Below are 57671 nucleotides of genomic sequence, written 5' to 3'. Positions count from 1 at the left end.
TGGTTTCCAGCGGCAGCTATCTCCAATGCGCGCTTACCTTGTTGTTGGCCAATAATATCTTGTAAGTCTCGACCATGTTTTTCGACTATTTTGCGCTTAGGCGTTTGAAAAAGATTCAGTCGATGTTGGCCACAAAGCTCAGCACATACTTCCAGTAGAGATTGAGCCGATTTATGTTGTTCTTTCCCCACTAGAGCCGCTTGATCGCCATTCACATGTGGGACCACTAAATGACGCTGAATCTTACTGGCTTCCAACGCAGCAGGCAGCACACCTTTTACAGGTCTTAGACCACCAGATAACGCTAACTCTCCAACAAATTCGTAGTTTTTAAGCTTATCTGTCGCGATTTGCTCCGAAGCGGCCAAAATCCCTAATGCGATAGGAAGATCAAAACGCCCTCCCTCTTTGGGCAAATCTGCTGGAGCTAAATTAACGGTGATCCGCTTAGCTGGAAACTGAAAATTAGAATTAATGATCGCGCTACGAACGCGATCTTTGGACTCTTTTACCGTCGTCTCTGGCAGCCCTACCAAGGTAAACCCGGGCATACCATTGCTAATATGAACTTCTACACTAACCGATGGCGCTTGCACCCCGACGCTTGCTCGACTATGAATGATTGCCAGCCCCATACGTTCCTCAATTTATTGAACACTCTGTAAACAAATGTTTTATCTAGTTGGTTATGTTATATACCGCGTCCCAATTGAGAGTTAATGTGAAAAAAGAATGACTTTTTGCTTGTCATGCAGCGGAATTGTGTGATACCACTAATGACACAAACAATTTCGTAGAACATTACACAACATTTTTTAACGAAAAAAGAACGACAGACAGATGAACCTTTTCGCTCATATCAACGCACTGCTAGCCCTGATTATCGTGGTCATTATTGGCACCGCGCGGGGTATTGTGGGCGAAAGGTAACCACAAATTACAAAAAACCCCCGCACTGAAAAGTCCGGGGGTTTTTTTACAACTACAAGTTGTCATCTGTCTAACCCTCGGACAGTTTAACGGGAAGAATGGGAGTGCACATGAAGTGCAATAAATATGGCAATCGCTACGAGCCACAACGTAGCAAAGGAGGTTTACGATGACTGGTGCACAACTTGTCGTAGCCGCTTTAAGACAGCAAGGCATCGAAACCGTTTTTGGCTACCCTGGCGGGGCCATCATGCCAATCTACGATGCTTTGTATGACGGAGGGGTGGAGCACATCCTATGCCGTCATGAGCAAGGGGCCGCCATGGCCGCCATCGGTATGGCTCGTTCCACACAAGACGTTGCCGTATGCATGGCAACTTCCGGCCCAGGGGCCACTAACCTTGTTACCGGCCTTGCCGACGCTTTCCTTGACTCCGTACCTCTAGTTGCCATCACAGGCCAGGTTGCTAGCTCTCATATCGGTACCGATGCATTCCAAGAAATGGATGTGATCGGAATGTCCCTAGCCTGTACCAAGCACAGCTATCTCGTGACCGAAATTGAAGACCTAGCGCCCACGCTAGCCGAAGCCTTTGAAGTGGCCAAAACGGGTCGTCCTGGCCCTGTGATTGTTGATATCGCCAAAGACGTTCAACTGGCTCAAACCCCAACAGATCTACTGCCTCCATACGTTGCACCTGCAATCGAAGATGTCAGCGCTGAAGACATTAAGCGCGCACAAGATGTACTGGCAGCCTCAACTCGCCCAGTGTTGTATGTTGGTGGTGGCGTGCAACTCGCGAAAGCAACCGATGCAGTACGCGAATTCCTTCGCTTAAACCCAATGCCAGCAGTTAGCACACTAAAAGGCCTCGGTACCATTGAACGCCATGACCCTCACTATCTTGGTATGTTGGGCATGCACGGCACCAAAGCCGCTAACCTAGTGGTTCAAGAAGCCGATCTATTGATCGTGGTTGGCGCACGCTTTGATGACCGTGTGACGGGTAAGCTCGACACGTTTGCACCAAATGCGAAAGTGATTCACATCGACATTGATGCCGCAGAAATTCATAAACTGCGCCACGCCAACGCACCATTGCGTGGCGACATCAACACCATTCTTCCTCAGCTAGAGCTGACTCAAGATATCTCACCGTGGGTACATCACAGTGAAAGTCTGCGCAGCGGCTTTAAGTGGCGTTACGACCATCCGGGCGAGTTAATCTACGCACCGCTATTGCTTAAACAACTGTCAGACATGATGCCAGACAGCTCAATTGTCTCGACTGATGTCGGTCAGCACCAGATGTGGGCAGCGCAACATATCCAGCCACGCGAACCACAAAATTTCATCACTTCTGCTGGCCTTGGCACCATGGGCTTTGGCTTGCCAGCAGCGATGGGTGCAGCAGTCGCACGTCCTGATGATCAGTCTATCCTTATTACAGGTGACGGTTCATTTATGATGAACGTGCAGGAATTGGGCACGCTGAAGCGTCGTCAGATTCCAGTGAAGATTGTCCTTCTTAATAACCAACGTCTTGGCATGGTTCGCCAATGGCAGTCGCTGTTTTTCGACGGTCGCCACAGTGAAACCATTCTTGATGACAACCCAGACTTCGTGATGCTTGCCAAAGCGTTCGATATCCCGGGCAAAACCATCACCAAGAAAGAAGAAGTCGAACCTGCTCTCAAAGAGATGCTAGCGAGTGAAACTTCTTACATGCTTCACGTTTTGATTGATGAAGAAGAAAACGTGTGGCCATTGGTGCCACCTGGCGCATCAAACAGTGATATGTTGGAAAATACATAGGAGACAATCGCATGGACAGATATTTACTCGACATCAAAGCCGATGATAAACCGGTACTGTTGGAGCGCGTTCTACGTGTGATTCGTCACCGAGGCTTCGTGATCAAACAAGTCGCTGCTACGCAAAACCATGAAAGTAAAGTAGCCAGCGTCGAGATCATTGTCGACAGCGATCGACCAATCTCGTTTTTGATCAATCAAATAGAGAAGTTGTGGGACGTTCGTAAGGTTGAGGTGCTAAAAATCCGCAACGATGAACTGCCAAATCACAACTTACAACAACACGTAAGTGCATAAGGAAGGCAACAAATGGCAACGAAAACTGCAGATTTCATTTGGTTTAATGGTGAGATGGTTCCATGGGCAGAGGCGAACGTGCACGTTCTAACTCACGCAATGCATTATGGTACATCCGTGTTTGAAGGCGTGCGCTGTTATAACACACCAAAAGGCCCAATTGTCTTCCGTCACCGTGAGCATGCACAACGTTTAAAAGATTCCGCCAAGATTTACCGTTTCCCGATCCCTTTTTCTGTAGAAGAAATCATGGAAGCGACCCGCGAAACACTGCGCCAAAACAAACTCGATAGCGCCTACATTCGCCCATTAGGTTTTGTCGGTAATGTCGGTTTGGGCGTGTGTCCACCAGTTGGCACTGAAATGGATCTAATCATTGCGGCATTCCCTTGGGGCTCTTACTTAGGCGAAGAAGCGCTAGAAAAAGGCGTGGATGCGATGATCTCAAGCTGGAACCGCGCGGCACCAAACACCATCCCGACAGCAGCCAAGGCCGGCGGTAACTACCTATCTTCACTACTGGTTGGTGGTGAAGCGCGTCGTCACGGTTACGACGAAGGTATCGCACTGAGCGTTGATGGTTACCTGTCAGAAGGGGCTGGCGAAAACATCTTCGTTATCAAAGATGGCGTGATCACCACACCACCAGCAACCAGCGCGATTCTGCCGGGCATTACTCGTGATTCGATCATGACTATTGCACGCGATAAAGGTTATGAAGTGCGTGAAGCCAATATTGCACGTGAAGCGCTTTACCTTGCCGATGAAGTCTTCATGACAGGTACTGCAGCTGAAATTGTGCCAGTGGCAACCATCGACAAAATTGAAGTGGGCACAGGTAAACGCGGCCCAATCACTAAAGAACTACAAGCAGCCTACTTTGGCCTATTTGACGGCACCACGGAAGATAAGTGGGGCTGGTTAGACTATGTGTACCCAGAACAGAAGTAAGAAGGATTTAAGAAATGCCAAAATATAGATCAGCAACCACAACACATGGTCGTAACATGGCGGGTGCACGAGCACTATGGCGTGCAACGGGTGTGAAAGAAGAAGACTTCGGTAAACCAATCATTGCCGTCGTAAACTCGTTTACTCAATTTGTTCCGGGTCACGTACACCTAAAAGACATGGGTCAGCTTGTCGCACGTGAAATCGAAAAAGCCGGCGGCATCGCAAAAGAATTCAACACCATCGCGGTTGATGATGGTATTGCAATGGGTCACGGCGGCATGCTGTACTCACTGCCTTCACGCGAACTAATCGCAGACTCAGTAGAATACATGGTCAACGCGCATTGTGCTGATGCCATGGTATGTATCTCTAACTGTGACAAAATCACTCCGGGAATGTTGATGGCATCCATGCGTCTCAACATCCCAGTTATCTTTGTTTCTGGTGGCCCGATGGAAGCGGGTAAAACCAAGCTTTCTGATCAGATCATCAAACTAGACCTTGTTGATGCAATGATCCAAGGCGCGGATCCAAAAGTATCTGATGAGCAAAGCGAGCAGATCGAACGCAGCGCGTGTCCAACCTGTGGATCGTGTTCAGGCATGTTCACGGCAAACTCGATGAACTGTCTAACGGAAGCGCTGGGTCTTTCTCAGCCGGGCAACGGTTCTATGCTGGCGACTCACGCTGATCGTGAACAACTATTCCTTAACGCGGGCCGACGCATTGTTGAACTGACTCGCCGTTACTACGAGCAAGATGACGAATCCGCGTTGCCACGCAACATCGCAACTTATGATGCCTTCGAAAATGCAATGGCACTGGATATTGCCATGGGTGGTTCAACCAACACCATTTTGCACCTGTTAGCTGCAGCGCAAGAAGGTGAAGTGGATTTCGATATGGAAGATATCGATCGCCTATCACGTCAAGTACCACACCTATGTAAAGTGGCACCATCTACCCAGAAATATCACATGGAAGACGTACACCGCGCAGGTGGCGTAATGGCGATTCTTGGTGAATTGGATCGTGCTGGTCTACTGCACAATGATGCTCGCACCGTACTGGGTCTTTCAATGAAAGAGCAGTTGGCAAAATACGACATCATCCAAACGGAAGACGAAGAAGTACTTAAGTTCTACCGTGCCGGTCCAGCTGGTATTCGTACCACCCAAGCGTTCTCGCAAGATTGTCGTTGGGATCGCCTTGATGACGACCGTGCAGAAGGTTGTATTCGCGCGAAAGACAACGCCTTCAGCCAAGAAGGTGGCCTGGCCGTTCTATCAGGCAACATCGCATTAGATGGTTGTATCGTTAAGACTGCTGGTGTGGATGAGAGCATTCATAAATTCACTGGCCCAGCCGTGGTATTTGAAAGCCAAGAAGACGCCGTAGAAGGCATCTTGGGTGGCAAAGTAAAAGCAGGCGACGTGGTTGTTATCCGTTACGAAGGCCCTAAAGGTGGTCCGGGCATGCAAGAAATGCTTTACCCAACCACTTACCTAAAATCGATGGGCCTTGGTAAAGAGTGTGCGTTATTAACAGATGGCCGCTTCTCTGGAGGTACATCAGGACTCTCTATCGGCCATGCTTCTCCTGAAGCCGCTAACGGCGGTGCTATTGGACTGGTGAAACCGGGCGATATGATCGCGATTGATATTCCGAACCGTTCAATTTCACTCGAAGTGTCTGAACAAGAACTTGCAGAGCGCCGTGCAAAACAAGACGAACTTGGCTGGAAACCTGTTGATCGTCAAAGAGAAGTTTCCTTTGCACTTAAAGCGTACGCGAGCATGGCCACCAGTGCTGACAAGGGTGCAGTACGAGACAAGTCGAAGCTAGAGGGCTAGCAATGATGGAATCTCAACCCGAAAAGAAAGTAAATCAAACTGGCGCAGACTATCTGCGCCAAATCCTCCGCGCTCCGGTGTATGAAGTCGCAACAGTAACACCACTGCAAGAAATGCCTCGTTTATCTGCACGTATTGGTAACAATGTGCAAATCAAGCGCGAAGATCGCCAACCTGTGCACTCATTTAAATTACGCGGTGCGTACAACATGGTGGCAAGCCTAACTGAAGCACAGAAAGCCGCGGGGGTGATTGCAGCATCGGCAGGTAACCACGCTCAAGGCATGGCGCTGTCTGGCACTAAGCTAGGCATCAAAACCACCATCGTGATGCCAAAGACCACGCCGGATATCAAAGTCGACGCCGTACGCAGCTTTGGTGGCAATGTGGTGCTGCACGGCAGCAACTTTGATGAAGCAAAAGCAGAAGCCGAACGTTTGTCAGAGCAATATGGCTATACTTTTGTTCCACCCTTTGATCACCCACTGGTCATCGCAGGTCAAGGCACCATCGGTATGGAAATGCTGCAGCAAAATGGTCACCTTGATTACATCTTTGTTCCTGTCGGTGGCGGCGGTTTGGCCGCTGGTGTTGCGGTACTTGTGAAGCAACTCATGCCAGAAATCAAAGTGATTGCGGTCGAGCCAGAAGATTCTTCATGCCTCAAAGCGGCATTGGATGCAGGTGAACCAGTAGTATTAGACCAGGTCAGCATGTTTGCCGATGGCGTCGCTGTAAAACGCATTGGTGAAGAGACGTTTCGTCTGTGCCAAAAGTACATTGATGGCCACATTGCGGTCTCTAGTGATGAAATCTGCGCAGCTGTGAAAGACATCTTTGAAGATACTCGCGCCATTGCTGAGCCTTCGGGGGCGCTTGCTCTGGCGGGGCTGAAGAAATTTGCTGAACAGAACAAGCTGAAAGACAAAAACCTAGGCACGGTACTGTCTGGCGCAAACACCAACTTCCACGGGTTACGCTACGTGTCAGAACGTTGCGAGTTAGGTGAAAAACGTGAAGGTTTATTGGCAGTGACGATCCCTGAACGCCAAGGAGCGTTCTTTGAGTTCTGTAACTTGATTGGCGGCCGTGCAGTTACGGAGTTTAACTATCGTTATAACGATGACGAACTCGCTAATATCTTTGTCGGTGTCCGTCTGCAAGGCGGTCAAGAAGAGTTGGAAAACATCATTCACGATCTACGTGAAGGTGGCTATCCGGTGGTTGACCTTTCTGACGATGAAATGGCGAAGCTACACGTTCGCTACATGATCGGCGGGAAGCCATCGAAGCAACTCAAAGAGCGACTCTACAGCTTTGAATTTCCAGAGTACCCAGGTGCCTTGCTGAAATTCTTAAGCACTCTTGGTACCCATTGGAATATTAGCTTGTTCAACTACCGTAACCACGGCGCAGACTACGGACGCGTTTTATGTGGTTTCGAGTTAGATGAAGGAGATTTAGCTCAGTTTTCGGCACATTTGCGCGAACTTGGCTATCAATGCAAAGACGAAACAGACAACCCGTCTTACAAGTTCTTCCTGTCATAAAACGCCACGCTCCAAACATATCAAATAAAACACCTCGCTATTGCGAGGTGTTTTTTTATGACTGTAACCAATCTTGATGTAGTTGATTAGGCGATCCTAGGTAATCCACCATCCATTGGATCAATTTATGATTATCATCTTTGCGCCAGACCAAGCAACAATGACTGAGCGGCTTATCATCTGGCATCACCTTCTCCACCAGCACACCATCATTGATCAGTGGCGTTGCAATATGACGTGGCATATAACCCACGCCAACTCCATTTTTCAAACATTCAATTGCACTGTACCAGTTGGGTAGTAACAATCGGCGTTGTTGAGGGTAATGGCCAGTATGGCGCTTTGGCAGCACGTTCGAAGTATCATCAAGGCAGATCGCCGGAAATTGACTCACAAACTCTTCAGTAAGCACTTGTTGGCGAACACAGGGATGAGCGGGAGACATTACAAATGCCCAATCCAATACGCCCATATCTTTGACTTCAAAATCTCCACCAACGGGAACCGCAGATGTCGCGCCAACGACAATATCAGCACGACCTTGTGCTATGGCTTCCCAAGAACCATTGAAGACTTCCATATTGATCTGCAATTCAGCAAATTCAAACTCGCGATAAAAGTCTTCCACCAAAGGTTTGAGTTTTTCTAACTTCACCACGTTATCTAAGGTCAGCTTTAACGTGCTCTTCCATCCCTGAGCTGCTCGGCGTGTTTGTGCTTTCACCTCTTCCATTTGACGCAGCAAAGAGCGAGCCTCAGCCATAAAAAGCTCACCTGCTGGAGTTAACTCCACTTTCCTCGGTAAGCGTCGAAACAGCACCACATCTAAATCTTGCTCGACCTGCCTTACTCCATAACTGATGGCTGAAGGGACTTTATGCAGCACCTCAGCCGCAGCGGTGAAACTGCCTAAACGGGCAACCGTATCCAGCATTTCCAGAGACGCTTTAGAGAACATTATTTGACCTTTCAAAAAATTTGATTGATAACCAACAATTTTAGCGTTTTATTTTATCAAAATCGAAAAATAGAATAATAAGGTAAATAAATCAGGGTTGGCGCCAACTGATGTTGATTAAAAAATGATTAAATAATTTGACTGGTTGAATCATGAAAATATCAAAACTACAGCTCATTTATCTGGCAGCATTATCGATGCTTGGCTTCGTTGCTACCGATATGTATCTGCCAGCATTCAAAGCGATGGAAATCGACTTTGCAACAGGCCCTGAGCAAATAGCGCTCTCTTTAACGGTATTCCTAGTTGGTATGGCGGTTGGCCAGCTAATGTGGGGATTGGCATCCGATAAATTTGGCCACCGCAATACACTCGCGGCCGGGTTAGTGCTGTTTACTATCGCGTCATTCGGTTTGGCTTTCTGTGACCAAGTATGGCAACTACTGACACTGCGCTTTATCCAAGCTATCGGTGTATGTGCACCAGCCGTGATCTGGCAAGCCATGGTCATTAAACGCTACTCAAGCAGCAGTCAGCAAATTTTCGCAACGATCATGCCGTTAGTCGCGCTATCACCAGCGCTAGCACCTCAATTAGGGGTAGTATTGGCAGATAACTTCGGCTGGCACAGTATCTTTATTACGCTAACACTAGTTGGTGTCTTCTTGGTCTTTGCGACAATGGCCCAAAAAGACGAGAAAGCAGAAATCAAACAAACCAGTATTTCTGCCGACATCAAAGCGCTGCTGAGTTCTAAAAAATACCTTGGCAACGTATTTATGTTTGCGACGGCTTCGGCTGCATTCTTTGCTTACCTAACTGGTATGCCAGAAATCATGGCGCAACTAGGCTATGAAGCAAAAGATATTGGTTTGAGCTTTATCCCACAAACTATCGCGTTTATGGCTGGTGGTTACTTGGGTAAAGTCGGCGTTCGTAAATTTGGTGATGAAAAAGTTCTACGTCAATTGATTGGACTATTTAGTGTCGCGGCAATAATGATATTCATTGCCTCACAATGGGAACTGTCTTCTATCTGGCCAATTCTAGCGCCTTTCTGTTTAATTGCGGTAGCCAATGGTGCGCTATACCCAATCGTAGTAAACCGCGCGTTGGCAAGTGCTAAGCAAAGCCCTGCAACAGCTGCAGGCCTGCAAAACAGCTTACAAATTACTGTGAGCAGTCTATCAAGCGCATTAGTTGCTGCAATGGCAAGCCAAGCTCAAATGGTAACGGGCGTTGCAATCATCATCTGTATGGGTGGTCTTTGGATGGGTTACATCTTATCTAACCGTGAATTGTCTCAGCACTTCACGACTCCAGACAATGCTCGTGTAGTGAGTGAAGACGAACTTTAATTGTTCATATAATAAAAAAGAGCCGCGTAATGCGGCTCTTTTTGTTTATAAGCTTTTCAACCCCCACTTCTTGGCAGTCAGCTTGAAAAAGCCTTGGGTCTTTTTCAGCTCAACCCAATGGTTGATGTAATTAATCCATACTTGATCGTCTTGCGGCAACAGCATCGCAATTGGTGTCGGTTTACGCGGAGCGGTCACTGGTACTATCGCCAGTTGTTTAAACTTGTCCACCAACGTCGCTGCTTCCACATTGGACGTCACCGATACATCGGCCCTGCGAGCTAGTAATTCTTGGAAGTCGCGCGCTGGCGCTTCAATCACAATGTGTTGAGCCAGCGGGAAAAACTCTTTCACCATTTTTTCTTGCACCGTTCCTAGTGTCGCCGCGACTTTCACATCAGGCGTATTAAAATCTGCCCAATCAGAGAATTTGGCGAGATCTTTCTTTTGCACAACAGGTACAAAGGCAAGGTAGAAATACGGTTGGCTGTATCCAGCGACTTTCGCGCGCGACATATTCAGGGACGCGCTGCCAGTAATATCGTATTTGTTGGCGGTAATGCCATTAACTAGCGTCTTCCAATCCGTGGGAACATACTCCACTTTTACACCGAGATCTTTGGCAAGCTCTGTTGTTACGTCGATATCGAAGCCACGATAACTGTTTGTCGCGGGGTCTTTCATCGTCATCGGATTCCAATCTCCCGTCGTTCCAACTCGGAGTACGCCATTGTTTAAAATGGATTGAAGACGGCTTTCAGCGTGAGCGACTTGAGTCGAAGCAAGCAAACACATTCCTAGCGCTAGTAAAATCTTTTTCATTTTTATTCCCTTAAAAATAATGACCTTATACGGTTTAATGATTAACCTTTATTAAAGCTCTATTGATAACATAGCAGCAACAATGGAAGTTTTTTAGTTAATTCAGGGAGTAAATGTGACCTTTCGAACTCTATGGCTGATTTCGCTGCTGTTGCTCACAGGTTGCTCAGATTATCAATGGGGCTGGTATGTGCTCGATCCCTCTACGGAGCAAGGACTCACCAATCTGAAGTTTTTAATCGCCGGATTTAGTGACACCATCCAAGTATCACTCCTCAGTATGTTATTTGCCATGACCTTAGGTTTAATCATCGCCCTACCGGCTCTGTCGAACTCTCCCTACTTGAAGTGGATCAACCGAATTTATGTCGAGGTAGTCCGCTCAGTGCCTGTTTTAGTCTTACTACTTTGGGTGTATTACGGCATGCCAACGCTATTGGATGTCTCACTCAATCACTTTTGGGCGGGTGTTATTGCACTGACCATTGCTGAGAGTGCGTTTATGGCGGAGGTGTTTCGCGGCGGAATCCAAGCCATCAGTCGTGGCCAGCATGAAGCGGCTGAATCTTTGGGCTTAAGCTATTGGCAAAAGATGCGCTTGGTAATTCTTCCTCAAGCGTTTCGGCAAATTCTCCCACCATTGGGCAATCAATTTGTCTACATCCTCAAGATGAGCTCTTTAGTCAGTGTGATTGGTTTAAGCGATCTCACTCGCCGTGCCAATGAGCTGGTGGTGAATGAGTACTTACCCCTAGAGATTTATACCTTCCTCGTTTTGGAGTACTTGTTGCTCATTCTATTCGTATCCCAAGCCGTTCGTTGGCTCGAAAAACGCATCGCCATTCCCAGTTACTAACGATGAAGCCTTTAGCTAGAAACAACAAAGCCGCTCTTGTTGAGCGGCTTTGACAATATATCTACAGAGTGTAGGTACTGCTTATTTCTGTTTTACAGGGCGTTGCCAGCCATTAATTTTGCGCTCTTTGACGCGAGTAATCACTAACTCGCCTTCTTCAACATCTTTTGTCAGCGTCGTGCCTGCACCGATGGTTGCGCCATCAGCGATAGTGACGGGAGCCACCAGCTGGCTATCAGAACCAACAAATACATCATTACCGATGATGGTTTTAAACTTGTTCGCACCATCGTAGTTACAAGTAATCGTACCGGCACCGATGTTCGTACGTTGACCGATTTCAGCATCACCAAGGTAAGTTAGATGGTTCGCTTTTGAGCCTTCTCCGATACGCGCATTTTTCACTTCTACGAAGTTACCCACATGGGAATCGTTACGCATCTCAGCACCAGGACGAAGGCGAGTAAATGGACCAACGGTACATTCTTCACCAACCGTTGCACCTTCAATCACACTGTAAGGGCGAATGATGGTGTTGTCGTCGATTTCGCAATCTTTCAGTACACAACCCGCACCTATAACCACGTTATCACCGAGTGATACTTTACCTTCAATGATAACATTCACGTCAATTTCACAGTCCATACCGCACTGCAACTCACCACGCAAATCAAAGCGTGCTGGATCGCGTAGCATCACACCTTGCTCTAGTAGCTTCTGAGCTTGCATTGATTGGAAAGCACGCTCTAAACGAGCAAGCTGTGCGCGGTCGTTGACCCCTTCCACCTCAATGGCATTGACTGGGTGTACAGCTTCAACGGCGCGACCTTCATCGTGTGCGGCTGCAATAACGTCAGTTAGGTAGTACTCGCCTTGCGCGTTGTTATTGTTTAAGCCAGACAACCAACGCTTGAGATCCCCACCAGTAGCAACCATCACGCCCGTGTTGATCTCTTTAATTTGTTTTTGTTCTTCCGTTGCGTCTTTTTGCTCAACGATCGCAACAACAGGACCATTTTTACGAATAATACGACCATAACCTGTTGGGTTATCAAGCATCACTGTAAGCAGTGCAATACCACCAGTTGGTTGAGCATCCAACAAGTTCTCGATGGTTTCAGCTGAGATTAATGGCACATCACCATAAAGCACGAGGATTTTCTCATCGTCTTCGAAGCGAGGAGATGCTTGGTCAACTGCATGGCCAGTTCCCAACTGATCCGCTTGCAGCACCCAGTTTACTGGCTCTTCAGCAAGAGTGGTTTGCATTTGATCACCACCGTGACCAAATACTAAGTGAATATTTTGTGCACCAAGACCAGTACATGTATCAATCACATGTTTTGCCATTGGCTTCCCTGCCAAAGTGTGTAGCACTTTAGGCATGTTCGAATGCATACGGGTACCTTTACCCGCAGCAAGAATCACAGCACTGAATTTCATTGATAACCTATTGACGTTTTATGTTAATTGGCCGTTATTTTAAACAGCTCTTTTAAAATAGTTAATGGAGTAAGGTAAATTTCCAACTAAAATTAATCAAAAAGGCGACCATTTGGCCGCCTTTTGTCATGCAACGTTGCTAATTGAGCTTAGCGACGCTTTTTTGTCAGCTCGATAACTCGTAGCTGAGCAATGGCTTTAGCCAGTTCACTGGCCGCTTGTGCGAAGTCCATGTCACCATGCTGATTCTGGATTTGCTCCTCAGCGCGGCGCTTGGCTTCTTCTGCCTTCGCTGCGTCTAGCTCTTCACCACGGATAGCGGTATCAGCCAGTACAGTCGCTGTACCAGGCTGAATCTCTACCATACCACCAGAAACATAAATGATTTCTTCGTGGCCGTGCTGTTTCACAATACGCACCATACCAGGCTTGATAGCGGTCAGCAGCGGTGTGTGACCATGGAAAATACCAAGTTCACCTTCGCTACCGGTCACCTGAAACGTTTCAACACGACCAGAGAAGATTTTCTTCTCAGCGCTTACTACGTCTAGGTGAAAGGTTATTGCTGCCATATCGCCTCCTAGTTAGCCTTATAGCTTCTTCGCATTCTCAATAGCATCGTCGATGCTACCGCAGTACATGAATGCCTGCTCAGGAATGTCGTCGTATTCACCAGCTAGTAGACCTTTAAAGCCACGTAGAGTCTCTTTTAGAGGTACGTAAATACCAGGGTCACCTGTAAATACTTCTGCTACGTGGTAAGGCTGAGTTAGGAAACGCTCAATCTTACGTGCACGAGATACAACTTGCTTATCTTCTTCAGATAGCTCGTCCATACCTAGGATAGCAATGATGTCTTTCAGCTCTTTGTAGCGCTGAAGTGTCTGCTGAACGCCACGAGCAACTTCGTAGTGATCTTGACCAACTACTAGTGGATCAAGCATACGAGATGTTGAATCTAGTGGGTCGATCGCAGGGTATAGACCCATAGCAGCGATGTTACGGTTAAGTACAACCGTTGCATCCAAGTGCGCGAACGTGGTTGCTGGAGACGGGTCAGTCAAGTCATCCGCAGGTACGTATACCGCCTGTACAGACGTGATAGAACCTGATTTCGTTGACGTGATACGCTCCTGAAGTACACCCATCTCTTCTGCAAGAGTTGGCTGGTAACCTACCGCAGAAGGCATACGACCTAGCAGTGCCGATACCTCTGTACCTGCAAGTGTGTAACGGTAGATGTTATCAATAAACAGTAGTACGTCACGACCTTCGTCACGGAAACGTTCTGCCATTGTTAGACCAGTCAGTGCAACACGTAGACGGTTACCTGGTGGCTCGTTCATCTGACCGTAAACCATCGCTACTTTCGATTCTTCAGGCTTCTCAACGTTTACAACGCCCGCTTCCTGCATCTCGTAGTAGAAATCGTTACCTTCACGAGTACGCTCACCAACACCCGCAAATACGGATAGACCTGAGTGCTGTAGTGCGATGTTGTTGATAAGTTCCATCATGTTAACGGTCTTACCTACACCTGCACCACCGAATAGACCGATTTTACCACCCTTAGCGAATGGACAAATTAGGTCGATTACTTTAACGCCCGTTTCTAGAAGTGCGATCTCGTTTGATTGTTCTTCGTAGCTTGGTGCGCTGCGGTGGATAGAGTAAACCTCTTCCGCGCCCACTTCACCACGCTCATCAATCGCGTCACCTAGGACGTTCATGATACGACCTAGAGTTTTAGTACCGACTGGTACTGAAATTGGAGCGCCAGTGTTAACCACTTCAACTCCACGACGTAAACCATCAGAGCTACCCATTACGATACAACGAACTACGCCACCGCCTAGCTGTTGTTGAACTTCAAGAACTAGACGCTCTTTTGAGTCCGTTACGTTTAGAGCGTCATATACACTAGGTACATTGCTCTGTGGGAACTCTACGTCGACTACCGCACCGATGATCTGTACGATCTTACCTGTAGCCATCGTTAATCCTCTAAACTATTTCGTTTTACCTAAGCTTAAACCGCAGCTGCACCACCAACGATTTCCGATAGTTCTTGTGTGATCGCAGCCTGACGGGCTTTGTTGTACACAAGTTCCAAATCGTCAATCAAGTTGGTTGCGTTATCCGTTGCAGCCTTCATCGCAATCATTCGAGCCGCTTGTTCACAAGCAAGGTTCTCAACCACACCTTGGTATACCTGAGACTCTACGTAACGCACTAGTAGCGTATCCAGTAGAGGTTTTGGCTCAGGCTCATAGATGTAGTCCCATGAGTGCTCACGCTGCATCTCTTCGCTGTCCGATTTAGGCAAAGGTAGCAATTGATCGATCGTTGGTTGCTGAACCATAGTATTCACAAACTTGTTGAATACTACGTATAGACGGTCCAGTTCACCTTCATCGTATTTCTTCAGCATTACGCCAACAGAACCGATTAGGTCTTCTAAGCTTGGGTTATCACCCAGGCCAGAAACCTGTGCCGCAACTTTTGCGCCACCATGTTTAAAGAAAGCTGTTGCTTTTGAGCCAACAACGGCAAGCTCAATCTCAGCACCTTTCTCTCTCCATGCTTGCATGTCTGTAACGGCTTTTTTGAACACGTTAATGTTCAAACCACCACACAGACCACGGTCTGTCGAAACGATGATGTAACCAACACGTTTAGCTTCACGCTCTTCTAGGTACGGATGACGGTACTCTAGGTTTGCGTTAGCCACATGACCGATCACTTTACGCATTGTTTCAGCGTATGGACGAGAAGCTTCCATTGCATCTTGAGAACGACGCATTTTTGAAGCTGCTACCATTTCCATCGCTTTCGTAATTTTCTGCGTGCTTTTAACACTACCGATTTTATTACGTATCTCTTTTGCGCCGGCCATCGTTACTCTCCGTTAGTTGGTGGCAGAAACTGCCACCGACCTAATTACCAAGTTTGGGTTGCTTTGAAGTCGTCAGTCAGTTTCTTCAACTGAGCTTCGATTTCATCGTTGTAAGCGCCAGACTTGTCGATCTCAGCTGCTAGTTCAGCGTATTGACCGCGAGCGTACGATAGTAGAGCCGCCTCGAAATCTAGAACTTTGTTAAGTTCTACATCATCAAGGTAACCGCGCTCTGCCGCGAAGATAGTTAGAGCTTGGTCAAATACAGACATTGGAGCGTACTGCTTCTGCTTCATTAGTTCTGTTACTTTTTGACCATGGTCTAGCTGTTTCTTCGTTGCTTCATCAAGGTCAGAAGAGAACTGAGCAAATGCAGCTAGTTCGCGGTACGCAGCTAGTGCTGTACGGATACCACCTGATAGTTTCTTGATGATTTTCGTCTGAGCTGAACCACCTACACGAGATACTGAGATACCTGGGTCAACAGCTGGACGAACACCGGCGTTGAATAGCTCAGTTTGTAGGAAGATCTGACCATCGGTAATCGAGATTACGTTAGTCGGTACGAATGCTGAAACGTCACCTGCTTGAGTTTCGATGATAGGAAGAGCAGTCAATGAACCAGTCTTACCTTTCACTTCACCGTTAGTGAAACGTTCTACGTACTCTTCGTTTACACGAGCTGCACGCTCTAGTAGACGCGAGTGTAAGTAGAATACGTCACCTGGGAATGCCTCACGGCCTGGTGGACGTTTAAGTAGTAGAGAGATCTGACGGTAAGCTACCGCTTGCTTAGATAGGTCATCGTAAACAATCAGTGCGTCTTCACCGCGATCGCGGAAGTATTCACCCATCGCACAACCTGCGTATGGCGCTAGGTATTGCAGCGCTGCAGATTCAGAAGCTGATGCAACTACAACGATCGTGTTTTGTAGTGCGCCGTGCTCTTCTAGTTTGCGAACTACGTTAGCGATAGTCGATGCTTTCTGACCAATTGCTACGTAGATAGAGAAAATACCAGAGTCTTTCTGGTTGATGATCGCGTCGATCGCCAGTGCTGTTTTACCAATCTGACGGTCACCGATAATAAGCTCACGCTGACCACGACCGATTGGGATCATTGAGTCAACTGACTTATAACCAGTTTGCACAGGTTGGTCTACCGATTTACGGTCGATTACACCTGGTGCGATCACTTCTACAGGCGAAGTCATTTTCGCTTCGATTGGACCTTTACCATCGATAGGCTCACCCAGCGTGTTTACTACGCGGCCTAGTAATTCTGGACCAACTGGCACTTCAAGAATGCGGCCAGTACCTGTAACTTTCATGCCTTCCTTAAGGTCAGCATATGGGCCCATTACAACCGCACCAACCGAGTCACGCTCAAGGTTAAGTGCCAGTGCATAACGGCCACCCGGTAATTCAATCATTTCACCTTGCATCACGTCCGCTAGGCCGTGGATGCGGATGATACCATCGCTTACCGATACGATAGTACCCTCGTTGCGAGCTTCACTAACAACTTCGAAAGATTCGATGCGTTGTTTGATTAGATCGCTAATTTCCGTGGAATTAAGTTGCATGCTCCAATCCCCATTAAGACTGCAATGCATCGCTCAGGCGGTTCAAACGACCACGCGCTGAGTCATCGATGACTAGGTCTCCGGCTCGAATAATAACCCCACCAAGTAGGGTCTCATCTACACTGCAATTCAGCTTCACTTTGCGTTCAAGACGCTTTTCAAGTTTGCTGCCAATGTTTGCAAGTTGCTCATCAGAAAGTTCTGTTGCTGAAATGACTTCAACATCGATTTCTTTCTCATGCTCTTTCTTCAGAGTGTAAAACTCTGTGCAAACATCAGGAAGGGCCGCTAAACGACCATTCTCAGCCATCACCTTCAAAAGGTTTTGACCGTGCGTATCAACTTGTTCGCCGCAAACTGCAACAAAAATCTCTGCCATTTTATCAGCAGAAACCGAACCGGTTAGAAGTTCGTTCATTTGTTCGTTTTTGGCCACTTCAGCAGCAAAAGATAACATTTGGCCCCATTGGTCCAACTGGTCTTTCTCTAAAGCAAAGTCGAAGGCTGCTTTAGCATAGGGGCGTGCGATAGTAGTCAAATCAGACATATGCGCCCCCAGACTTAAAGTTTTGCAGTAATGTTGTCGAGAATATCTTTTTGCGCATCTTTATCGATAGAACGCTCAAGGATTTTCTCAGCACCAGCTACAGCCAGAGTAGCAACTTGTTTGCGCAGGTCATCGCGCGCACGATTGCGTTCAGCTTCAAGTTCTGCTTCTGCTTGCGCTAGGATTTTCTGGCGTTCTGCCTGAGCTTCCTCGCGAGCTTCATCAAGAATTTGAGACTTGCGCTTGTTCGCTTGTTCGATGATCTCAGTTGCTGTGCGCTTCGCTTCTTTCAATTGATCAGAAGCGTTGGCTTGTGCTAGATCCAAGTCTTTCGCAGCACGTTCTGCTGCTTGAAGGCCATCAGCAATTTTCTTCTGACGCTCTTCGATCGCTTTCATCAATGGTGGCCATACATACTTCATGCAGAACCACACAAATAGTGCAAACGAGATTGCTTGACCTAGCAGAGTTGCGTTTATGTTCACAACAGCTACCCCTCTATTTGGACTTAGTGTTAATCAGTGACAAGCGCTAATCGCTCGTCCCGAGTTAAAGGTGATTAACCTAGTTGACCAACGAATGGGTTTGCGAAAGTGAATAGTAGCGCGATTACGATACCGATCATTGGAACCGCATCAAGTAGACCCGCGATGATGAACATCTTAACTTGTAGCATAGGAGCCATTTCTGGTTGACGTGCAGCACCTTCTAGGAATTTACCACCTAGCAGTGCGAAACCAATCGCTGTACCAAGAGAAGCAAGACCGACGATAATACCTACGGCGATTGCAGAAAAGCTCAGTAAAGTTTCCATTACTATCTCCAATTTATAGTTGTTGGCTTAGTGCCCAAATAAAAAGCTTTAAAAAAATTAATGATCAGGATCTTCGTGTGCCATTGACAGGTAAACAATTGTCAACATCATGAATACGAAGGCTTGAATCGTAATAACCAAGATATGGAAGATTGCCCACGGTAGTGAACCCATCCATTGTAAGTACCATGGTAGCATTGCCGCACAAAGAATGAATACAACCTCACCCGCGAACATGTTACCGAATAGACGCATACCAAGTGATAGAGGTTTCGCCAGTAGCGATACCACTTCAATCAGTAGGTTAAACGGAATCATAAGTGGGTGATTGAATGGATGTAGTGCAAGTTCTTTTGCGAATCCACCTAGACCTTTCACTTTGATGCTGTAGTAGATCATCAATGCAAAAACGCCTAGAGCCATAGCCATGGTGATATTCACATCAGCAGACGGTACAACCTTAAGGTAAGGGATACCTAGCCAATGTTCTGCTGGGTACGGTAAGAAGTCGATAGGAACTAAGTCCATCACGTTCATCAAAAATACCCAACAAAAGATAGTCAGTGCTAAAGGCGCGATCAGTGGGTTGCGTCCATGGAACGTGTCTTTGACGTTATCGGCGACAAATTCAACGATCATTTCTACAGCACACTGAAGCTTACCCGGTACACCCGCTGTTGTTCTCTTCGCTACTTTGTAAAAAATTCCGAGGAAGATTAAACCAGTAAACCAAGAAAAAAACAGGCTATCGATATGTACGTTCCAGAAACTTGTCTCCGACCCTACTAAACCCAACTTATACAGCGATAGGTTAGAAAGGTGGTGGGCAATGTAACCGGACGATGTTAGCGCTTCACCTGGCGCAGCCATAACTCATCCTATTTTTTGTTGTTAATGAATAGCACTGGTGCACAGATATTAATACCTAGTACCAGCAAATAGGTTAGTTTGAGGGGAACAAGTTCCACCTGCATATACATGTAGGCAACATAGAACAGTGCAACCGTGATGAGAATTTTCAGTACTTCACCCGTATAGAAGGAAGCCGCGATGCGCTTGGCAGCGCGAGCCCCACTAAACATGAAAGCACACAGCGCGAATACTGCATTGGCAACAACAAAAATGCCTCCGCCAATCAGCGCTGAAAATCCCCAGTCAGGATTTATGGCTACCGCCATTCCTGCTGCCACAAAAATAACCGCGCCAGACTGGATCATTAACAATTGCCTTGCGAGCTCTCGTCCTGGTCTAGCTAACGCAGCTACCATGTATTCGTACCTCTAGTAATATCCACTTCGCACTAAACTCTCTGTGCTGGGAAATTGGCGAAAATTATACGTTCAGTTCAACGTAAAGCAATTCGATTGCATCAAAAACTTACAGTTTTGTTTACAAAACGACAACTTTCGCACAAAATTCGATTAATTAGATTAATTGACCTAAATCAATTATCTCATCTAGGCCTCAAGCTTGGCAATTAGTTGGTCCAATTTGTGAGGCTCATCAATACTTATCGTCAATTTCGCTTTTCCGTTTGCAGAACGGGTCAGAGAAACTTTTGCATCAAGCAGCTGACTCAATTTATGCGACATTTGCTCAGCTTCGGTATCTTCTTGTTGCCCTTTTTGCTCATTTTGTGGGGCTAAGCACTTTTTTACTAACTGTTCGGTTTGGCGAACAGTCATTTGCTTTTTCGCGACTTGTTGAGCAACCTCAACCTGCTGTTCACCCTGTAAGGCCAATAGCGCTCGCGCATGACCCATTTCTAGCAATTTATCCGCAACCAAGCTTTTCACATCGGACTCAAGCTGGTTTAAACGTAACAAGTTACTGACCGTCGTTCTCGACTTACCAATCACTTCTGCGACTTGTTGATGCGTAAGCGTAAATTCGTCTTGTAAGCGCTCAAGCGCTTGTGCTTCTTCAATCACATTCAAGTCTTCACGTTGAATGTTCTCAATCAACGCCATGGCAATCGCCGCGCGATCTTCGACTTTCTTCACCAAACACGGCACACGTTTTAAACCAGCCTGCCTTGCCGCACGCCAGCGGCGCTCACCAGCGATGATCTCAAACTGGCCGCTTTCAACCTGGCGAACCACGATTGGCTGAATAATGCCTTGTGACTGAATCGAAGCCGCTAATTCTTCTAGCGCTTCAGGCGCCATATCTTTACGCGGTTGGTATACGCCCGGTTGCAATTGACCAATCGCTAAGTCGGTTAACTCACCGTCTGCCGATAATTCTTGGCTATGCGATGCAATATGCTGTTTTTCACGAGCAAACGAACTGGTCGACAATAACGCATCCAGTCCTTTTCCGAGACCACGCTTAGACATGGGATTGAATTCCTTAGGTTAGAGTTAAACTGGGATTTCTTCGCGGCGGAGCATTTCGCCCGCTAGAGCAAGATACGCTTTGGCCCCTGCAGAGTACTTATCGTAGTACATCGCTGGTTTACCGTGACTTGGCGCTTCGGCCAAACGCACATTACGCGGAATGACGGTACGGTAAACTTTATTGCCAAAGTGTTTTTTAAGTTGATCGGACACTTCATTCGATAGGCGGTTGCGCGGGTCGTACATAGTACGCAGTAAACCTTCGATTTTGAGGTTTTCATTAACCACAGCCGCTAACTTGCTGATTGTGTCCATAAGAGCAGTTAAACCTTCTAACGCAAAGTATTCACATTGCATCGGCACCAGCACAGAATCAGCTGCCGCCATCGCATTGATTGTAAGAAGGTTTAGAGAAGGAGGACAATCAATAAAGATGAAATCATAGTTATCGCGAACTGACGACAATGCATTTTTTAAACGCACTTCGCGAGCGAACACTTCCATCAATTTGATCTCTGCCGCGGTTACGTCACCGTTCGCCGCGATCAAATCATACTTCCCTGTGGTTTGGGTACATACGACTTGATCGAACGGTGTATCTTCGACCAAAAGATCGTATGCGGTGGCATCGACCATATACTTATCCACGCCACTGGCCATCGTAGCATTGCCTTGCGGGTCGAGATCGATCACCAAAACCTTGCGCTTTGTTGCCGCCATCGAAGCCGCTAAGTTAATGCACGTTGTTGTTTTGCCGACCCCACCTTTCTGGTTGGCGATTGCTACAATTTTACCCACGATTACCTCGCTAATTTTCCTTGCGCGATAAGATTACTAGATGACGATCACCTTCCAACTCAGGAACAGCTAAAGATATGATCTCTGTCACACTGCACCATTCAGGAAGCTGATCCATTTCATCTTTAGGGTGCTGTCCTTTCAGCGCTAGAAACACCCCATGCTCTTGTTTCGGCAAATGGTGGCACCATTCCACCATGTCTGTCATTGAAGCAAAAGCTCGACTCAAAACGCCATCAAATTTTTCTTCAGGTTGGAATTCTTCGACGCGACTTTGAATTGGTGTCACGTTTTTCAGCCCTAATGTGTGCACGACTTGCTTGATAAAACGGATGCGTTTGCCAAGACTGTCGAGCAAGAAGAAGGTCTTCTCAGGGTTCATGATTGCCAAAGGTATGCCCGGTAAACCCGGACCAGTACCAACATCAATGAAGCGCTCACCGGGCAGGTGTGTGCTCACCACGATGCTATCAAGAATATGTTTCACTAACATATCAAGCGGATCGCGCACCGACGTTAAGTTGTACGCTTTGTTCCACTTGTCGAGCAGTTCGACGTAACCGACCAATTGCTCTCTTTGTTGCTCTGACACTTCTAAATCGGTTTTCGCGATCAGTGAATCCAGCTTTGTTCGCAATGCGCTCATTATTCTTCCTCACCTTTCTTCAGCAAACCATGCTTTTTCAAGTGAACAAGAAGAATAGAAATTGCAGCAGGCGTAATACCAGAAATGCGCGATGCAATACCGATGCTCTCTGGTTTGGCTTCACTCAGTTTAGCAACGACTTCGTTTGATAAACCTTTTACATCGCGGTAATCCAAATCTGCGGGTAGCTTGGTATTTTCGTGACGCAATGATTTTTCGATCTCTTCCTGCTGACGCTTGATGTAACCATCGTATTTTACTTGAATTTCAACTTGCTCAGCCGCTTGCTGATCTTCAAGTGCAGGAGCAAACGCTTCAAGTTGCGTCAGTTGCGAATAAGTGATCTCAGGACGACGCAGAAGATCCTCACCACTCGCTTCACGTGCCATTGGTGTTTTCAGCAGCTTGTTCAGCTCATCCACGCCTTCTGACTTCGGATTCATCCACGTTGATTTCAAACGTTGACGTTCCGTTTCCATGTTATTGAGTTTCTCGTTAAAGCGAGCCCAACGAACATCGTCAATCAAGCCTAACTCGCGTGCTTTTTCCGTTAAACGTAAATCGGCGTTATCTTCACGTAGCAACAAGCGATATTCCGCACGAGAAGTGAACATGCGGTACGGTTCTTTGGTACCCATGGTCGATAAATCATCAATCAATACGCCCATGTAAGCTTGGTCACGACGTGGGCTCCAGCCTTCTTTGTCTTGGCTGTACAAGCTTGCGTTTAGACCGGCCATCAAGCCTTGCGCTGCGGCTTCTTCGTAACCAGTCGTACCATTAATCTGACCAGCAAAGAACAGACCATGAATAAACTTGGTTTCGTACGTTTGCTTCAAATCACGTGGATCGAAGAAATCGTACTCAATCGCATAACCAGGACGAACGATATGCGCATTTTCAAAGCCTTTCATTGAGCGAACGATTTGTACTTGCACATCAAATGGCAAGCTAGTCGAGATACCGTTAGGGTATAGCTCGTGCGTCGTTAAACCTTCTGGCTCAATGAAGATTTGGTGGCTATTTTTATCCGCAAAACGCATCACTTTGTCTTCAATCGACGGGCAGTAACGCGGACCAATGCCTTCAATCACACCCGCGTACATCGGACTGCGATCCAAGTTGCTACGGATCACGTCGTGCGTTTGCTCATTGGTGTGCGTAATAAAACATGGGATCTGACGCGGGTGTTGTTCGCGTTTACCCATGAATGAAAATACAGGGGTAGGGTTATCACCGTGCTGAGCTTCAAGTACTGAAAAATCAACAGTGCGAGCATCAATGCGCGGTGGGGTACCCGTTTTTAAACGATCCACACGGAATGGCAGCTCACGTAATCGATCCGCTAATGCGATCGACGGTGGATCCCCTGCACGTCCGCCTGAAGAGCTCTCCATGCCAATGTGGATCTTACCACCAAGGAACGTACCTACCGTTAGTACGACGGCTTTCGCATGGAAGCGAAGTCCCATTTGAGTCACCACGCCAACCGCGCGGTCTTGCTCAACAATCAGATCATCCACTGACTGCTGGAACAGCGTTAAGTTAGGTGCATTTTCTAATGCGTTACGGACGTACGCTTTGTACAGAGCACGATCCGCTTGAGCTCGGGTCGCTCGAACTGCAGGACCTTTGGAGGCATTTAGTGTACGGAATTGAATACCTGCATGGTCGATGGCTTCAGCCATCAAACCGCCCATAGCATCCACTTCTTTTACTAAGTGACCTTTACCAATACCACCAATCGCCGGGTTACAAGACATCTGGCCTAATGTATCGATGTTATGGGTAAGGAGAAGCGTTTTTTGTCCTGTGCGTGCAGATGCGAGCGCGGCTTCCGTTCCTGCGTGTCCGCCACCGACAACAATGACGTCAAAGTTTTCGTGATAAAGCATGAACTGACCTCAGGTATTCAAAGGGATTTAATGGACAGATAAAGGAGCCGTATTTTACCTGCTTTATGCCACAGAGAAAAACGTTTTCTCGTTTTATCCGTTTTAAGCTTCAAGATAAATATATATAAGATCTATATATATGATCTTTTATTAGATCTACTATTAGGATCGACCGTTTCTGTGGATAACCTAAAAATGATCAACAAGATCATGGATCTTCTTTGGATCATATCTTGTGATCATGATTGGATCAGATCGAGGATTACCTGGGATCAAAAGTGGTGGTTATACACAGGGGGTAAAATTGATCAAAGTTGTTATTGGGATAACTAAAGGAAAATCACTGGATCTTATCGTAGTTATCCACAGCTCGTTTGGTTGGTTTTTGAGCAGTTAAACAAAATAATTTGACGGGAGTTATTCACATTGGGGAAAACAGAGCCGAATTTCGACTCTGTTGAAGGGAAAGCGGGGAGCTTAAAAGCGCTCGATATTCTCTTTTAACCATGCCTCAGCGGCGTCTTCGGGTACTGCATGGCTCAGTACATCAATCTTAAGACAATCAGCGAGCGGTGTGGCACCAATGTCCTCTAGTAAATCATAAGCGTGTTGACCAGCGGCGCAGAACGTATCATAGCTTGAATCACCAATCGCAATCACTGCGAACTTTACGTCGGTCATTTTCGGCGGGGTATTTTGTAATGCCGCGATAAAAGGTTGAATATTATCAGGGTACTCACCAGCCCCATGGGTTGAGGTGATCACCAACCACGTTCCTTGATTTTCGATCTCATCGAGGGACGGCTGGTTGTGGATCGTTGTTTCAAATCCATTCTCGTTGAGTAGATCACTCAGGTGATCCCCTACGTATTCTGCGCCACCTAGCGTGCTGCCTGTAATAATGTGGATCATACTTCTTCCTTATTGAATGCGACGGCTAAAGCTCATGGATGGCTTGCCGTACAAAAAGAAACGCGGTGTGAGTTAAGCTCAGCACCGCGCGTTCGATTATTTACTTCCCGATACAGAATGAAGAGAAGATTCGGCCCAGTAAGTCGTCAGAACTGAACTCTCCGGTAATCTCGTTGAGATGCTGTTGGGTGATGCGCAGCTCTTCTGCCAGTATCTCACCAGCCATATAGCCTTCAAGCTGTTCCTGGCCTATTTGAAGGTGCTGTGCGGCGCGTTCCAACGCATCGAGGTGACGGCGACGGGCCATAAAGCCACCCTCACTGTTGCCTGAGAAGCCCATGCATTCTTTGAGGTGTTCACGCAGAGCTTCAACTCCTGCACCAGTTTTCGCTGACAAGCGGATGAGGGTAGGGTTATTGACGTGGCAGATCCCCATTTCTTCACCCGTTTGATCCGCTTTGTTTCGGATCACGGTTATGCCGATATTGTCGGGTAGGCGATCCACAAAGTCTGGCCAGATATCTTTCGGATCGGTGGCATCGGTTGTGGTGCCATCCACCATGAACAAGACGCGGTCTGCTTGAGCGATTTCATCCCACGCGCGCTCGATACCGATTTTCTCGACTTCGTCGGAGGCATCACGCAGACCTGCTGTATCAATGATGTGCAGTGGCATTCCATCAATGTGGATATGCTCACGCAGGACGTCACGCGTGGTACCTGCGATGTCGGTTACGATTGCAGACTCTTTGCCTGATAGCGCGTTCAGTAGGCTTGATTTGCCCGCATTTGGACGACCTGCAATCACGACTTTCATCCCTTCACGCATGATCGCGCCTTGGTTGGCTTCTTTGCGCACCGCATCTAGGTTGTCGATGATGGCTTGTAGGTCACCAGCCACTTTGCCGTCGGCCAGAAAGTCGATCTCTTCTTCTGGGAAGTCGATGGCTGCCTCAACATAGATACGCAAATGAATCAGCGACTCAACTAAGGTATGAATGCGCCCTGAAAAGGCGCCCTGTAAGGATTGCAGCGCCGATTTTGCTGCTTCTTCAGAACTTGCATCAATGAGGTCTGCAATTGCTTCTGCTTGAGCGAGGTCGAGTTTATCGTTCAGGAACGCGCGTTCAGAGAACTCACCAGGGCGAGCTGCTCGAATACCATCAATACCTAGAATGCGTTTTATCAGCATATCCATCACGACAGGGCCGCCATGGCCTTGCAGTTCAAGTACGTCTTCACCTGTAAATGAGTGCGGGTTAGGGAAGTACAGAGCGATGCCCTGATCAAGCACAGTGCCATCTTCTGACTTAAATGGCAGGTACTCTGCATAGCGGGGCTTTAGTGTCTTACCCGTGACTTCTAACGCCACTTGGTTGGCTTTAGGGCCTGATACCCGAATAATACCGACACCGCCACGACCAGGCGCGGTCGCTTGAGCGACAATCGTATCTGTAGTCATAATTTTGCCTTTTGAGCTGGGCTCAAATTGAGCCATAACTTTAGTTAGCTGAATTGTAATCAGCCAAAAACAAAAAGGCGACCTTTTGGCCGCCTTTCTCAATCATTTCCTAAAAGGTTACTTGCTGTGTAAGCCTTTTTTCTCCAACCCTTTGTAGATCAGAGTTTGCTGGATAAGCGTTACGATGTTCGACACCAACCAGTACAGAACGAGACCTGATGGGAAGAACAAGAAGAAGAAGGTAAACATAACCGGCATAAAGGTCATGATCTTCTGCTGCATTGGATCCGTTACTGTTGTTGGGCTCATCTTCTGGATTAGGAACATAGAAGCACCCATCAATAGCGGCAGGATGTAGTAAGGGTCCTGCGCTGACAAATCGTGAATCCAACCAAAGAATGGTGAGTGACGTAGCTCTACCGATTCCATTAGCGCCCAGTATAGCGCGATGAAAATAGGCATCTGCAGGATAAGAGGTAAACAGCCACCGAGTGGGTTTACTTTCTCTTTCTTGTACAGTTCCATCATTTCTTGGCTCATACGCTGACGGTCATCACCGATGCGCTCACGCATAGCTTGCAGCTTAGGCTGAAGCATACGCATTTTCGCCATAGACGTGTATTGCGCTTTCGTTAGTGGGTACATTGCACCACGAACGATGAAGGTCAGACAGATGATTGCCACACCCCAGTTACCAACAAAGCTCTGGATGAATGAAAGCAACATATGAAGAGGCTTCGCAATGAACCATAACCAGCCGTAGTCCACTACTAGGTCTAGGTTAGGTGCCACTTCTGCCATTTCATCTTGCAGTTTTGGACCAACCCAAAGTGTTGCTTCAAACTTAGCCTGATCGCCTGTTGCGATAGTTTTGTTCGGCATACGAACGCCGATATCGCCTAGGTTGCCAATTACACGAGTGTATAGGTTAGTACCTGGTTCGTTACGTGGGATCCAAGCTGCGGCAAAGTAGTGCTGAATCATTGCTGCCCAACCTTGGCCATCGGCTAGGTTAAGAGACAGGTTGCGATCCTGCATATCATCAAAGCTGTACTTCTTGTAACGCGTATCTTCTGTTGAGTATGCGCCACCACGGTAAGTAGGCATTGTGATGCTACCACCATCGTCCATTAGGTTTTGACGTAGGTGTGCGTACATACCAAATGTTGCGTTGTTGCCTGAGTTGTTCACTACATCGTATTCAACATTAAGCGCGTAGCTGCCGCGTTTAAAGATGTAAGTTTTGGTGTATTCGATGCCGTTTGCAGTGAATGTCATCGGAACGCGAAGTTCATCTTGACCGTCAGCCATTGTGAAGCTGTCTGCACTTACGTTGTAGTGAGGGCGATTTGTGCTGCTCAAGTCGATACCTTGAGGACCCACTAGACCGCTTTGAGCGATAAATTGGTGACCTTGATCGTCTTTAAGCAGAACAAAGGAATCTGATGAATCTAACTCAGCAGAGTATTCGTTAAGGTTGGCATGTACCACATCGCCACCAACGGTGTCGATCGACAGAGTTAAAACATCAGTCGTTACTGTGATAGTTTTTGCAGAAGCTTGCTGTTGACCAGGAACTGGGTCAAGTTCATCAGCAAAAGATGGTGCAGGTAGAGTGCTGCTTGATTGAGCCTGTTCAACTGCTTGAGGTTCTGGATTCTTTGCAACTTGCCATTGTTGAAACAGCAAAAAAGAAACCAGGGCCAAACCGATGAGCAGGATATTACGTTGAGAATCCATCGTTAGTTATCTCTGTCTTGTTTTTGGACTGGTGGAACGGGGTCATACCCCCCTTCATTCAAAGGGTGGCATTTTAATAGACGTTTGCCTGATAACCAACATCCTTTTACAAAACCGTGAGCTCTCAAAGCTTCTAGCGCGTAAGTGGAACAGGTTGGTGTGAACCGGCAACGAGGACCAATCAAAGGGCTGATAAACCAGCGATACAGATAAACGAGCCCAATGGCTATCCACGTGAAGGGCGAGACAGGCGTTGCCATAGCTTATCAAACAACTTAAAAATTTCCTCATTGCTTAAATCTTGCGCGCTTTTCTTCGCAATCACAACAAAATCTTTTTCTGGAAGCTGATGTTGATTGTTACGAAAGCTTTCACGAGCCAAACGCTTAAATCGGTTACGACCGACAGCCGTTTTGATTTGCTTTTTTGGAACCGCTAAACCTAATCGTGGATGAGAAAGTTTGTTATTGCGAGCAATGATGGTGAAATGAGGCGAGCCAGCTCGATGAGCTTGCTGGAAGACGTTTTGATAATGCTCGGGAGTTAACAAACGTAACTCCCGATTAAACGCGTACGTGTTCAAAATAAACTAGCGATTATTTTGATAGGCGCGCACGGCCTTTTGCACGACGTGCGTTGATAACTTTACGACCGTTCTTAGTTGCCATGCGAGCACGGAAGCCGTGAGTACGCTTGCGCTTTAGAACTGTAGGTTGAAAAGTGCGTTTCATGATAATTACCTTTACTGATCAGTAGTTTTAGGTTCTTGTTAAACCCGGCGTGGGTATTTGCTTTCTTATATAAAGAAGCTCTTTATATAGAGAAGGACAACCGACGCCTCTCAACAAAGAGGCGGAATTGTAATCACACTCACATAATGTGTCAATGACTCAATGAGTACGAAATTCCGGCCGGGCGATTATACGTAGTGTGAGTAAAATCTCAAGGATCAATCGATCCTGATGCTTGATCGTTACTCTATTCCTACTTGGTTAAGGAATTTTTTCAAACGAGGATCTTGTGGATTATCGAAGATATCCTGTGGAGAACCTTGCTCTACGATATTGCCTTCCGCCATGAAGATCACTCTATCAGCGACTTCTTTCGCGAATTGCATCTCGTGCGTCACCACCAGCATGGTTTGATGCTGATTAGCTAACTTCTTCATTAATGAGAGAACTTCTCCAACCCATTCCGGATCCAACGCAGAAGTTGGTTCGTCAAATAACAGCAGTTCTGGTTGCAGCGCCATCGCTCGGCCGATACCCACACGTTGTTGTTGGCCGCCAGACAATGCCGCTGGATAACTATCGCCTTTATCCCCAAGGCCGATGTCATCCAGAATTTGTTGCGCTCGTTTGAGAGCATCGACTTTTTTCCAACCTCGAACGGTCACTAGACCTTCGGCAATATTCTGGCGCGCATTCATATGGGCAAACAGGGCATAGTTTTGGAACACAAAGCCAGTTCGACGACGCAGCGCTAATACTTCGGCTTTTGTGTGTTTTTGAGTATCAACGGAGATGTCATCTATCGTGATACGACCTTCATCTGCTTGTTCTAGAAAGTTCACCGTACGCAGCAAGGTTGATTTACCCGTACCACTTGAGCCGATAATCACGATGATCTCACCTTGCTGAATATCGAGATCAATGCCTTTCAGCACTTCAGTCTCACCAAAACGTTTGTGAATATTTTCTAACTTAATCATCGTACGTACGCCTTATTCAGTTTTGCTTCTGCCCAGATTTGTACGCGAGTCAGAATCACCACCACGCCCCAGTAAATAAGAGCAACCGCAAGGAAAGCTTCAAAGAAACGGAAACTTGATGAGGCTTCCATCTGTGCTTTCGCCATGATTTCGGCCACACCAAGCGTGAAGGCGAGAGACGTTGACTTGATCATATCGATGAAATAGTTCATCAATGAAGGCAGTGCGACACGCGTTGCTTGAGGTAAAATCACTCGGCGCATCGCCTGAGATGTTGTCATACCCACCGACAAGCTCGCTTCCATCTGGCTACGATCAATACCAATAATGGCGGCACGAATACTTTCCGCCATATAAGCGGCAAAGTGCAGCGTTAAACCGATCACCGCTGCTGAGAAGGCATCAATACCCACCATCAATGGGAAAATTTGTGGTAAGCCGTAATAAAGCAGGAAAAGCTGAACTAAGAGAGGGGTGCCACGGAAGAAGCTGATGTACAGTTGGCTTAATTGATCCAGAACTGGCAGTTTAAATACGCGAATATTGGCTAAAATGACGGATAAAATCAGTGAAAACACCAATCCCCATGTCGCCATTTCCATGGTAGTGCCAAGATATTTCAGCAATATCGGCAGCAGTTCCAACATGTAATTAAAGTCAAATCCCATACGGCTTACCTAAAGGCTAGAGAAAAGAAAAGGTGGAAAACAAGTTCCACCTTTACGTAAGTTTATTTTAGTCCGAGAGTGATACCACTTTGCGGCCTAAAGTACAAAGAGTTCTTATTTCGTGATGTCAGCGCCAAACCACTTCACGGAAATTTTCTCTACTGTACCATCTGCGCGCATCTCAGCCAGTGCTTTGTTTACTTCTTCTTGCAGCTTACGACCTTTCTCGTTGTCAACGAAAGGCCATGCGTTTTGAATGGTCTCAAACGGTTCGCCTGCCAATTCCAGAGGAAGGCCAGTTTTCTTAATCAGCTCTAACGCAGAAAGACGATCCATTACAAACGCGTCTGCACGACCGAGCGCCACGTCATGTTCGATACCTGTGTCGTACGTTTTAATGTTGATCTTGCCGTCTTTGTCGTATTGACGCAGCAGTTGCTCGAAGTTAGATCCTAGGTTCACCGCAACGGTTTTACCCGCGAGATCGTCAACACCTTTAATGCTGTCGTTACCTTTACGCACGGTAATTTGTGCGCCATCTACAACGTAAGGGTCAGCAAATAGGTATTTGGCTTTACGCTCATCAGTCATGGTGATTTGGTTGGAGATCGTATCGATGCGACCGGTTTCTAGCAGACCAAATAAACCAGAGAAGTTAGCGGTTACGTATTCGATTTTGTAATCGTTGCGTTTGCCGATTTCATCCCACATGTCGACTTCAAAGCCTTGTAGCTTATCTTGCTTTACAAAAGTAAACGGGAAGTAGCGACCTGACATACCAACTTTGACTTCAGTAGCGGCTTGTACGGTTGCTGCCGACAGTGCAATGGCTGCAACGGCAACCTTAATCCAGTTTTTCATAATACATCTCCATAATTTTATGGTTGGAAATACTACTGTTAGTTAGCTCAATTAAATAAATAACCAAGAGCAATAACCTAGACCTGTGAGTTATTAGATAATAGAAGAAGAATGTTAAATGTGACGAAAATGCGAACTGAACCAGGGGAAATGATCGACAAAATCAGCATTGGGAATAAAATAATACACAGACTTATCACCAATCACTCGATCTTGTGAATTTTGCCCAATTGTGGATCGTTGTGTGGGCAAATTTGGGGCAAGGTGTGTTGATCTCATCAAGTTTGCAGAAATAATTGTGAATAACTTGGATCTTATTCACTGGATCGTCGATCAATCGCTGGCGATCTTGGTTATCAACAGGTAAAATTGCCAGTCTTTTCCGATAATTCAATTACTCAGTGGGGGCACCGTGTCATCTTCGCTTTGGCTGCAATGTTTGCAGCAGCTTCAAGAAGAGCTACCAGCTACAGAATTCAGCATGTGGGTTCGTCCGCTACAAGCGGAGCTCAATGACAATACTCTCACTCTATTCGCGCCAAACCGCTTTGTGTTGGACTGGGTGCGTGATAAGTATCTGAACAATATTACTCGTTTACTACAGGAATACTGTGGTGGCGACATTCCTAACTTACGCTTTGAAGTGGGGAGTCGACCTGTCTCTGCTCCAAAACCAGCGCCGACACGTACGCCTGCAGATGTGGCTGCGGAGTCATCTGCACCTGCGCAATTACAGGCACGTAAGCCAGTACATAAAACCTGGGATGACGACGCTCAAGCGATTGCGGCGATCAATCACCGCTCAAACATGAACCCAAAACACAAGTTCGACAACTTTGTTGAAGGTAAGTCGAACCAACTGGGTTTGGCTGCGGCGCGTCAGGTATCGGATAACCCAGGTGCAGCTTACAACCCACTATTCCTATACGGCGGCACGGGTTTGGGTAAAACCCACTTATTGCATGCGGTGGGTAACGCGATTGTGGATAACAACCCGAACGCGAAAGTGGTCTACATGCACTCAGAGCGTTTTGTGCAAGACATGGTGAAAGCGCTGCAAAACAATGCGATTGAAGAATTCAAACGCTACTACCGCAGCGTGGATGCGCTCCTTATCGATGACATCCAATTCTTTGCTAATAAAGAACGTTCACAAGAAGAATTCTTCCATACCTTCAACGCACTATTGGAAGGTAACCAGCAGATCATCTTAACGTCTGACCGTTATCCTAAAGAGATTAATGGCGTTGAAGATCGTCTTAAATCTCGCTTTGGTTGGGGTCTTACTGTTGCGATCGAGCCGCCTGAGCTTGAAACGCGTGTGGCGATCTTGATGAAAAAAGCCGAAGATCACCAAATCCACCTTGCTGATGAAGTGGCATTCTTCATTGCCAAGCGTCTGCGTTCGAACGTTCGTGAGCTAGAAGGTGCACTGAACCGCGTTATCGCTAACGCGAACTTTACTGGCCGCCCAATTACGATTGATTTTGTTCGTGAAGCGCTGCGCGATCTGCTCGCTCTGCAAGAGAAGCTGGTAACTATCGACAACATTCAAAAGACGGTGGCGGAATACTACAAGATAAAAGTGGCTGACTTGCTGTCCAAACGTCGCTCTCGTTCTGTAGCGCGTCCTCGTCAGCTGGCCATGGCGTTAGCAAAAGAGCTAACCAACCACAGCCTGCCTGAAATTGGTGATGCGTTTGGTGGCCGCGATCATACGACCGTACTTCATGCGTGTCGCAAGATTGAGCAGCTGCGTGAAGAGAGCCACGATATTAAAGAAGATTACTCTAACTTGATTCGCACCCTGTCCTCGTAATCGGTTAGAATAACGGTATTCTAAGCAAATCATTTATTGAGCTGACAGCGTAAAGAGCCAAGCATGAAATTTACCATTGAACGTAGTCATTTAATCAAACCGCTACAGCAGGTTTCGGGCGCTTTAGGTGGCCGACCAACTCTGCCAATCCTGGGTAACCTACTTCTTAAAGTAGAAGAGAACGTATTGTCGATGACGGCAACCGATCTTGAAGTAGAGTTAGTAAGCAAAGTGACGCTAGAAGGTGATTTTGAAGCGGGCAGCATTACCGTTCCTTCGCGTAAGTTTCTCGATATCTGCCGTGGTTTACCGGACGATGCGATCATCACATTTGTTTTAGAAGGTGATCGCGTACAAGTTCGCTCTGGTCGCAGCCGTTTCTCATTGGCAACGCTTCCTGCGAACGATTTCCCTAATATTGAAGACTGGCAAAGCGAAGTGGAAGTATCACTGAGCCAAGCTGATCTACGTACGCTGATCGACAAAACTCAGTTCTCGATGGCGAATCAAGACGTTCGTTACTACCTCAACGGTATGTTGTTTGAAATTGACGGTACCACGCTACGCAGCGTGGCGACGGACGGCCACCGTATGGCGGTATCGCAAACTCAGCTAGGTGCGGATTTTGCGCAGAAGCAAATCATCGTGCCACGCAAAGGTGTGCAAGAATTAGTGAAGTTGATGGATGCGCCAGAGCAGCCCGTAGTACTTCAGATCGGTAGCTCCAATGTTCGTGCTGAGGTGAATAACTTTACTTTTACCTCTAAGTTGGTTGATGGTCGTTTCCCTGACTACCGCCGCGTATTGCCTCAGAGCACCAATAAGACCCTAATAGCAAGTTGTGACGAGTTGCGCCAAGCCTTCTCTCGTGCTGCGATTCTTTCCAACGAAAAATTCCGTGGCGTGCGTGTGAATCTGGCTGATACTGAAATGCGCATAACCGCGAATAACCCAGAGCAAGAAGAAGCGGAAGAGATGCTTGATGTAACCTTTGAAGGTGACGCCATCGAAATCGGCTTTAACGTAAGCTATGTGCTTGATGTTCTGAACACGTTGCGTTGTGAAAATGTACGTGTGTCGATGTCGGATGCTAACGCTAGCGCATTGATTGAAAATGCCGACGATGACAGTGCCATGTACGTGGTGATGCCAATTCGTCTATAAGCCAACTGAATGCCTCTTTCTCGTCTCATCATTCAGCAGTTTCGAAACATTAAAGCCTGTGATATTGAGTTATCAGCAGGCTTTAACTTTCTTATCGGGCCGAACGGCAGCGGTAAAACCAGTGTCTTAGAAGCGGTTTACCTGCTCGGGCATGGCCGCTCATTCAAGAGCTCTCTCACCGGACGAGTGATACAAAATGAGTGTGACGAACTGTTTGTTCATGGTCGTTTTTTGAACTCGGATCAATTTGAGCTACCTATCGGCATTAATAAGCAGCGTGATGGCTCAACAGAGGTTAAAATAGGCGGTCAATCTGGACAAAAATTAGCGCAGTTGGCACAAGTTCTGCCTCTGCAGTTGATACACCCAGAAGGGTTTGATTTACTGACAGATGGCCCTAAACATCGTCGTGCGTTTATTGATTGGGGCGTGTTTCATACCGAGCCCGCTTTTTATCAAGCATGGGGAAGGTTCAAACGCCTGAACAAGCAGCGCAACGCGTTGTTGAAAACCGCCAATAGTTATCGTGAGCTCAGTTATTGGGATCAGGAAATGGCAGGATTGGCTGAAAGCATCAGCCAATGGCGAGCAAGTTACATCGAGCAGATGAAAACCGTCGCAGAAATTATCTGTCAGACATTTTTGCCAGAATTTGAGATCCAATTGAAGTATTATCGTGGCTGGGATAAAGACACCCCATACCACGAGATACTAGAAAAGAATTTTGAGCGTGATCAGGCATTGGGATACACCTTTAGTGGACCAAACAAAGCTGATTTGCGCATTAAAGTGAACGGAACGCCCGTTGAAGATGTTCTGTCACGCGGTCAGTTAAAACTCATGGTGTGTGCATTGCGTGTCGCGCAAGGGCAACACCTGACAGAGATGACCGGTAAACAATGCATTTACCTAATTGATGACTTCGCGTCGGAATTAGATAGCCAACGTCGCAAGCGTCTTGCTGACTGCTTAAAAGAGACGGGCGCACAAGTATTTGTAAGCTCTATCACTGAAAGCCAAATCGCCGATATGTTGGACGATAACGGTAAATTGTTTCATGTGGAACATGGCAGGATAGAGTCAAACTAGAAGAGAGAAACTCATGTCTGAAAATTACGATTCATCGAGTATTAAGGTACTGAAGGGTCTGGATGCGGTACGTAAGCGTCCAGGAATGTACATCGGCGATACGGACGACGGCACCGGCCTTCACCACATGGTTTTCGAGGTGGTGGATAACTCAATTGATGAAGCGTTGGCAGGTCACTGTAAAGACATCGTTGTGACAATTCATGAGGATAACTCGGTTTCCGTTAGCGATGATGGTCGTGGCATTCCAACAGAAATCCACTCAGAGGAAAATGTCTCTGCAGCAGAAGTAATCATGACAGTACTTCACGCGGGTGGTAAGTTCGACGATAACTCATACAAAGTATCGGGTGGTCTTCATGGGGTAGGCGTTTCAGTGGTAAACGCGCTATCTGAGAAAGTTGAGCTGACGATTCATCGTGGTGGCCATATCCATACACAAACCTACCGCCATGGTGAGCCTCAAGCGCCACTAGCCGTTGTGGGTGATACGGATAAAACCGGTACACAAATTCGTTTCTGGCCAAGTGCCGAGACGTTCTCTAACACTGAGTTCCACTATGACATACTGGCGAAACGCCTGCGTGAACTGTCATTCCTGAACTCTGGTGTGTCGATCAAATTGGTTGATGAACGTGAAGCGGACAAACATGATCACTTCATGTATGAAGGTGGTATTCAAGCGTTCGTTGATCACCTAAACACCAACAAAACGCCAATCATCGAAAAAATCTTCCACTTTAACTCTGAGCGTGAAGACGGCATTTCAGTTGAAGTGGCGATGCAATGGAACGATGGTTTCCAAGAGAACATCTTCTGCTTTACCAACAATATCCCACAGCGTGATGGTGGTACTCACCTTGCTGGTTTCCGTGCTGCGCTAACACGTACATTGAACAGCTTTATGGATAAAGAAGGTTTCTCGAAGAAAGCGAAAACAGCGACTTCAGGCGACGATGCGCGTGAAGGTCTAACTGCGGTTGTTTCGGTGAAAGTGCCAGATCCTAAGTTCTCAAGCCAAACTAAAGACAAACTGGTTTCTTCTGAAGTGAAATCAGCTGTTGAGTCTGCAATGGGTGAAAAACTGTCTGAGTTCCTGATTGAGAACCCGACAGAAGCGAAGATGGTTTGTTCGAAAATCATCGATGCAGCACGTGCACGTGAAGCAGCGCGTAAAGCTCGTGAAATGACGCGCCGTAAAGGTGCACTAGACCTGGCTGGCCTTCCAGGTAAACTTGCAGACTGTCAGGAAAAAGATCCGGCACTCTCTGAACTATACATAGTGGAGGGTGATTCGGCAGGCGGCTCCGCAAAACAAGGCCGTAACCGTAAGAACCAAGCAATCCTACCGCTAAAAGGTAAGATTCTTAACGTAGAAAAAGCACGTTTCGACAAGATGCTGTCTTCGCAAGAAGTGGCCACTCTGATCACTGCACTTGGTTGTGGTATCGGTCGTGACGAGTACAACCCGGACAAGCTGCGTTACCACAACATCATCATCATGACCGATGCCGATGTCGATGGTTCGCACATCCGTACGCTACTATTGACCTTCTTCTACCGTCAAATGCCAGAGCTTATCGAGCGTGGTTACGTGTACATCGCTCAGCCACCACTTTACAAAGTGAAAAAAGGCAAACAAGAGCAGTACATCAAAGACGAAGAAGCGATGAACCAATACCAAGTATCATTGGCTCTGGATAATGCATCGCTACACGTAAACGCAGAAGCACCAGCATTGGCAGGTGAAGCACTAGAGAAGCTTGTTCAACAGTACAATGCGGGTATTAAACTGGCGGAACGTATGAGCCGTCGTTACCCAAGTGCTTTGGTAAACGAGCTGATTTACACTCCTCGTCTAACGCCTGAGCAATGCCATGACGCATCAGTTGTTGAAGCGTGGACGAAGCAGCTTATTGAGCAGCTGAATGCGAAAGAAGTGGGCGCTAGCCAATACAGCTACGAAGTTGAACAGCACGAAGAACTAGGCTTAAACTTGCCTAAGATCGTGGTTCGTACTCACGGTGTGACGCACGAACATGCAATTAGCATCGATTTCCTAAACTCGAAAGAGTACGGCAAATTGGCTGATCTATCAGAAGCACTGGATGGGCTTCTGGAAGAAGGCGCGTACATCAAACGTGGTGAGCGTACGATGCCAGTAGCAAGCTTTGCAGAAGCGCTTGATTGGTTGGTTAAAGAGTCAATGCGTGGTCTGAGTCGTCAGCGTTACAAAGGTCTAGGTGAGATGAACCCAGATCAGCTGTGGGAAACGACTATGGACCCAGAAACGCGTCGCATGATGCAAGTAACGATTGAGGATGCGGTAGGCGCAGACCAATTGTTCACAACACTGATGGGTGACCAAGTAGAACCTCGTCGTAACTTCATCGAAGAGAACGCACTGAAAGTAGCGAACTTAGACGTGTAACGACAACTTGTCTTAATAGAAAAAAGCAGCGAGAAATCGCTGCTTTTTTGTTTTAACCACCAATGAAAATCGCCACTTTCTGCCAAGACTTTGGTTTTTCTGGTGCTAATTGCCAATAACCTGATCAAGCTTGCCATTTTATTTCTGTTTTCTTTTTTTCTCGCCATTTTGTTCGCTTGGGCGCTTTTGCTTTCTTTTTTCTGCTCGCTATAGTGCTGAAGAGCTGATGAATAAGGAGGTTGAGAAAATGGTGATGACTTTCCTGAACTAAGCCGGAGGTGATGCACTTCCGGTTCAATGAACTGAATTTATTTGTAAGACAAGGCATTAAGAAGGAAATAATCATGTTTGAACGCTGGTTCTCGGCGTACTGTTTGGCGCTGCGAACTTGGTGGTTAACCAGTCGCTTTTTAACCTATCAATCACCACTAAGGTTGTTATCGCTATTTGAAACCTGCGAGCAACAGGCCCATTGCCGTAACCGAGCTCGTATTGCGGTTGGGGACACGGTTCGCTTAGTGGATGTTGAACGCGCCTATCAATATCGCATGACGTTAGTCAGCTCGCGCAAGGGGCAACCGATGACAGGTATGCTCGCGGTCGATTCTTATTTGGGGTCTCGATTGTTAGGTCGAGCTAAAAATGATGCGCTCGAAGTGGAAATTTTTAATCAGCGACGCTGCTTTGTGATTACTGAAATTGTCCATCAATCGCAGCCACCAGCTCAGAAAATGCTGTGTGGTTGTCTGTTGTGCCAATAAATAGAGGTGAAGTCATGAGTAAGAAAGACAAAAAACAACCACAGTTGAGTCTGAAAGAAAAGCGTAAGTTAAAACAGGAAAAAGCGGTAGAAAAGAGCGTTGTAAAAGCGCGTAAATCCTCCCGCAAGTAGAGTGCAGATTGAGCCCACCAGAAAGGTGGGCTTTTTAATACCGATTACAAAGCGAGGGTAAACTGACCTTTCTGGGGAGATAGCGAGCGCACTTAAAATTTTTTATTTTTTCCCTTGAAAGTCATTTTTGACGACCTTATATCTAGTTGTGAAGAGGATGACTGGCTTGCTAGAGACTAGAAGACAGCCCTCTGGAATCGCTAAAACGAGATCGCTCAAAAGAGGATATGGCGTTTTAGCACACAACTTAAACCTTTAGATTTCCTATCATGTCTCCGAGCCAAATGATGGCCTGCGGAATGATAAGAATCTCTTAGCTCGGCGTTGGTTTTTGCATAAACACGCCTGTGAGATGAAGGTCATCTGAGCTAAGACTATTGCTTAATTAAGAGGATAGATTTATGCGTAACGTAGATTTCTCACCACTATACCGTAATGCAATTGGCTTTGATCGTCTGCTAAACCTGATGGAAGCGAATACAGCGAAAAATACTTCTGGCGGTTACCCTCCGTACAACATTGAGCAAAAAGACGAGCATAACTACCGTATTACTATGGCAGTTGCTGGCTTCTCTGAAGACCAACTCGATCTGACTCAAAACGAAAACATGTTGATTGTGAAGGGCGAACGCAAAGCAGAAGAAGGCAAAAACTACGTGTACCAAGGCATTGCTGAGCGCGACTTTGAACGTAAATTCCAGCTAGCGGATTACGTCAAAGTGACAGGCGCATCAATGGAAAACGGCTTATTACATATTGATTTGGTTCGTGAAATTCCAGAAGCAATGCAACCACGTAAAATTGCTATCGGTGGCAACAACCTGCTAGAAAGCAACTAATCAGCAAGTTCTTTGCCTTATAGAGTGAGAAAGAGCGCCAGTTGGCGCTCTTTTTAATTTATGTCTTTGATGTGGGAGTTTGCTTTACTGACCTTGTTGGTAAGCCTTTTCAACTTCTTCCGCGATAATCGCAATGCCTTTTTGCATCATCTCATCGTCTTGAACGTAGTTCATACGCAGGCATTGGTGCGCGTGATCCCACTCGTCTTGCTGACCAATAAAGAAATATTCACCAGGGACAATCAATACGCCACGCGCTTTCAAGCGTTGGTACAGTTCCATTGTTGTTATTGGCAGTTCATCAAACCACAACCACAAGAAGATAGCGCCTTCCGGTTTGTGAATACGGAAGCGCTCATCGGTAATCGCCTGTTGTAGCAGTTCTACCGAGCGTTGTGATTTCTGCTTGTAGAACGGCTTAATCACCTCTGAACTCAGTTTTAGTAGATCGCCTTTAGCGATGATGTGGTTTGCCAATGCTGGGCCAACACTGCCCGGCGCTAAGCTGATGATGCCGTTCATATTGGTTAATGCTTGGGTGATTTCTTCACTCGCAATCACAATCCCACATCGCACACCCGGCAAGCCAAGTTTAGATAAGCTCATGCACAAGATGGTGTTTTCATTCCAGAATGGTTCGACATCTTCAAAAATGATGTTCGGGAATGGCAAGCCGTACGCATTGTCGATGATCAGTGGGATGTTGTTCTCGCGCGCCAATTTGTCCAGTTTACGCACTTCTTCGTCAGTTAGTACGTTTCCTGTTGGGTTGGTTGGGCGAGATGCGCAGATTGCCGCAACAGAATCGTCGACGGTGAGCTGTTCAAAATCGACGTGGTATTTAAACAATCCGTTATCTAACAGCTCGATTTCTGGGTGGTAAGAGACAAAAATATCTTCATCAATGCCAGCATCACCATAGCCGATGTACTCAGGCGCGATAGGCAGTAGCACCTTCTTATGCGAACCGTCTGGCTGTTTACCTGCGAGTAAGTTGAACAAGTAGAAGAAGCCACTTTGGCTGCCGTTAGTTAGGCTGATGTTCTTCTCTGAAATGTCCCAACCGTAAGTTTCACGGAATAACTGAGCCAGCGCTTTCACGAACGCGTCTTTACCCTGTGGCCCATCGTAGTTGGCTAGGGCGGCGACGAGTTCGCCACTGGCGAGCATTTCCTCACTGGCTTGGTGAAAGTAATCGAGCATGGCAGGAATGGCGGCTGGGTTACCTCCACCGAGCATGATGGCACCTGGTGTGCGCAGACCATCATTCAAATCGTCCATTAACTGCGTGATACCTGAATACTGATTAAATTTTTCACCAAACTTTGAGAACTGCATGCTGACTGATACCTAATTCATTGTGATTGCTTATGTGTATTGAATGCTGATGAAACATCAGCTTATAGAGTAATACTTGACCTTACCCTAATGTTATTACGACGCAAAGTGTGAATTTACTCGAAGAAGAAAAAAGTTTGTCATCAGACCAGATGATGGGGATATGAGCAGTGAATAAAAAAGGGAAGCGAAATGCTTCCCTTGCTGGTGGAGTGAATCGGCTATTCGCCAGTGTAGACGATCAGCACTTTGTCGTCGTGGTATTGGCGCTCGAACGCGTAATACCCTTCTTGATTGCGAGTGATGTGTTTGCCTTGCGCAACCGCTGGGTGGCGTTGACGGAACTCGCCGAGTTTTTGCCAATGTTGCAGCAAGTCTTCACGTTCGCCATGAATCTTATCCCATGGCATATCAGAGCGAGTACCTTGAGTAGGATCGGAGCCAGTCACGCCAAAGTCACGAGCAATCTCATCGCCGTAGTAGATTTGCACTGCACCCGGAGCCAGCATTAGTGCATTGGCAGCGCGTGCTTGGTCATCGAAGCTGCGGCTGCGTGCCGACCAAAACAGTTGAGTATCATGCGAAGACAGGTAACTCAACACGTTGAACTCAGGATCGGAGTTAATACGTTCCGCGTAGCGGCGATAATCGCTATCGAGTTGAGCAAAGCATTTCAGCGCTTTTGGTGCTACATCAGATTGGAACTCGAAGTTGATGATGGAATCGAAGCCGTTATCGAAATACGGGCTCTTCACCACGCTGTGTGCCCATACTTCACCTGTCATCCAAAATGGCAGGTCATCTAGTGCTTTGTCTGGATTGTTTTGCTTCCACTGGGCAAGCGCTTGAGTGGTGCTGGCTTTCAACTCTGCCCACGCTTCCATTTCAACGTGTTTAGCGGTGTCGACGCGGAAGCCATCAATGCCATAGTCACGTACCCAGTCGGATAACCACGTAACCAGATGCTCACGCGGGGTTTGCAGTTCATCTTGCGCATTGGTGTCTTTATTGCGGAAGAAGTTTGGTAGTCCGGTTTTCTGAGTTGATTCGGTTTTGAGATCCGGTAAGTAGTTCAAAGACATGGTGATGTCGTTGTATCCCGGCGCATCGTAATCGCCAATGTCGGTGCGAAGCCAATCTTTGCCCCACCACTTTTCCCACGCTTCGCTATCACCGTATTTGATGTAATCGTTGAAGCTGTGCCAGCTTTGTCCTGATTTTGGCTGCCAGTCGGTCCATTTTTCACCAAGGACTTCTTTGGCTTCTTGGTCATCAAGGTAAAGCTTACCAAAGCCGAATTCCTGCATGTCTGCTAATGTCGCATAACCTGTGTGGTTCATGACCACATCCCAAATCACGCGGATACCTTTCTTATGGGCAGTATCGACGAAGGTTCTGAGTTCATCTTCGGTACCCATGTTGGCATCAAGTTTGGTCCAATCTTGGTGATAGTAGCCGTGGTAGCCATAGTGCTTGAAGTCGCCTTTATCACCGCCGCCAACCCAGCCGTGGATTTGTTCCAGTGGTGAAGTTATCCAGATAGCATTCACACCAAGTGATTCGATGTAATCGAGTTTTTTCGTTAGACCCGCTAAGTCACCACCGTGGAAGGTACCAATCTCATATTTTCCGTCTTTGCTGCGACCGTAGCTGTTGTCGTTGTCTGGGTTGCCATTATAGAAGCGGTCGGTCATGACGAAGTACACCGTCGCGTTGTCCCAACTGAACGGTTTGTCGGCTTGCTGCTCAACCTCTTCTAGTAACAACAGACCTTGGCTCATTGGGCCCGGCTGCATGGTTACGCTGCCATTGGCGACTGTAGCTTGTTGTCCGGTTAAGGCATCACGAACGACAGTGCCATCACTGAAGGTTTGGGCAACGTTGATGGTTTTTGGCGTATCGGTTGCGACAGGGCAAGAGTAGGTAATATCTTGATTCTGTTTGGGTTTGAGCCTAACAGTTAGCTCGTTAGTGGTTGGGTTGAGCGTAAATTGATAGGTGTTGGCTTTGAAGATGCGCAGCGGCATTTGGACATCTGTGGCGCAATTATCCATTTTTAATGGACGATTGAATTTGATGCGGCTTTCTTCTGCCAAAGCAAAGCTACTTCCACAGCTTTGATTACTGTCGGCAATGGTAAAGGTGTAGCTGCCTTTTTCGAGTTTTTGCTCGGCGACAAGTAAGCCTTGTGAGTTTTCCTCAAAAACTGCGGTGTCATCACCAACGCTTAATACGATGGCATTTTCTGGAATCTGGCTGCAGGCGCTCAGTAGACCGATAGAGAGTGCGAGAATTGTTTTTTTCATTGTGTCCTTCCCCCGAATAAACAGTCCAGTTATAGCAAAACTGTGCCTCTACAATCCGAGCTCTACACCAACAAGTTAAACGCGTCTCACCCTACAAATTTTAGTCTTGTTCACAAAATGAATAATAAGCGTCACCTTCATCGGTTTGAAGGCAACAAAAAAGGGAAGCATCTGCTTCCCTTTTACTTATTTCTTAATCACTTCGAAGAGTAATGAATTACTTTTGAAGGACAGAGATATCTGCGACCTGTAAGAACAGGTTGCGCAGGTTGTTCAGCAATGTCAGACGGTTCTTCTTAAGTGCTTCGTCGTCTGCCATTACCATTACGTTATCGAAGAACGCATCCACTGGCTCACGTAGATCTGCTAGCTTGCTTAGGGCTTCTTGGTAGTTACCGGTCGCAAATGCAGGCTCTAGTGCTTCAGTCATGACTTCAACGCTTTCTGCTAGTGCTTTCTCTGCGTCTTCTTGTAGCAATGCTAGGTCAATTTCTTCTGCAAGTTCGCCGTCGAATTTCGCTAGGATGTTACCAACACGTTTGTTCGCTGCTGCTAGAGACTCTGCCGCTTCCAGTTCACGGAAGTGAGAAACCGCTTTAACACGTTGGTCAAAGTCTGCTGGTTTAGTCGGACGACGAGCCAGTACCGCTTGAATGATGTCTACGCTGAAGCCTTCGTCTTGGTACCAAGCACGGAAACGACCAAGCATGAACTCGATAACGTCTTGTTCAACGTTGTCGTTGGTTAGGCGGTCGCCGAACAGTGACTTCGCTTTCGCAACTAGGTCAACAAGATCTAGGTTGTAGCCGTATTCAACGATGATACGCAGTACACCTAGAGATGCGCGGCGTAGTGCGAATGGGTCACTGCCTTTAGGCGCTTGACCAATACCGAAGATACCTACGATAGTGTCTAGTTTGTCTGCCATTGCTACAGCAGTTGAAACGCCGTTTGATGGCAGTTCATCACCTGCGAAACGAGGCATGTATTGCTCGTTCAGTGCGACTGCAACTTCTTCTGCTTCACCGTCGTGGCGCGCGTAGTGCATACCCATCACACCTTGAGTATCCGTAAATTCGAATACCATAGAGGTCATTAGGTCACATTTTGCTAGTAGACCAGCACGCTTTGATTTTTCAACGTCAGCACCGATTTGCTCTGCAATGTAGCCAGCAAGTTCAGTGATGCGGTCTGTTTTGTCTTTGATCGTACCCAGTTGCTTTTGGAAGATCGCTTGCTCTAGTTCAGGCAGACGGTCGATAAGCGGACGCTTACGGTCTGTGTTGAAGAAGAACTCTGCGTCAGCAAGACGAGGACGAACCACTTTCTCGTTACCTTCGATTACGTAACGAGGCTCTTTTGATTCGATGTTCGATACGAAGATGAAGTTAGGTAGTAGCTTCTTGTTTTCGTCATAAACAGGGAAGTACTTCTGGTCACCTTTCATGGTGTAAACCAACGCTTCAGAAGGCACTTTTAGGAACTCTTCTTCAAACTTCGCTGTTAGTACCACTGGCCATTCAACCAGAGACGTGACTTCTTCTACTAGGTCATCTTCTAGGTCAGCGATACCGCCAACCGCTGCTGCCGCTTTTTGTGCGTCAGCTAGGATGATTGCTTTACGCGCTTCGTAATCTGCCATTACTTTACCGCGCTCTTCTAGGATCGCAGGGTATTGCTCAGCAGAATCGATAGTGAACTCTTGTTCACCCATGAAGCGGTGACCACGGATAGTGCGGTCAGAAGCGACACCAAGGATCTCGCCTTCGATTAGGTCGCTGCCCATCAGCATGGTTAGCGTCTTAACTGGACGGATGAACTGAGTTGTTTTGTTACCCCAGCGCATTGGTTTTGCGATAGGTAGGTTTACTAGTGCTTTCGCTGCAAGTTCAACAACGATCTCAGACGTTGGCTGACCTTTCACTTCTTGTTTGAACAGTAGCCATTCGCCTTTATCTGTAACCATGCGCTCTGCTTGGTCAACAGAAATACCACAACCGCGTGCCCAGCCTTGAGCCGCTTTGGTTGGGTTGCCTTCCGCGTCAAACGCTGCAGAAACCGCAGGGCCACGTTTTTCAACGATTTTGTCTGATTGGCTTTCTGCTAGTGTCGCGACTTTAAGTGCAAGACGACGAGGAGCCGCAAACCATTTCACGCCTTCGTGAGCTAGCTCAGCGCCTTTTAGTTCTGCTTCGAAGTTTGCTGCGAATGCTTCAGCTAGCGTACGAAGTTGCGTTGGTGGTAGCTCTTCTGTACCTAGCTCGATTAGAAATTCTTTTGCCATGTTCTCTACCCCTTACGCTTGTTCTTTCTTACACATTGGGAAGCCAAGAGCTTCACGCGATGCGTAGTATGCTTCTGCTACTGACTTAGTCAGATCGCGGATGCGCAGGATGTAACGCTGACGCTCAGTTACTGAGATCGCTTTACGCGCGTCTAGTAGGTTGAATGCGTGACCAGCTTTTAGAATGCGCTCGTAAGCAGGTAGTGGCAGTGGCTTTTCAAGCTCAAGCAACTCTTTACACTCTTTCTCACACTGCTCGAAGAAACCAAATAGGAATTCAACGTCTGCGTGCTCGAAGTTGTAAGTCGATTGCTCTACTTCGTTTTGGTGGAAGATGTCACCGTAAGTTACTTTGCTGCCGTCTGGTGCGATGTTCCAAACTAGGTCGTAAACCGAGTCTACTTCTTGGATGTACATTGCTAGACGCTCAATACCGTAAGTGATTTCGCCAGTGACTGGTTTACACTCAAGGCCGCCAACTTGTTGGAAGTACGTAAACTGAGTTACTTCCATACCGTTTAGCCAAACTTCCCAGCCTAGACCCCATGCGCCTAGTGTTGGGTTTTCCCAGTTGTCTTCTACGAAACGGATGTCGTGTATAAGAGGGTCAATACCAAGAACTTCAAGGGAGCCAAGGTACAACTCTTGAATATTGTCAGGCGATGGTTTTAGCGCTACTTGGAATTGGTAGTAGTGCTGAAGACGGTTAGGGTTTTCACCGTAACGGCCATCAGTAGGACGACGTGAAGGTTGTACGTAAGCTGTCGACATTGGCTCTGGGCCAAGCGCTCGTAGACAGGTCATTGGGTGAGAGGTACCCGCACCCACTTCCATATCTAGCGGTTGAACAATGGTACAACCATTTTGAGCCCAATAATCCTGCAGCGCGAGGATCATTCCCTGGAAGGTTTTGATATCGTATTTTTGCATAAGTCAGGTTCGCGCGATTCTCTTGTTACTCGTTAATTCGTCATCTATGCCGAGTTTTTCAACTCTAACAACGGCGATAAAGAGTAATTACGGTTGAATAAATTAACAATCTAGTATAACCAGATATTGAGCATGGGAGTAGAGCTAATCTTGATTAATTCGTGGGCGATTTTCTCCTTTAATGAATTTTTACCGCGTTATCTGCTGTATTTTTCTTAAAAGGGAGTTTTTGCCTGCTTTGGCTCTTGAGAAGCGCAACAAAGGTGGCTAGAATTGCGCCTGTCTTTGGGGAGTAGCTTACCTGATGAAGTTTCTGTTTCATCTGGTTCGTCCGTCAACATAATTGGTGCAAAATCACCATGGCGTTCGAGACTTGAAGCCTTTCAAGTTTAGCAAGACCTTAGACAAATCATCACGAACCGGGGTAGGGGCGTGAGGTTTGTCTTTGGTTAAATATAATAATCCCTGCCCCAATGAGCATGTCGTGAGCGTTTTAGCTATTTCAATTACTACTGTAGCGTTAGCAGAAATTGGCGATAAGACCCAATTGCTATCTCTATTACTCGCAAGTCGTTACCGCAAACCGATCCCAATTATTGCAGCAATCTTTTTGGCAACCATTGCCAACCACGCTTTGGCTGCATGGTTAGGTGTGGTTGTCGCTGACTATTTATCACCTGATATTTTAAAGTGGGTGCTGGTGGTCAGTTTTGTCGCGATGGCGGCTTGGGTGTTGATTCCTGATAAGTTGGATGAAGACGAACAGATTTCAAACCGAGGTCCTTTCATTGCCAGCTTTATTGCTTTCTTTGTGGCTGAGATTGGCGATAAAACTCAGATCGCTACTTCTATCCTAGGCGCGCAGTATGCGGATGCGCTGAGTTGGGTCATACTTGGCACGACCATTGGTATGCTGTTGGCAAACGTGCCTGTGGTGTTAATTGGTAAGCTTTCAGCAGACAAGATGCCCCTGGGGTTGATTCGTAAAATCACCGCTATTTTGTTCGTGTTGTTGGCGATTGGTGCGGCCTTCTTTTAATGTTTTTAGGCGGATAACGCAGCCTGAAAATGGAAAATGTTATCCGCGAACAATCGTTAAAATGGTGCAAATAATCAATAACTAGCGAATTAGTGGCGTGGCTCAAACTCTGACTTAAAATCGCTCCGTAGCGTGACGGATGACATATTAGTGTCATACTTGTCATGGTAGTTTAATGGTGTGAATGATAGCGAGAGGGCAAGTTTATGCTTACACGTTACATGGGGATGACCCCAAAGAGTCAGAGTTATTTATTCACCTTTGGTTTGGCGCTGTGCTTGTTAGCGATGGTACTGACTGATATGTGGTTGCCGATTGTGGCAGGATCGTTCGTTCTTACTGGGTTAACAGTAGAGGCGTGGATTCGCGTAGCCCACATCATTCCTATGCATGAAGAGATGCGGGCAATGAAAAAACAACTCAACAAGCTCCAATCAGAAGTTCGCACACTCGAATACGATGAATAAACAAACGGCAGCCAATCGGCTGCCGTTTTTAATTCGACCAGATTATTCCAATCCTTTCTTGATCAGGTACTGATACGGAACTTGCTCCGTTTGTGCTGCAATTAATTGGTGATCCATAAAACGGCAGAAACTCGGAATGTCTCGAGTCGTGGATGGGTCATCTGCTTTGACCAGCAAAATCTCACCATCTTGCATGTTGCGAATTGTCTTCCTGACCATCATCACTGGCTCTGGGCAGCGCAGTCCTTCCGCCTCTAATGTCTTTGTTGCCAGTTCAGGATTAAAGCTCATAGTGTGATTCTCGTAACTAACTTAGCGGTGAATTCTACGTTCGTTGAAAAAATATTCAATAACCACTTGGCAAACGGAATTTTTTGTTTTACCTTAAATTAACAATTTGGTAACAACTGGCAAGGGAGAGGCAATGTTAACAGCGTTAGACAGACTTACGATTTACTCCGTACTTTGTTTTATCTCGTTTTGTGCTTTGGTACTCAGAACGCCAGCTGACACCTCTTTGATGCCTCTTGTAGGTATGATTGCCACTATTATTGGGATTTGGATCGAGATGCGCAAATGGTCAGGTGCATCTGAGCAAGAAAATTAGCGCTTTTTGCTTCGATCAGAATACTTTAATAACGCTCACCTATTTTTACCGACACTTCATTCCGACACTATCCCCATTTTTCTTGGGCTTCCCCGCTGAAAGGCGGGATTTTTTTTGCCTGAAGAGTACAATTTACCCAAACACATACAAAATAAGTGGCTAATTCGTGGAACTGGAAGACATCTATCGCCGAGATTTAAATTTACTGGTTGCGTTGCGAGTACTGATAGAAGAAAACAGTGTCAGTAAGGCGGCAACACGTCTGAATTTGAGTCAATCGGCAATGAGTCGTGTGCTTGGTCGTCTGCGTGACTTATTGGGAGACCCGCTGTTTAATCGTCAGGGGCAGCATTTAATCCCAACTCAGAAAGCGTTAGAGATCGATCGCTCATTAGGCGAGCCATTAGAGTCTTTACGTCAGTTGTTATCTCCGGTTGAGTTTGACCCATTGCAATGCGTACAGACTTTCAACATCGTGACCACCGACTATGCCATGCAAACGATCTTACCGTTCGCTTTGCCGAGAATTTACCAAGAAGCGCCAAACGTGTCGTTTAACTTTTTGCCTTTGCAGCATGACCGTTTATCCGATCAGTTGACTTATGAAGGGGCCGATCTCGCCATTTGTCGCCCAACTGGCCCGGTGGAGCCGCTACGCAGTGAAGTGTTGGGGCGAGTGGGGGTGCTGTGTATGCTTTCAAAACAGCATCCATTAGCGGATAAAGAAATGAGCTTGGATGATTATCTGAGCCATCCACATGCCATGATCGCCATCAGTGATGGTGTTAAGGCACTGATCGAACAAGCTTTAATTGAGAAGCCTAAGCGTAAAATGGTTCTGCGTGCTTACCATTTAGAAGCTGCATTGGCGATCATGGATACCTTGCCAATTATCATCACAGTGCCAGCGGACTTGGCGTATCTGGTTGCCGAGCGTTATGATTTGGTGGTGAAACCATTACCCTTCCAATTTACTCCATTTGAATACTCGATGATTTGGCATGCGCGTTGCGAGCATTCTCCTGCTCAAGAATGGTTAAAAACGATTGTGCGTGAAGAATGTAGCCGTCTAATAGCTAAGCGTATCGAAGATATGGGATTAAACTGCTAACAAAAAGAGCCAGCAATGCCGGCTCTTCGTCTGTTTATGCTGAGTCAGTGTTTATAGCTTGATAACCACACGACCTGTTACTTGACCGTTGGTGATGTCTTCTGCGTATTTTGGTGCTTCTGCTAGTTCTACTTCAGTACATGCTTGCTCGAAATAGCTGTCTGGTAGTAGTTCAACCAGTTTTTCCCATGCTGCGATGCGTTTCTCTGTTGGACACATTACTGAGTCCACACCTTGTAGACGAACGTTACGTAGGATGAACGGCATCACTGTAGTTGGTAGATCAAAACCACCTGCAAGACCACAAGCGGCGACTGCACTGTTGTAATCCATTTGCGCCAATACTTTTGCTAGTACTTTGCTGCCGACGGTGTCTACCGCACCTGCCCATACTTGCTTTTCAAGTGGACGTGCTGGTTCCTCAAATTCAGTACGGTCAATGATGCGGCTAGCACCTAGTTTTTCAAGTAGCGGACCGTTTTTCTCTACACGTCCTGTCACTGCTGCAACTTTGTAGCCAAGCTGCGCTAGGAGCGTTACTGCTACCGAGCCTACGCCGCCACTTGCGCCCGTTACTAGGATTTCACCAGCTTCAGGTTTGATGCCTGCATCAAGCAGTGCTTGAACACATAGCATACCAGTGAAGCCAGCAGTACCAACCATCATTGCTTTTTTGCTGTCTAGACCTTTTGGTAGTGGCACTAGCCAATCCGCTTTTAGACGAGCACGTTGAGCCATGCCACCCCAATGGTTTTCACCCACGCCCCAGCCAGTTAAGACCACTTTGTCACCAGCTTGGTAACGCGAATCTTCAGAACTTACAACCGTACCCGCTAGATCAATGCCAGGTACCATCGGGAAGTTACGGATGATTTTACCTTTACCTGTGATCGCCAAACCATCTTTGTAATTCAACGATGAGTAATCGACTTCAACCAGAACGTCACCTTCCGGCAGTTGTGTTTCATCGATTTGCTCGATACTAGCGATAGTGCGTTTGTCTTCTTGGTTTAGAACTAGAGCATTAAACATAAGGTTCTCCGAAATTGCGTTAGCGTGACTCAGTTGCCACATACAGCAAGATATTAACTGTCTATAAGTCTATGTCTTCTCTATCTATGAATAAAATGAAAGTTACTCATTTCATGTATGCTTTGTATGCATATTTACTGTGTTTGGCGTAAAACAAAGGGCGACATCTGATGTCGCCCTTAAGTGTAATACTAAATTATTTTAGTATTTATTCATTTCATGCTGGTTGTTGAGTAGATCACTACGACCATCGTCGTTTTGAGCCTACTTCACTCAAAGCGTTAAGGCCTCTCAAATACGGTCGCTATACCCTGACCCAAACCGATACACATGGTGGCTAGACCGTATTTCGCGTCTTTCGCTTCCATTAGGTTGATCAACGTTGTTGAGATGCGTGAACCAGAACAGCCTAGTGGATGACCCAATGCTATCGCACCACCGTTAAGGTTGACCTTCTCATCCATCACATCAAGCAGACCTAAGTCTTTAGCACACGGCAGAGACTGCGCTGCAAATGCTTCGTTTAGCTCAACCACATCCATGTCTTCAATTGAAAGACCGGCACGCTTGAGCGCTTTTTTCGTCGCCGGTACCGGACCGTAACCCATGATGGATGGATCGCAACCTGCGATCGCCATGCCCTTAATACGTGCGCGAATTTTCAAGCCAAGCTCATTGGCTTTCTCTTCGCTCATGATCAGCATCGCTGATGCACCATCAGACAGCGCTGATGATGTACCGGCTGTTACTGTGCCGTTTGCTGGGTCAAACACAGGACGAAGCTGAGACAGACCTTCAACTGTTGTCTCTGGACGAATCACTTCATCATAGTCGAGAGTAAACAGTGTACCGTCAGCCGCATGGCCTTCAATTGGTAGGATTTCGTTTTTAAAGCGACCCTCTACGGTTGCTGCGTGCGCACGAGTGTGAGAGCGCGCGGCAAACTCGTCTTGTTGCTCACGGCTAATGCCATGTAATTTACCAAGCATTTCAGCCGTTAAGCCCATCATGCCCGCAGCTTTTGCTACGTTCTTTGACATACCAGGATGAAAGTCTACCCCGTGGTTCATCGGCACATGCCCCATGTGCTCAACGCCACCAATTAGGCAGATTTCAGCATCGCCAGTCATGATCGCACGTGTACCGTCATGCAGCGCTTGCATGGATGAGCCACACAAACGGTTAACCGTCACAGCGCCAATTTCAATCGGCAGGCCCGCGAGTAGCGCGGCATTACGTGCAACGTTAAAGCCTTGCTCTAGTGTTTGCTGTACACAGCCCCAGTAGATGTCTTCAATCTCGCTTGGGTTCACTTGTGGGTTACGCGCAAGGATACCCTTCATTAGGCGCGCGGATAGATCTTCTGCTCGTGTATGACGGAAAGCACCACCTTTAGAGCGACCCATTGGAGTACGTAGACAATCGACTACGACAACATTTCTTGTTTGATTAGTCATTTTAGAATCCCTCCTTAGATAGAACCTTGCTGTTGTGCACCGTAAAAGCTTTCACCTTTCGCCGCCATATCAATCAGCATTTGCGGTACTTGGTACATCGCACCTAGCTCGGCGTGTTGTTTTGCCATTTCAACGTATTCAGCAATACCCACGCTGTCTAGGTAGCGGAATACGCCACCGCGGAATGGAGGGAAACCAAGACCATAAACCAATGCCATGTCTGCTTCCTGAGGAGTCGCGATGATGCCTTCTTGAAGGCACAGCACCACTTCGTTGATCATTGGAATCATCATACGTTGAATGATGGTCTCATCGTCAAAGTCCTGCTTATCGGCACAAACGTCAGCGAGCACCGGCAAGATATCTTCTGAGAAGGTTTTCTTCGGCTTACCTTTTTTATCTATGGTGTAGCTGTAGAAGCCATTACCATTTTTCTGACCATATTTGTCTGCTTCGAATAGTGCATCAATCGCATCACGACCTTGTTTACCCATACGCTCAGGGAAACCGTCAGCCATCACAGCTTGTGCGTGGTGCGCGGTATCAATGCCGACTACGTCAAGCAAGTACGCCGGTCCCATCGGCCAGCCAAACTTACGCTCCATGACTTTGTCGATTTTCGTAAAGTCAGCACCATCACGAAGTAGCATGCTGAAGCCGCCAAAGTATGGGAACAATACGCGGTTAACGAAGAACCCTGGGCAGTCATTAACGACAATTGGTGATTTGCCCATTTTCGCAGCATACGCCACAACACGATTGATGGTTTCATCAGAGGTGTGCTCACCACGGATGATCTCAACAAGAGGCATACGATGCACTGGGTTGAAGAAGTGCATACCACAGAAGTTTTCTGGGCGTTTTAGTGATTTTGCCAATAGGTTGATAGGAATCGTCGAGGTGTTTGAGGTGATAACGGTGTCGTCACCGACATGGGATTCAACTTCACTTAAAACTGCTGCTTTTACTTTCGGGTTTTCAACGACAGCTTCAACAATCACATCAGAGTTTTCAATACCTGCGTAATGTAAGCTCGGTGTGATTGACGCTAAAATACCCGCCATCTTAAAGCCATCAATGCGACCGCGAGATAAGCGTTTATTCAGCAGCTTAGATGCTTCAGTCATGCCTAGGTCGAGCGACGCTTGTGCGATGTCTTTCATCAAGACTGGCACACCTTTTAGCGCTGATTGGTAAGCAATGCCGCCACCCATGATACCTGCACCTAATACGGCTGCACGTTGCGTGTCTTTACTTGCTGACTTCGCTGCTTTTTTCGCAATGCCTTTGATGTATTGATCATTAAGGAATAGGCCAACGAGTGATTTTGCTTCTTCCGATTTAGCCAATTTCACGAAGTGCTTACGTTCAATGTCTAACGCTTCATTACGTGCAAAGCGAGCACCTTCTTCAATCGTGATAACGGCTGTCATTGGGGCAGGGTAGTGAGGACCTGCTTTTTGTGCCACCAGCCCCTTCGCCATGGTGAAGCTCATCATTGATTCAAGCTTACTCAGCGTTAGCGGAGATGTTTTCTGTGCTCGGCGTGCTTGCCAGTCAAGTTTCTCGTTAATTGCAGAGTTAAGAGTTTGTAGTGCTGATTCGTATAAAGCATCAGTCTCTACAACTGCATCGAGTAAGCCAATTTTCAATGCTTCATCAGCTCGGCATGCTTTGCCTTGGGTGATGATTTCCATTGCGCTGTCTGCGCCAATAACGCGAGGTAAGCGTACACAACCACCAAAGCCCGGCATGATTCCCAGTTTCGTTTCTGGTAGGCCGATGCTGGTGGTTTTATCACCAATACGCATGTCTGTTGCTAGCACACATTCACAACCGCCACCAAGAGCGTGGCCTTTGATCACTGAGATGGTCGGAACGGGTAAGTCTTCTAGTTTGTTAAAGATACTGTTAGCAAATTGCAGCCATTGGTCGAGCTCGGCATCCGTTTTAGCAAACAAACCTAAAAACTCGGTAATGTCTGCGCCTACAATGAATGCGTCTTTATCTGAAGTGAGCAACAACCCCTTGAGGCCTTGATGGGCAATGAGTGCATCAAGAGCTTTATCTAGCGATTCTAATGTCGCTAGGTCGAGTTTGTTGACGGATTTTGGAGAGCAGAAGCTTAGCTCTGCAATACCATCTTGTATTTCCTTTACCTGTAGGGTTTCGGCTTGGTAAATCATTGTCTATCTCCATGACATACAATCGTGGATTGTCTGTATACCTATTTCAACGACGCCGTGTACCTCGGCAAATAGGTATCGAGGAAGTCGTTTTATTTTTGTTCTGGTTTGACCAGTAAAGTTAGTTTGGATCGTGGATTGTCTAATTTCAATACATTTTTTAAACAAGTGTTTAACATTGTGCGCTGTGGCAGATCTTATGCGACGGGTAAATCACACTCGTGATAGACTTCAGGCAAATAGACCTGAATCCATAATCCTATGAATGACAAGCCTTATCTGATTCCAGCAGAGCCCGCTCAATTTGAAGAAGAAATTAAAAAGAGCGTCTTCATTACTTATTTGGCACACACGCCAAGTATCGAAGCTGCAAAAGCATTTGTTGATCAAATCAAAGCTAAACACGCTGATGCTAGACATAACTGTTGGGGCTTTGTTGCTGGTCGACCAGAAGATTCGATGAAGTGGGGCTTTAGTGATGATGGGGAGCCGTCCGGAACTGCAGGCAAACCGATCTTGGCGCAGCTGTCTGGCTCTGGGGTGGGGGAGATCACGGCAGTGGTCACGCGATACTCTGGTGGAATCAAGTTAGGTACAGGCGGCTTGGTTAAAGCGTATGGGGGTGGGGTACAACAAGCGCTCAAGCTGCTTCAAACTATTGAGAAAAAAATAACCACAAAGCTCAGACTAACGTTAGACTATGGGTTTATGCCGATCGCACAGTCAATCATGCCGCAATTTGGTGCGATAGAAGTCGAGGCTGAATACAGCGATCAGGTGGTATTAGTGGTGGAAATTGAGCTTCGAGAAGTGAGCGCGTTTACCCAAGCAATCATCAATAAAAGCGGGGCAAAGGCAATTGTCACTCCGCTAGACGGACAATAATGAAAAACAGGAAGCCACAGGGACAGCTTCGCTAGTCAATTTATCCATGCAATTTCGTTCAATTATTCGAATCGTCGGGCTACTGCTCGCACTCTTTAGTGTCACTATGCTTGCGCCAGCACTCGTTGCGCTGATCTATCGAGATGGTGCAGGTGTGCCTTTTGTCACGACATTTTTTGTTCTGCTGTTTTGTGGGGCCGTTTGTTGGTACCCAAACCGCAGGTATAAGCACGAGCTTAAAGCTCGAGATGGCTTTCTTATTGTCGTTCTGTTCTGGACAGTACTTGGCAGCGCAGGCTCGATCCCCTTTCTAATAGCTGACAACCCGAACGTCTCAGTGACAGATGCGTTTTTTGAATCGTTTTCTGCTCTCACGACGACTGGGGCGACCGTTATTGTTGGTTTGGATGAGTTACCTAAAGCAATTCTATTCTATCGACAGTTACTGCAGTGGTTCGGCGGTATGGGGATCATCGTATTAGCGGTGGCGATTTTGCCAGTGTTGGGTATTGGTGGTATGCAGCTTTACCGCGCTGAGATCCCTGGCCCAGTAAAGGACACTAAAGTGACGCCGCGCATAGCAGAAACCGCTAAAGCGCTTTGGTACATCTATTTGAGCCTGACTATCGCCTGTGCATCGGCTTTTTGGTTAGCTGGTATGACGCCATTTGACGCCATCAGTCACAGCTTTTCCACCATTGCCATTGGTGGTTTCTCTACCCACGATGCCAGCATCGGATACTTTGATAGTTACGCGATTAACCTAATTACCGTGGTTTTTCTGCTTATATCTGCATGTAACTACACACTGCACTTTGCTGCATTTGCATCGGGTGGTGTTCATCCCAAGTATTACTGGAAAGATCCTGAGTTTCGCGCCTTCTTGTTTATTCAAGTGCTGCTATTTGTCATTTGCTTTCTATTATTACTGAAACATCACTCTTACACATCGACATACGATGCTTTCGATCAGGCACTGTTCCAAACCGTGTCAATTTCGACAACAGCGGGCTTTACAACGACAGGTTTTGCGGACTGGCCGCTCTTCTTACCTGTACTGCTATTGTTCTCCTCTTTTATCGGTGGTTGTGCTGGTTCAACAGGCGGCGGCATGAAAGTGATTCGTATCCTGCTTCTTACCTTACAAGGTGCGCGTGAACTAAAACGTTTGGTCCATCCTCGCGCAGTTTACACCATCAAAGTCGGTGGTAGTGCTCTGCCGCAACGTGTTGTCGATGCGGTTTGGGGTTTCTTCTCCGCGTACGCATTGGTATTTGTGGTTTGTATGTTGGGCTTGATTGCTACAGGGATGGACGAGCTCAGTGCATTCTCTGCGGTGGCTGCAACTCTGAACAACCTCGGTCCAGGCCTGGGGGAAGTGGCGCTTCACTTTGGTGATGTTAACGACAAAGCAAAATGGGTATTGATAGTTTCTATGCTGTTTGGTCGTTTGGAAATCTTTACCTTACTTATTCTACTTACGCCGACATTTTGGCGTAGCTAAGGGGAAATCGTGGCAAAAGCATTATTTCTATACTCTTCCCGCGAAGGGCAGACTAAAAAAATTCTCCACTATATAGATGAACAACTTCCAGACTTCGATTGTGAGCTGGTGGATTTACATAATGTCGAGACGATTGACTTCAGTCAATACGACAGAGTGTTGATAGGCGCCTCTATTCGTTATGGTCATCTTAATAAAAAGCTATACCAGTTTATTGAGCGAAATCTCAATCAATTGGAGCAAAATAAAGTGGCATTTTTCTGCGTAAACCTAACCGCTCGTAAAGAGGACCAAGGAAAGGATACACCTGAAGGTAGTGCTTACATTCGCAAGTTTCTAATTAAGTCTCCTTGGAAACCAACGCTAATCGGTGTTTTTGCTGGTGCACTTTATTACCCACGTTACAGCTGGTTCGACAGAACTATGATTAGGTTCATTATGTCGATGACAGGTGGCGAAACCGATACGACCAAAGAAGTGGAATACACCAATTGGGAAAAAGTGGCTCTTTTCGCAGATAAATTCAGAGAACTGTAGAAATAACGTGCTCTTTTGACTGCTTTTGATGCAAATTTATCCG

At 46.8% G+C, this 57671-nt stretch carries 55 protein-coding genes (1 of these 55 running past the window's edge); 20 read left to right on the top strand and 35 right to left on the bottom strand.

What is annotated here, in order from left to right:
• A protein-coding gene (locus NL643_RS19505; RefSeq protein ID WP_006742918.1) for a YifB family Mg chelatase-like AAA ATPase crosses the window boundary here: on the bottom strand, positions 1 to 635 show its 5' portion. 889 nt of this gene lie to the left of the window's left edge; the window shows 635 of its 1524 coding nt (coding positions 1-635); the start codon lies at positions 633 to 635; its stop codon lies beyond the left edge, outside the window.
• A gap of 464 nt (positions 636 to 1099) precedes the next feature.
• Between NL643_RS19505 and ilvG the strand changes: the two genes are divergently transcribed.
• The 5 genes from ilvG to ilvA are packed head-to-tail and all read left to right on the top strand — an operon-like array spanning position 1100 to position 7399.
• Entirely contained in the window at positions 1100 to 2746 is a 1647-nt protein-coding gene (gene ilvG / locus NL643_RS19500) for an acetolactate synthase 2 catalytic subunit (protein ID WP_005394061.1), read from the top strand.
• An 11-nt stretch (positions 2747 to 2757) separates the two neighbouring features.
• The gene (gene ilvM, locus NL643_RS19495) at positions 2758 to 3042 is read left to right on the top strand and encodes an acetolactate synthase 2 small subunit (RefSeq protein WP_005378958.1); all 285 of its coding nucleotides are present in this window, start codon (positions 2758 to 2760) and stop codon (positions 3040 to 3042) included.
• A gap of 12 nt (positions 3043 to 3054) precedes the next feature.
• Entirely contained in the window at positions 3055 to 3993 is a 939-nt protein-coding gene (gene ilvE, locus NL643_RS19490) for a branched-chain-amino-acid transaminase (protein ID WP_005378953.1), read from the top strand.
• 14 nt (positions 3994 to 4007) lie between these two features.
• Positions 4008 to 5849, top strand: a complete 1842-nt coding sequence (gene ilvD / locus NL643_RS19485; RefSeq protein WP_048625601.1) for a dihydroxy-acid dehydratase — start codon at positions 4008 to 4010, stop codon at positions 5847 to 5849.
• A 2-nt stretch (positions 5850 to 5851) separates the two neighbouring features.
• The gene (ilvA, locus tag NL643_RS19480) at positions 5852 to 7399 is read left to right on the top strand and encodes a threonine ammonia-lyase, biosynthetic (RefSeq protein WP_104971093.1); all 1548 of its coding nucleotides are present in this window, start codon (positions 5852 to 5854) and stop codon (positions 7397 to 7399) included.
• A 55-nt stretch (positions 7400 to 7454) separates the two neighbouring features.
• On the opposite strand, the gene punR is transcribed toward ilvA, so the two are convergent.
• Positions 7455 to 8357: a DNA-binding transcriptional activator PunR gene (gene punR, locus NL643_RS19475; RefSeq protein WP_005394068.1), complete on the bottom strand. Its 903-nt coding sequence runs from the start codon at positions 8355 to 8357 to the stop codon at positions 7455 to 7457.
• 152 nt (positions 8358 to 8509) lie between these two features.
• On the opposite strand from punR, the gene punC reads away from it, so the two are divergent.
• Positions 8510 to 9715 (top strand): purine nucleoside transporter PunC, encoded by a 1206-nt coding sequence (gene punC, locus NL643_RS19470; RefSeq protein ID WP_104974661.1) that lies wholly within the window; start codon positions 8510 to 8512, stop codon positions 9713 to 9715.
• Between the two features lie 45 nt (positions 9716 to 9760).
• Here the strand turns inward: punC and NL643_RS19465 are convergent, their stop codons facing one another.
• Positions 9761 to 10537, bottom strand: a complete 777-nt coding sequence (locus NL643_RS19465; protein ID WP_253645007.1) for a transporter substrate-binding domain-containing protein — start codon at positions 10535 to 10537, stop codon at positions 9761 to 9763.
• 115 nt (positions 10538 to 10652) lie between these two features.
• Here NL643_RS19465 and NL643_RS19460 point away from each other — a divergent pair, with 115 nt between their 5' ends.
• On the top strand, positions 10653 to 11393 hold the full coding sequence (locus NL643_RS19460; protein ID WP_031780374.1) for an amino acid ABC transporter permease: 741 nt from the start codon (positions 10653 to 10655) through the stop codon (positions 11391 to 11393).
• A gap of 81 nt (positions 11394 to 11474) precedes the next feature.
• Here the strand turns inward: NL643_RS19460 and glmU are convergent, their stop codons facing one another.
• The 23 genes from glmU to NL643_RS19345 all read right to left on the bottom strand — a co-directional run bounded on the left by glmU (position 11475) and on the right by NL643_RS19345 (position 31711).
• The gene (glmU, locus tag NL643_RS19455) at positions 11475 to 12836 is read right to left on the bottom strand and encodes a bifunctional UDP-N-acetylglucosamine diphosphorylase/glucosamine-1-phosphate N-acetyltransferase GlmU (RefSeq protein WP_253645006.1); all 1362 of its coding nucleotides are present in this window, start codon (positions 12834 to 12836) and stop codon (positions 11475 to 11477) included.
• A gap of 149 nt (positions 12837 to 12985) precedes the next feature.
• Positions 12986 to 13408 (bottom strand): F0F1 ATP synthase subunit epsilon, encoded by a 423-nt coding sequence (locus NL643_RS19450; protein ID WP_005378937.1) that lies wholly within the window; start codon positions 13406 to 13408, stop codon positions 12986 to 12988.
• Positions 13409 to 13426: 18 nt separating this feature from the next.
• Positions 13427 to 14830 carry a F0F1 ATP synthase subunit beta gene (gene atpD / locus NL643_RS19445; RefSeq protein WP_005383849.1) on the bottom strand — a complete coding sequence of 468 codons (1404 nt, stop codon included), beginning with the start codon at positions 14828 to 14830 and terminating at the stop codon, positions 13427 to 13429.
• Between the two features lie 35 nt (positions 14831 to 14865).
• The gene (atpG, locus tag NL643_RS19440) at positions 14866 to 15732 is read right to left on the bottom strand and encodes a F0F1 ATP synthase subunit gamma (RefSeq protein ID WP_005394082.1); all 867 of its coding nucleotides are present in this window, start codon (positions 15730 to 15732) and stop codon (positions 14866 to 14868) included.
• Between the two features lie 44 nt (positions 15733 to 15776).
• On the bottom strand, positions 15777 to 17318 hold the full coding sequence (gene atpA, locus NL643_RS19435; protein ID WP_005394084.1) for a F0F1 ATP synthase subunit alpha: 1542 nt from the start codon (positions 17316 to 17318) through the stop codon (positions 15777 to 15779).
• Positions 17319 to 17331: 13 nt separating this feature from the next.
• Complete coding sequence (atpH, locus tag NL643_RS19430) at positions 17332 to 17865, bottom strand: F0F1 ATP synthase subunit delta (RefSeq protein ID WP_005394085.1); 534 nt, start codon at positions 17863 to 17865, stop codon at positions 17332 to 17334.
• Positions 17866 to 17879: 14 nt separating this feature from the next.
• Entirely contained in the window at positions 17880 to 18350 is a 471-nt protein-coding gene (gene atpF, locus NL643_RS19425) for a F0F1 ATP synthase subunit B (protein WP_031780375.1), read from the bottom strand.
• 74 nt (positions 18351 to 18424) lie between these two features.
• Entirely contained in the window at positions 18425 to 18679 is a 255-nt protein-coding gene (gene atpE, locus NL643_RS19420; protein ID WP_002540812.1) for a F0F1 ATP synthase subunit C, read from the bottom strand.
• Positions 18680 to 18736: 57 nt separating this feature from the next.
• Positions 18737 to 19549: a F0F1 ATP synthase subunit A gene (atpB, locus tag NL643_RS19415; protein WP_005378922.1), complete on the bottom strand. Its 813-nt coding sequence runs from the start codon at positions 19547 to 19549 to the stop codon at positions 18737 to 18739.
• A gap of 8 nt (positions 19550 to 19557) precedes the next feature.
• Complete coding sequence (locus NL643_RS19410; protein ID WP_005378921.1) at positions 19558 to 19947, bottom strand: F0F1 ATP synthase subunit I; 390 nt, start codon at positions 19945 to 19947, stop codon at positions 19558 to 19560.
• A gap of 189 nt (positions 19948 to 20136) precedes the next feature.
• Positions 20137 to 21018 (bottom strand): ParB/RepB/Spo0J family partition protein, encoded by an 882-nt coding sequence (locus NL643_RS19405; RefSeq protein WP_164667034.1) that lies wholly within the window; start codon positions 21016 to 21018, stop codon positions 20137 to 20139.
• A 24-nt stretch (positions 21019 to 21042) separates the two neighbouring features.
• Complete coding sequence (locus NL643_RS19400; RefSeq protein ID WP_005383838.1) at positions 21043 to 21816, bottom strand: ParA family protein; 774 nt, start codon at positions 21814 to 21816, stop codon at positions 21043 to 21045.
• Between the two features lie 10 nt (positions 21817 to 21826).
• Complete coding sequence (rsmG, locus tag NL643_RS19395) at positions 21827 to 22462, bottom strand: 16S rRNA (guanine(527)-N(7))-methyltransferase RsmG (protein WP_005394093.1); 636 nt, start codon at positions 22460 to 22462, stop codon at positions 21827 to 21829.
• Entirely contained in the window at positions 22462 to 24357 is a 1896-nt protein-coding gene (gene mnmG / locus NL643_RS19390) for a tRNA uridine-5-carboxymethylaminomethyl(34) synthesis enzyme MnmG (RefSeq protein ID WP_047010278.1), read from the bottom strand. Before mnmG ends, rsmG begins: the two co-directional genes overlap by 1 nt.
• Positions 24358 to 24834: 477 nt before the next feature.
• Positions 24835 to 25269 carry an FMN-binding protein MioC gene (gene mioC / locus NL643_RS19385; RefSeq protein ID WP_005394096.1) on the bottom strand — a complete coding sequence of 145 codons (435 nt, stop codon included), beginning with the start codon at positions 25267 to 25269 and terminating at the stop codon, positions 24835 to 24837.
• A 100-nt stretch (positions 25270 to 25369) separates the two neighbouring features.
• A complete protein-coding gene (mnmE, locus tag NL643_RS19380) occupies positions 25370 to 26731 on the bottom strand; it encodes a tRNA uridine-5-carboxymethylaminomethyl(34) synthesis GTPase MnmE (protein ID WP_253645005.1) in 1362 nt (453 codons plus the stop codon).
• Between the two features lie 117 nt (positions 26732 to 26848).
• Positions 26849 to 28471: a membrane protein insertase YidC gene (gene yidC / locus NL643_RS19375; protein WP_253645004.1), complete on the bottom strand. Its 1623-nt coding sequence runs from the start codon at positions 28469 to 28471 to the stop codon at positions 26849 to 26851.
• A 2-nt stretch (positions 28472 to 28473) separates the two neighbouring features.
• Positions 28474 to 28731: a membrane protein insertion efficiency factor YidD gene (gene yidD / locus NL643_RS19370; protein ID WP_005378822.1), complete on the bottom strand. Its 258-nt coding sequence runs from the start codon at positions 28729 to 28731 to the stop codon at positions 28474 to 28476.
• Positions 28698 to 29021: a ribonuclease P protein component gene (gene rnpA / locus NL643_RS19365; protein ID WP_253645003.1), complete on the bottom strand. Its 324-nt coding sequence runs from the start codon at positions 29019 to 29021 to the stop codon at positions 28698 to 28700. Before rnpA ends, yidD begins: the two co-directional genes overlap by 34 nt.
• Positions 29022 to 29067: 46 nt before the next feature.
• Entirely contained in the window at positions 29068 to 29202 is a 135-nt protein-coding gene (rpmH, locus tag NL643_RS19360; protein WP_005378825.1) for a 50S ribosomal protein L34, read from the bottom strand.
• A 242-nt stretch (positions 29203 to 29444) separates the two neighbouring features.
• On the bottom strand, positions 29445 to 30182 hold the full coding sequence (locus tag NL643_RS19355) for an amino acid ABC transporter ATP-binding protein (RefSeq protein ID WP_253645002.1): 738 nt from the start codon (positions 30180 to 30182) through the stop codon (positions 29445 to 29447).
• Positions 30179 to 30850 (bottom strand): amino acid ABC transporter permease, encoded by a 672-nt coding sequence (locus NL643_RS19350; RefSeq protein ID WP_005378829.1) that lies wholly within the window; start codon positions 30848 to 30850, stop codon positions 30179 to 30181. Before NL643_RS19350 ends, NL643_RS19355 begins: the two co-directional genes overlap by 4 nt.
• 114 nt (positions 30851 to 30964) lie before the next feature.
• The gene (locus tag NL643_RS19345) at positions 30965 to 31711 is read right to left on the bottom strand and encodes an amino acid ABC transporter substrate-binding protein (protein ID WP_005378831.1); all 747 of its coding nucleotides are present in this window, start codon (positions 31709 to 31711) and stop codon (positions 30965 to 30967) included.
• A 412-nt stretch (positions 31712 to 32123) separates the two neighbouring features.
• Here NL643_RS19345 and dnaA point away from each other — a divergent pair, with 412 nt between their 5' ends.
• The 6 genes from dnaA to NL643_RS19315 all read left to right on the top strand — a co-directional run bounded on the left by dnaA (position 32124) and on the right by NL643_RS19315 (position 39945).
• Positions 32124 to 33530 (top strand): chromosomal replication initiator protein DnaA, encoded by a 1407-nt coding sequence (dnaA, locus tag NL643_RS19340; protein ID WP_005378835.1) that lies wholly within the window; start codon positions 32124 to 32126, stop codon positions 33528 to 33530.
• Between the two features lie 63 nt (positions 33531 to 33593).
• Positions 33594 to 34694, top strand: a complete 1101-nt coding sequence (dnaN, locus tag NL643_RS19335; RefSeq protein ID WP_005394106.1) for a DNA polymerase III subunit beta — start codon at positions 33594 to 33596, stop codon at positions 34692 to 34694.
• A 9-nt stretch (positions 34695 to 34703) separates the two neighbouring features.
• Positions 34704 to 35783: a DNA replication/repair protein RecF gene (gene recF, locus NL643_RS19330; protein WP_253645001.1), complete on the top strand. Its 1080-nt coding sequence runs from the start codon at positions 34704 to 34706 to the stop codon at positions 35781 to 35783.
• Between the two features lie 13 nt (positions 35784 to 35796).
• Positions 35797 to 38214: a DNA topoisomerase (ATP-hydrolyzing) subunit B gene (gene gyrB, locus NL643_RS19325; RefSeq protein ID WP_005394109.1), complete on the top strand. Its 2418-nt coding sequence runs from the start codon at positions 35797 to 35799 to the stop codon at positions 38212 to 38214.
• A 344-nt stretch (positions 38215 to 38558) separates the two neighbouring features.
• Complete coding sequence (locus NL643_RS19320; RefSeq protein ID WP_025768940.1) at positions 38559 to 38975, top strand: GreA/GreB family elongation factor; 417 nt, start codon at positions 38559 to 38561, stop codon at positions 38973 to 38975.
• Between the two features lie 532 nt (positions 38976 to 39507).
• Entirely contained in the window at positions 39508 to 39945 is a 438-nt protein-coding gene (locus NL643_RS19315) for an Hsp20 family protein (RefSeq protein WP_005458680.1), read from the top strand.
• A gap of 84 nt (positions 39946 to 40029) precedes the next feature.
• On the opposite strand, the gene NL643_RS19310 is transcribed toward NL643_RS19315, so the two are convergent.
• The 5 genes from NL643_RS19310 to NL643_RS19290 form a co-directional block, all read right to left on the bottom strand.
• Positions 40030 to 41283, bottom strand: coding sequence for a valine--pyruvate transaminase (locus NL643_RS19310; RefSeq protein WP_253645000.1), 1254 nt, complete (start codon positions 41281 to 41283; stop codon positions 40030 to 40032).
• Positions 41284 to 41504: 221 nt separating this feature from the next.
• Positions 41505 to 43589: an alpha-amylase gene (locus NL643_RS19305; protein WP_253644999.1), complete on the bottom strand. Its 2085-nt coding sequence runs from the start codon at positions 43587 to 43589 to the stop codon at positions 41505 to 41507.
• A gap of 217 nt (positions 43590 to 43806) precedes the next feature.
• On the bottom strand, positions 43807 to 45873 hold the full coding sequence (gene glyS / locus NL643_RS19300; RefSeq protein ID WP_253644998.1) for a glycine--tRNA ligase subunit beta: 2067 nt from the start codon (positions 45871 to 45873) through the stop codon (positions 43807 to 43809).
• Between the two features lie 12 nt (positions 45874 to 45885).
• Positions 45886 to 46803: a glycine--tRNA ligase subunit alpha gene (glyQ, locus tag NL643_RS19295; RefSeq protein WP_253644997.1), complete on the bottom strand. Its 918-nt coding sequence runs from the start codon at positions 46801 to 46803 to the stop codon at positions 45886 to 45888.
• A 178-nt stretch (positions 46804 to 46981) separates the two neighbouring features.
• A complete protein-coding gene (locus NL643_RS19290) occupies positions 46982 to 47125 on the bottom strand; it encodes a hypothetical protein (protein WP_012841258.1) in 144 nt (47 codons plus the stop codon).
• 162 nt (positions 47126 to 47287) lie between these two features.
• Here NL643_RS19290 and NL643_RS19285 point away from each other — a divergent pair, with 162 nt between their 5' ends.
• Entirely contained in the window at positions 47288 to 47842 is a 555-nt protein-coding gene (locus tag NL643_RS19285; RefSeq protein WP_253644996.1) for a TMEM165/GDT1 family protein, read from the top strand.
• Positions 47843 to 48048: 206 nt separating this feature from the next.
• Entirely contained in the window at positions 48049 to 48309 is a 261-nt protein-coding gene (locus NL643_RS19280; protein WP_031780377.1) for a hypothetical protein, read from the top strand.
• Between the two features lie 42 nt (positions 48310 to 48351).
• On the opposite strand, the gene tusA is transcribed toward NL643_RS19280, so the two are convergent.
• Positions 48352 to 48600: a sulfurtransferase TusA gene (tusA, locus tag NL643_RS19275; RefSeq protein WP_005394130.1), complete on the bottom strand. Its 249-nt coding sequence runs from the start codon at positions 48598 to 48600 to the stop codon at positions 48352 to 48354.
• A gap of 133 nt (positions 48601 to 48733) precedes the next feature.
• Between tusA and NL643_RS19270 the strand changes: the two genes are divergently transcribed.
• Together NL643_RS19270 and NL643_RS19265 are read left to right on the top strand one after the other, a co-directional pair.
• Positions 48734 to 48916, top strand: coding sequence for a hypothetical protein (locus NL643_RS19270; protein ID WP_046874581.1), 183 nt, complete (start codon positions 48734 to 48736; stop codon positions 48914 to 48916).
• 166 nt (positions 48917 to 49082) lie between these two features.
• Positions 49083 to 50027: a LysR family transcriptional regulator gene (locus NL643_RS19265; RefSeq protein ID WP_253644995.1), complete on the top strand. Its 945-nt coding sequence runs from the start codon at positions 49083 to 49085 to the stop codon at positions 50025 to 50027.
• A gap of 51 nt (positions 50028 to 50078) precedes the next feature.
• Here NL643_RS19265 and NL643_RS19260 read toward each other — a convergent pair whose 3' ends face one another.
• From NL643_RS19260 to fadB, 3 genes are all read right to left on the bottom strand, one after another.
• A complete protein-coding gene (locus tag NL643_RS19260) occupies positions 50079 to 51059 on the bottom strand; it encodes an MDR family oxidoreductase (RefSeq protein ID WP_047010269.1) in 981 nt (326 codons plus the stop codon).
• Between the two features lie 281 nt (positions 51060 to 51340).
• Positions 51341 to 52516: an acetyl-CoA C-acyltransferase FadA gene (gene fadA / locus NL643_RS19255; RefSeq protein ID WP_253644994.1), complete on the bottom strand. Its 1176-nt coding sequence runs from the start codon at positions 52514 to 52516 to the stop codon at positions 51341 to 51343.
• A gap of 14 nt (positions 52517 to 52530) precedes the next feature.
• The gene (gene fadB, locus NL643_RS19250; protein ID WP_253644993.1) at positions 52531 to 54702 is read right to left on the bottom strand and encodes a fatty acid oxidation complex subunit alpha FadB; all 2172 of its coding nucleotides are present in this window, start codon (positions 54700 to 54702) and stop codon (positions 52531 to 52533) included.
• 261 nt (positions 54703 to 54963) lie between these two features.
• On the opposite strand from fadB, the gene NL643_RS19245 reads away from it, so the two are divergent.
• The 3 genes from NL643_RS19245 to hemG are packed head-to-tail and all read left to right on the top strand — an operon-like array spanning position 54964 to position 57628.
• Positions 54964 to 55587 carry a YigZ family protein gene (locus NL643_RS19245; protein ID WP_005378891.1) on the top strand — a complete coding sequence of 208 codons (624 nt, stop codon included), beginning with the start codon at positions 54964 to 54966 and terminating at the stop codon, positions 55585 to 55587.
• Between the two features lie 46 nt (positions 55588 to 55633).
• Positions 55634 to 57091 carry a TrkH family potassium uptake protein gene (locus NL643_RS19240; RefSeq protein ID WP_006743175.1) on the top strand — a complete coding sequence of 486 codons (1458 nt, stop codon included), beginning with the start codon at positions 55634 to 55636 and terminating at the stop codon, positions 57089 to 57091.
• Positions 57092 to 57100: 9 nt separating this feature from the next.
• Positions 57101 to 57628: a menaquinone-dependent protoporphyrinogen IX dehydrogenase gene (hemG, locus tag NL643_RS19235; protein ID WP_005378894.1), complete on the top strand. Its 528-nt coding sequence runs from the start codon at positions 57101 to 57103 to the stop codon at positions 57626 to 57628.
• Positions 57629 to 57671: the final 43 nt, after the last annotated feature.

Source organism: Vibrio sp. Y42_MX_L11 (genome assembly GCF_024181785.1).
GTDB lineage: Bacteria > Pseudomonadota > Gammaproteobacteria > Enterobacterales > Vibrionaceae > Vibrio > Vibrio diabolicus.
Note: the sequence above shows the minus strand (reverse complement) of the source record. Positions and strands in the feature narration are given on the sequence as shown.

What these genes read in the sequence shown, in the direction of transcription:
- glmU (WP_253645006.1), bottom strand. Translation starts at nt 12,836, where the DNA reads ATGAAATTCAGTGCTGTGATTCTTGCTGCGGGTAAAGGTACCCGTATG.
- dnaN (WP_005394106.1), top strand. Translation starts at nt 33,594, where the DNA reads ATGAAATTTACCATTGAACGTAGTCATTTAATCAAACCGCTACAGCAG.
- NL643_RS19245 (WP_005378891.1), top strand. Translation starts at nt 54,964, where the DNA reads ATGAATGACAAGCCTTATCTGATTCCAGCAGAGCCCGCTCAATTTGAA.
- NL643_RS19240 (WP_006743175.1), top strand. Translation starts at nt 55,634, where the DNA reads ATGCAATTTCGTTCAATTATTCGAATCGTCGGGCTACTGCTCGCACTC.
- NL643_RS19290 (WP_012841258.1), bottom strand. Translation starts at nt 47,125, where the DNA reads ATGAAACAGAAACTTCATCAGGTAAGCTACTCCCCAAAGACAGGCGCA.
- NL643_RS19310 (WP_253645000.1), bottom strand. Translation starts at nt 41,283, where the DNA reads ATGCAGTTCTCAAAGTTTGGTGAAAAATTTAATCAGTATTCAGGTATC.
- glyS (WP_253644998.1), bottom strand. Translation starts at nt 45,873, where the DNA reads ATGGCAAAAGAATTTCTAATCGAGCTAGGTACAGAAGAGCTACCACCA.
- mnmE (WP_253645005.1), bottom strand. Translation starts at nt 26,731, where the DNA reads ATGACTACAGATACGATTGTCGCTCAAGCGACCGCGCCTGGTCGTGGC.
- punR (WP_005394068.1), bottom strand. Translation starts at nt 8,357, where the DNA reads ATGTTCTCTAAAGCGTCTCTGGAAATGCTGGATACGGTTGCCCGTTTA.
- NL643_RS19465 (WP_253645007.1), bottom strand. Translation starts at nt 10,537, where the DNA reads ATGAAAAAGATTTTACTAGCGCTAGGAATGTGTTTGCTTGCTTCGACT.
- tusA (WP_005394130.1), bottom strand. Translation starts at nt 48,600, where the DNA reads ATGAGCTTTAATCCTGAACTGGCAACAAAGACATTAGAGGCGGAAGGA.
- fadA (WP_253644994.1), bottom strand. Translation starts at nt 52,516, where the DNA reads ATGACTAATCAAACAAGAAATGTTGTCGTAGTCGATTGTCTACGTACT.
- NL643_RS19350 (WP_005378829.1), bottom strand. Translation starts at nt 30,850, where the DNA reads ATGGGATTTGACTTTAATTACATGTTGGAACTGCTGCCGATATTGCTG.
- atpE (WP_002540812.1), bottom strand. Translation starts at nt 18,679, where the DNA reads ATGGAAACTTTACTGAGCTTTTCTGCAATCGCCGTAGGTATTATCGTC.
- NL643_RS19280 (WP_031780377.1), top strand. Translation starts at nt 48,049, where the DNA reads ATGCTTACACGTTACATGGGGATGACCCCAAAGAGTCAGAGTTATTTA.
- recF (WP_253645001.1), top strand. Translation starts at nt 34,704, where the DNA reads ATGCCTCTTTCTCGTCTCATCATTCAGCAGTTTCGAAACATTAAAGCC.
- punC (WP_104974661.1), top strand. Translation starts at nt 8,510, where the DNA reads ATGAAAATATCAAAACTACAGCTCATTTATCTGGCAGCATTATCGATG.
- atpA (WP_005394084.1), bottom strand. Translation starts at nt 17,318, where the DNA reads ATGCAACTTAATTCCACGGAAATTAGCGATCTAATCAAACAACGCATC.
- rpmH (WP_005378825.1), bottom strand. Translation starts at nt 29,202, where the DNA reads ATGAAACGCACTTTTCAACCTACAGTTCTAAAGCGCAAGCGTACTCAC.
- yidC (WP_253645004.1), bottom strand. Translation starts at nt 28,471, where the DNA reads ATGGATTCTCAACGTAATATCCTGCTCATCGGTTTGGCCCTGGTTTCT.
- glyQ (WP_253644997.1), bottom strand. Translation starts at nt 46,803, where the DNA reads ATGCAAAAATACGATATCAAAACCTTCCAGGGAATGATCCTCGCGCTG.
- gyrB (WP_005394109.1), top strand. Translation starts at nt 35,797, where the DNA reads ATGTCTGAAAATTACGATTCATCGAGTATTAAGGTACTGAAGGGTCTG.
- NL643_RS19320 (WP_025768940.1), top strand. Translation starts at nt 38,559, where the DNA reads ATGTTTGAACGCTGGTTCTCGGCGTACTGTTTGGCGCTGCGAACTTGG.
- fadB (WP_253644993.1), bottom strand. Translation starts at nt 54,702, where the DNA reads ATGATTTACCAAGCCGAAACCCTACAGGTAAAGGAAATACAAGATGGT.
- NL643_RS19345 (WP_005378831.1), bottom strand. Translation starts at nt 31,711, where the DNA reads ATGAAAAACTGGATTAAGGTTGCCGTTGCAGCCATTGCACTGTCGGCA.
- atpD (WP_005383849.1), bottom strand. Translation starts at nt 14,830, where the DNA reads ATGGCTACAGGTAAGATCGTACAGATCATCGGTGCGGTAGTCGACGTA.
- NL643_RS19355 (WP_253645002.1), bottom strand. Translation starts at nt 30,182, where the DNA reads ATGATTAAGTTAGAAAATATTCACAAACGTTTTGGTGAGACTGAAGTG.
- NL643_RS19260 (WP_047010269.1), bottom strand. Translation starts at nt 51,059, where the DNA reads ATGTTTAATGCTCTAGTTCTAAACCAAGAAGACAAACGCACTATCGCT.
- NL643_RS19450 (WP_005378937.1), bottom strand. Translation starts at nt 13,408, where the DNA reads ATGGCAGCAATAACCTTTCACCTAGACGTAGTAAGCGCTGAGAAGAAA.
- NL643_RS19410 (WP_005378921.1), bottom strand. Translation starts at nt 19,947, where the DNA reads ATGGTAGCTGCGTTAGCTAGACCAGGACGAGAGCTCGCAAGGCAATTG.
- mnmG (WP_047010278.1), bottom strand. Translation starts at nt 24,357, where the DNA reads ATGCTTTATCACGAAAACTTTGACGTCATTGTTGTCGGTGGCGGACAC.
- NL643_RS19270 (WP_046874581.1), top strand. Translation starts at nt 48,734, where the DNA reads ATGTTAACAGCGTTAGACAGACTTACGATTTACTCCGTACTTTGTTTT.
- ilvM (WP_005378958.1), top strand. Translation starts at nt 2,758, where the DNA reads ATGGACAGATATTTACTCGACATCAAAGCCGATGATAAACCGGTACTG.
- NL643_RS19305 (WP_253644999.1), bottom strand. Translation starts at nt 43,589, where the DNA reads ATGAAAAAAACAATTCTCGCACTCTCTATCGGTCTACTGAGCGCCTGC.
- ilvD (WP_048625601.1), top strand. Translation starts at nt 4,008, where the DNA reads ATGCCAAAATATAGATCAGCAACCACAACACATGGTCGTAACATGGCG.
- atpG (WP_005394082.1), bottom strand. Translation starts at nt 15,732, where the DNA reads ATGGCCGGCGCAAAAGAGATACGTAATAAAATCGGTAGTGTTAAAAGC.
- ilvG (WP_005394061.1), top strand. Translation starts at nt 1,100, where the DNA reads ATGACTGGTGCACAACTTGTCGTAGCCGCTTTAAGACAGCAAGGCATC.
- ilvA (WP_104971093.1), top strand. Translation starts at nt 5,852, where the DNA reads ATGATGGAATCTCAACCCGAAAAGAAAGTAAATCAAACTGGCGCAGAC.
- ilvE (WP_005378953.1), top strand. Translation starts at nt 3,055, where the DNA reads ATGGCAACGAAAACTGCAGATTTCATTTGGTTTAATGGTGAGATGGTT.
- NL643_RS19405 (WP_164667034.1), bottom strand. Translation starts at nt 21,018, where the DNA reads ATGTCTAAGCGTGGTCTCGGAAAAGGACTGGATGCGTTATTGTCGACC.
- yidD (WP_005378822.1), bottom strand. Translation starts at nt 28,731, where the DNA reads ATGGCAACGCCTGTCTCGCCCTTCACGTGGATAGCCATTGGGCTCGTT.
- rsmG (WP_005394093.1), bottom strand. Translation starts at nt 22,462, where the DNA reads ATGAGCGCATTGCGAACAAAGCTGGATTCACTGATCGCGAAAACCGAT.
- mioC (WP_005394096.1), bottom strand. Translation starts at nt 25,269, where the DNA reads ATGATCCACATTATTACAGGCAGCACGCTAGGTGGCGCAGAATACGTA.
- NL643_RS19315 (WP_005458680.1), top strand. Translation starts at nt 39,508, where the DNA reads ATGCGTAACGTAGATTTCTCACCACTATACCGTAATGCAATTGGCTTT.
- atpH (WP_005394085.1), bottom strand. Translation starts at nt 17,865, where the DNA reads ATGTCTGATTTGACTACTATCGCACGCCCCTATGCTAAAGCAGCCTTC.
- atpB (WP_005378922.1), bottom strand. Translation starts at nt 19,549, where the DNA reads ATGGCTGCGCCAGGTGAAGCGCTAACATCGTCCGGTTACATTGCCCAC.